We start from the raw sequence: 57,671 nt of genomic DNA, 5'->3' as shown, positions 1-57,671 counted from the left end.
TCAGCTGTTTACCGCAGCAGGCAACGAACAAAGCAAGGCAGCGCTGGAAATACTGGGACTGCCCGCCACGCACATACTGGACTACCGGCAGCCCAACTTAGCACAGAGACTGCTGGACGCAGGCGGACAAGGATATTTTGATTGGGGCATCGATATCGTGGGTGGAAGCATCTCCGAAACAGCGGCGGAAGTAATAGGGCTTAACAAAGGGTATGCAGACATCACTTTCCTGGGAACATCCCGCACCCGGGAACTGCTGTTCGACAAAGGCGCACATGTTATCAACATCTCCAACTATGCCTACGCAGCGGCCAATCAATTGTCCTGGTATGGCCAAAACCTTCGCGAACTGGCCACCTTGCTCAATAACAACGTCATCACGCCACCAGCCGTGCAGGTAGTGGGCCGCCTCAGCGCAGATACTGTCCGGCAGGCACATATCATGATGGAAAACAACCAGACTTACGGCCGCAAGCTGGTCATGACGATGGAGTAGACGGGCTCCCGTTCACCCGCGCTATTTTCCGGGCAAAACGTTCATTGATGGCTGCCCAGGCCTCCGCGTATTCCGGTTTGTCATAACGTTGCCGCGCATACGCATAAGTGGTGGCCGACAGATGCCAATTGAAAATATTCTCAAGGTATTTGATATCATCCGCCATCACCCGCTCCAGCACTTTCTGTTTGGACACGCCGGACTGCTGACAGTACCTGTCCAGCCACGCGCCGCGGCCGGCTTTCACATACAGCACCAGCATATCTTCCGTCATAAAAGCGACGGGCACATGTTCCATTTGCCAGTCGGACACTTTGATAACATTACACAACAACGCATGTTCATAGAACCGCTCGGGGATATCATACTTCAGAATGGCGCCGTGTTTGGCGGCGAGGTAGCACAGCTCCCGGGTGATCATCTCCGGCGGCAGGTAACGCAGCGCTTTGCCATCTCGCTGCGCCGCAGCAGTGGCCAGTTCCGGCGTAATGGACCCCGGCGGGAAATATTTCAGCGCTGCCACACTGTAAGCCATCGCTTCGTCGCACAGGTTCGAAGTGCGCAACTCCATAGGTACCCGCTTCAGATCACTGTAGTTGCGGCGTACCTTGTTGCGCCAGTATTCAAGCGTCCTCTCCACCGGCGCTATCACACTTTCCCCGGCAGCGAGGTCACGGCGTATTTCTTCAAAATCAGTCGTCAGCGGATTGTTAAGCAACGCCCGCAGGTTTTCCGAAATTACCGGGTTACCGTCTTCAGACTCGCCGCATTCATTGGCTTCAGGGCTTTCGGCGTCGCGGTCATTATAATAAAAACGGCTGATCTCTTTACGGAAAGGCATCAGGTAATAATCGTCCACGATCATAATGGGAGCGAAAAAAGTACCGTCACATTTCATCCAGCCGTGGTTGTAATGCAGCATAATCACCTCTTCCACGCGGACATCGCCTTCCACGCGGGTGGGAGCTCCGCCCACCATGAGGTTGCGGCAGGTGAGGTTGCCCGCCACGTAAAACACCGGGCCATAATCGCCTGTCTCATTGAGGACACCGCCATCCACCGTCAGGTTGCCGATAACGGCAAATCCCAGCGGCGGCCGGCCATCCGGCATCTTGTCCGCCCGGTCCATATCGATGATCAGGTCGCCCTGCAGATGCAGATCTCCTTTATGCACATAGAAATAACCGTCTGTCCCTATCATATCCATAAAAGCCTCTTCACTTTCAAGGACTTTTATCTGTATCTGATGCTGGTTCAATGCCTCTTCAGCAGTGAGTACCTGAAATTCTCTAAGCATAGCGCTAATATCGTACATTTATAAACGTCTCAAAACGGGAAAATTATCAACCGATGAACAAAAGAGTAAAATTTGATTTTGACATCCGCTTCACCAACGGTGGCGGTATCACAGGAAAAGATTTCCGGCTCGACATCGCCGGCGACGACATCTCCGACAAAGAACTGGCCGACTATATCGTAGCCGACATGCGCCTGCTCATGGTAGGCGAAACCCGCATCCTCAACAAGGAAATTCTCACTGAGCCGCATAAACGAAAACCAGTCAATACCAATAACCCAACTTACCTGGTGGACCTGAGCCATACCATTGAAAACGGCCTGGTGACCTACAAAGGCCTGCCAGCCCCGGTAATCTGTGATTTCCTCAGCCGCGAAAATTCCGCCGCCCTGTACGATGGCGACACCACCTTCCAGATCGGCAAAATAGAAATGGTCACCAATACCGGCACCTACATCGACTGCCCCTTCCATCGTTATGCCGACGGAAAAGACATGTCAGAAATGCCGCTGGAACGTTTCGTAGACCTGGACGCCATCGTCATCCGCACGCCCTATGAGCAGGGCCTCGCCGTTACCGCCGACAGGCTGCGCAACCACGAAATACGCAACCGCGCCGTACTGGTACACACCGGCTGGGCCAACCACTGGAACACGCCCGCCTACTACGAAAACCATCCGTACCTCACCGCCGACGCAGCCGAATACCTGCGCGACTGTAACGTAAAACTGGTCGGCATCGACTCCCATAACATCGACAACACCCAGGGACGCAGCAGACCGGTACATACCACCCTGCTGGGCGCGGAAATACTCATCGTGGAACATCTCTGCCATCTGGAACTGCTGCCGGACGACAGCTTTACCTTCAGCGCCGTACCGCCTAAATTTAAAGGCGTGGGGACATTCCCCGTGCGTGCGCTGGCGAAATTGAAAAATCCACTCGAATCAGCGGGAATGCGTTGAATTCAGGAATCCCGGGGGAAAAATCCTCTGTGGTTCATTAAATCTCCGGATTTATCTAATTTTGCATTCCTCATGGCTCTTCAAAGAGGTATGTACCATCACTGATGTTCATAGAGATACCGCAAGCTACCGAAGCCAACGCACGACAATACCGGACGGCCGTTTCCGTTTTCTTTTTTATCTCCGGACTGGGTTATTCCACCTGGGCTTCCAGGATACCTTCCATACAACAACAGCTGCACCTCAATGAAGCCCAGCTGGGACTGGTGTTATTGGCATTGCCTATCGGGCTGATGCTGACGATGCCGGTTACCGGCAAGCTGCTGGGCAGTTTCAGCAGCCGTAAAATCATGGTTATCGGCGCCATGGTTTTTAACGTGGTGCTAAGCCTTCCGGGCTTCACCACCAGTTTGTGGCAACTGGCACTGACCCTGTTCTGCTTTGGTTCTTCCCGTAACCTGCTTAACCTCTCTGCAAACTCGCAGGCGGTGCAGGTACAACATATGTATCCCAAGTCCATTATGACCACCTTCCATGGTATCTGGAGCATTGCCGGTTCCGCCGGCGCCGGTATCGGTTACCTGATGGTGTCTATGCAGGTGGCGCCATCGTGGCATATGCTAAGCGTCAGCCTGCTGCTGCTGGTATTTACACTGTACTACGGGGTACGTGCATACCCAGACCAGCCCGTGCCCAGCCTGGTAAAAAAACCAGCGTTTTCGTTGCCCGGCAAATCGCTGCTTCGTTTTTCCTTTATCTGTTTCGCCTGCATGGCCACTGAAAACACCATGTACGACTGGAGCAGTATCTATTTCCATAAGGTGGCCGGGGGCACCGCCACTGCGGCCACTGCGTGTTTCATGGTGTATATGGGCGCCATGACCCTTGGCCGTTTTGCCGGCGACCGGCTCGTTGCCCGGATGGGCATCAAAAACATGCTGTACTACAGCGGATGGCTGATCTTAAGCGGCCTTGTGCTGACCATTGCGCTGCCTCATCCGGTGATTACGGCCATAGGCTTTATTTGCACCGGCTTCGGTGTTTCGTGTATCGTGCCGCTGGTATTTAGCCTGGCCGGCAAATCCCGTGATGCCAACAGCGGACAAACGCTGGCTTCCATTTCCACCATCGGTTATCTGGGTTTTCTCATAGTACCGCCACTGGTAGGCTTTGTAGCACAGGCCACGCACCTGCGGGTTTCTTTTGGCATCATGGCGTTATGCGGACTGCTGATCGTATTAATGGTAAGAGGCCTCCCCGAAGCCAAAAAAGAAGCCCCGGTAGCTGATACCAGGGCTGATTCATAGGGGTTTCTCAGATAGCTATTCGTTTACGATCTTCTTATATTGTTGATGATCTTTATAATTTGAAAAATATCTTCCGTCTGTATAACCAGTAACACAGTCCCCATTCCAGCACCAGAACGGTCAGGGCAGACAAGACCTCCCTGACTTCCTCCCGTATGCCCAACAGATAAGTAAACCCTTTGACAAAAATGCCTGTGGTGGGGTTCACCCATTGTGCGCCTACCGTTTCAAAAAACAGGTAGAGGAAAATGGCGTTCATACCTGCTACAGTGGCTATCCAGGCGTAACGTACGTATCCCCGCACATCGGCCAGCCAGTAGAACAATGCCATGATCAGCATCACCCATCCGCCGGATGCCAGCACAAAAGAAGCTGTGCTGATCCGTTTAATGATCGGTGTTATACCTGCCGCGTCTAGCCCAAAACCGGCTGCCAGTCCTGTCATACCGGCTATCACCAATACACCTGTCTTCCGCAACGGTAGCTTAGTGCCGGTCAACAGTCTCCCCGCCAGTACGCCCCAAATAGTGTGTGCAGCCGTAGGGATACAATTAATTGCGACCCATCCGTCCGGGTTAATTTTTCCCATCAGGACCGTATCCAGGTAGGCACCGAAATTGTGCCCTTGTGTAAAAGCATCTTCGAACCCAGGTAAAATGACAAAACGATACATGAGATCAGTGGCAAGGAGCAGCAACAGGCTGACCACCAGCTGATATACTACAGAACGGCGAATAATCAGATATGCAACGATCGTGGTTACGGACAACTGGGTGAGCACATTCCACAATTCCCAGACTAACCTGCCCGCATATACGCAATGTAATGCAGTACCGAATATAAATAATTTCCCGCAACGCCAGGCAATATGTTTAAAATTTTGTTGCCAGCTGATACCCTTTTGTGCTTTGGCATTCCACGACAGATACATGGCTGTGCCGGCTATCGTCATAAATGCCGGCTGCACCAGGTCCCATGCCCGTAGGCCATTCCACGGATGGTGGAAAAACTGTTGCATGAACGTATGCCATAAACCGTCGGATTGCAGGCTGTCAAGTGACCAGTACAGATGTGTGCTTTCCGCTGCCAGTAGAAGCATGATGACTCCCCTCATCATATCGAGGGACTGTAGTCGTTGGGTCATAGGTAGACAATGAGTTCATTAAAGTAAATATTCTTTTTCACATTTACCAGTACCCCGGGAAAAAGAACGGGTCAGGACATCCTGTCCTGACCCGATTCTTTGCTGTGAATATAACGTGAGCGGCTACTCTTTATTCATCCGTACGATGACGGGCATAAAACGCCCTTCCACGCTCACCAGCTCGTGCTGTGCGTTCATCACCTGGTCGATGTCTTTATAGGCCTGCGGGTTCTCCTCCACACTGCCACCAATCAGGGTTACACCTGCGCTGGCCAGCATTTTGTTCAATGCCGATACCGTCATTTTCTCCCTGGCCTTAGAGCGGCTCATTGCTCTGCCGGCCCCGTGCGCAGCGGAGTAAAGCGCCTGTTCCACGCCTTTGCCACGGACCAGGTAGGCAGGCGCCGTCATGCTGCCGGGGATAATGCCCAGTTCGCCCGCATGTGCCGGGGTAGCACCTTTTCGGTGAATGATCACTTTCCGTGTATCCATCAGCGTTTCCTCCCACGCAAAATTGTGGTGGTTTTCGATGGTCGCCAGGCTTTTCAGTCCTGTGGCCTTTGCCAGGTGGCGATGTATCTGCTGGTGACAGGCACGGGCGTAGTCACCGGCCAGGTTCATGCTCAACCAGTACTCCTGCCCTGCTTCGCTGTTCATGTCCAGCCAGGCCAGCTGTTGTGCCGAACGCGGCAGCTTGCAGGTGTCCATCGCTATTTTCGTATAGTGCTGGGCGATAGCGGCGCCCAGACCACGGCTGCCGGAATGCGATAACAAGGCGAGGTACTGCTTTGGTGGTAACGCCAGGGAATTGTCTTCTTCCAGCGTCAGCAGCCCGAATTCCACGAAGTGGTTGCCGCTGCCGGATGATCCCAGCTGCCGCACCGCTTTGCCATGCAGGCTTTTGAGCAATGGCGTATCACGGAATTCCGGCCTGTCAAGCACCGCATGCTCCTGGCGGAATTCCAGTCCGCCTTCCATACCGAAATGGGTATATTCTTTCATGGCCATTTTCAGCTGGTAACTGTAACGTTTCAGGAAACTTTCCCCTTCATCGAAGAGGGTAAGTGCCATACGGCAGCCAATGTCCACACCTACCGCGTAGGGGACCACCGCATTTTCTGTGGCCAGCACGCCACCCACCGGAAGACCGTAGCCCATATGCGCGTCAGGCATCAGTGCGCCCTGTACCGTTACCGGCAGTGACATGGCCAATTCCATCTGTTGACGGGCAGCCTGTTCTATCTCTTTGCCACCGTACACTTTCAGTTGCCCCGTGGTTTCCAGCAGGTCAAACGACTGAAAATGGCGCTCCTCCGGCACATCGGCGAATATCGCCGCTATCTTTCCCAGCACCTCATCCTGTAAAAATTCAGCCGGACGCTCTTTAATATCCGTCAACAGCTGTATAATCGCGGCTTTATCATGATGTTTGAAATGCCGCGCCATAATATTGATCACCAGGCTCCTGGCCCGGTCGTCCGTATAACCGATTTTACTCAGTTCTTTTGTTTTTAAACCAGACAAAACGTATGTAATTAAGGGGTAATAAATATTTGATTGTCCGATTATTTCACTGCAATAACATCGCAGCAGGCTGCAAACCTGTGCAAGGCAACAAAGAAATCCTTCAGGTATGGCCAATATAGCATACCATCACCATTCAAAACAGTGTTAAAAAATGCAGGAAATAACCCGGTAGGGCCGCCTTTTAGGCGACAATTGCAAGGGGCGATATGTGGAGATGTTCTGTCATGGGTAGTTCGTTTTAACAGATGAGAAAAACGAATAACGCCGCAAAGATATATCATTTTGGCATTTAGTTATTTTTTATTTGACTATTTAATGACCTGACACATTCTTTTCAATGATCAAATAAAAAATAACTAATGCTAAAATGCAAAGGTGGTGTTAAAATTAAAGTTGATAATCGCTTAAAGCGTAAATTTGTATACAGTGGTTTTCCCCGTACTTGATTAACCTCCGGGCCGCCCCGGGCGGGGTATTACAACAATAGTAAATCCTTGCACATGGACAAACAACTCATCCGTAACGCTTACAAAATCTACTGGCTGGAAAACGGTAAAGCACCTGTTTCTGTATATAGCCTATGCAAACAGCTCGACATCAGTGAGAGCGCTTTTTACGAGCACTATGCTTCGCTGGAAGCCATCGAAAAAGATATCTGGCTGGCTGTATTTGAAGATACCCTCACGCAACTGCGTGACGATGAAACCTACCAGCAATATTCCGCACAGGAAAAACTGCTGGCCTTTTATTTCCTCTGGGTACAGAAACTGAAGGACGACCGCAGCTACTTCCTCCAACAAAAGGAACAATTCAGGCTACCGGACCTTTACCGCAATAAACTGGAAACCTTCAAACGCGCATTCTACGCGTATGTAAGGGAGCTGATCAGGGAAGGCTATACTTCCAACGAAATCAAAGAAAGAAAATACATCTCCGACCAATATGTACATGGCTTCTGGGTACAGGCCCTTTTCGTGCTGAAATACTGGCTCAACGACACCAGCGCCAATTTTGAAATGACAGATGCTGCCATCGAAAAAGCAGTAAACCTCAGCTTCCAGCTGATAAAATCCAATACACTGGACTCACTGCTCGACTTTGGCAAATTCATCTTTACGCGGAAATAGGCATCATGAAAGAACAATCCAATATTCCCACCTCCAAAGTGGAAAGGGCGGGAAAATTCGTCACCACCGGACTGAAAGTAGGCACCAATTATATTAAACATTATACCCGTAAACTGGTGGACCCGTCTCTTACCAAAGAGACGCTCCACCAGGATAATGCCGCCGATATCTACGAAACACTCAGCAGCCTGAAAGGCAGCGCCCTGAAAGTGGCGCAAATGCTCAGTATGGACAAAGGCATGCTGCCCAAAGCCTATACCGAGAAATTCGCCATGTCGCAATACAGTGCCCCTCCGCTTTCCGGTCCGTTGGTTGTCAACACGTTCGTAAAAACCCTCGGGAAGTCGCCGGCACAGTTATACGATAAATTTGAAATGCATGCCTCCAACGCCGCCTCCATCGGCCAGGTACATAAAGCCTGGAAAGATGGTAAAGCATTGGCCGTCAAAATACAATATCCCGGCGTGGCCAACAGCGTAAAATCAGACCTCCGCATCGTAAAACCCTTTGCCCTCCGCATTGTAGGTATGAACGAGGTGGACATGGACAAGTATTTCCAGGAAATTGAAAGCAAACTGCTGGAAGAAACGGACTATAAACTGGAACTGACCCGCTCTATGGCACTTTCCCGCGAATGTGCCCATATTCCTCATCTGCTGTTTCCCCGGTACTATCCGGAACTGTCCTCCGACAGGATCATCACCATGGACTGGCTCGATGGACAGCACCTGAAAGAATTCCTGCAAGGAAATCCGTCCCAGGACGCCCGTAATAAAATAGGACAGGCACTGTGGGATTTCTATCAGTTCCAGGTGCACCACCTCAAACAGGTACACGCCGATCCCCACCCGGGCAACTTCCTGATGCGTCCCGATGGCACCGTAGGCATTTTCGACTTCGGTTGCGTGAAAGAAATTCCGGAAGATTTCTATTACAATTATTTCCTGCTGACAGACAAGGAAGTACTGAAAGACGAAAAACGCCGCCACGAAATATATACCAACCTGGAAATGATCCATCCCAGCGATACGCCCAAAGAAGTGGAGTTCTTCTCAGGCCTTTTCCAGCACATGATCGACCTGCTCACCCTTCCCTTTACCGTAGATCATTTTGATTTCGGCGACGAAGCCTACTTCAATGAGATCTATGCGTATATGGACGAACTTTATAACATGAAGGAAGTCAGGGAGTCCAAAGTGGCCCGGGGCTCCCGGCACAGTCTTTATATTAACCGCACTTATTTCGGGCTATATTCTATCTTAAGTGAGCTGAAAGCCAACATAGTGACCGGCGCCAGCGGGTTTTCGCCAAAACGGTGACAGAAGCCTGTCTTCATCGTGGAAATCACGAGGTTGGTCGCAAGTTGTCCTGTGGCGTCGCTATTAATCCCTAAATTGCGGCATGGCAAAAGAATGGTATAACCGCAAATGGGCGATTGTTGCAACGCATGCACTGGTGTGGACGTTGCTGTACTCGCTCCCGTTTCTGCTACGCCCCACCTACGAGAAGCCTGTATCTCCTGCGGAAATGGCAGAACGGGCTTCCTGGTTTTATTTCCTGCTGGTATTTTATATTACGCAGATCATCTTTTTTTATACCAATGCCTTTTACCTGATTCCCAAGCTGGTACAGCAAAAGCGGACCATGGAATATACCAGTGTGCTGCTCCTGGTTTTTATGTTTTTCTGTGCCATGCGGTTTTTCTTCGAACGGTTCTTCCTGGGAAAAGCCGTGGTTGACCTCAAGCCCCTGACCCTTTTCACCGTTTTCGCCTTCCTGTTTATCTTGTCCGCCAGCACAGCGTTTCAGATGGTGCGCGAACGGATACTGATGGAGCGGAAAGTCAGCGCCCGGGAAAACGAAAACCTCAAAACAGAGCTGTCTTTGCTGCGCTCGCAGGTAAGTCCCCACTTCATGTTCAATGTGCTGAATAACATGGTGTCGCTGGCACGTAAAAAATCCGACCTGCTGGAGCCTTCCCTCATCAAATTATCCTCCCTGATGCGCTATATGCTCTACGAAGCGGATGAAGAGAAAATGCCTCTCCAGCGAGAAGTAGAGTATCTGCAAAGTTACATCGACCTGCAACGGCAGCGTTTTGGCAAAAATGTGGAGATCAATGTGGAAATGAACGTACCCAACAGTCACTATGAAATAGAACCGATGTTGCTGATACCTTTTGTGGAAAATGCCTTCAAACATGGTACCGGCTTCATTATGCATGCACAGATAGATATCAACCTGTTTACCACGGCCGACAAGCTGTTTTTTGCGGTCCGGAATAAATACAACAACGCTTCCGAAGAGGTAAAAGATAAAACCAGCGGGATAGGGCTGGCCAACGTAAAGCGCAGGCTCAACCTGCTCTACGGAAACAATTACGTATTGCAGATCAATTCCAAAGATGACTGGTTTTACGTAACATTGCAGCTGGACCTGCATTAAATGCCAAAATCAACAATACACCATGAGATGTATAGCCATTGACGACGAACCGCTGGCGCTCGACTTGCTGGAAGACAACATCAGTATGGTGCCGTATCTGCAACTGGTAGCTAAATGTAACAACGCTTTTGAAGCCATGGAAGTGTTGCGGACGCAACAGGTCGACCTGATCTTCCTCGATATCCAGATGCCTGGCCTTACCGGCCTGCAATTCCTGCAATCCATGGCCAGCAAACCGCTCGTAATACTGATCACTGCTTATGAGAAATATGCCCTGGAAGGGTTCAACCTCGACGTGACCGACTACCTGGTAAAACCGGTGTCGCTGGAACGTTTTGTCAAAGCCTGCAACAAGGCCAACGAACTGCATCAGCTCAGAAGCGCCGGCAAAGCCGCCCGCGACCAAAGCGATTTTTTCTTTGTCAATGTGGATTACAGCCTGTTTAAAATTGTCTTCTCTGACATTGTCTGGATCGAAGGGTTGAAGGATTATGTAAAAATCCACCTGAAAAGCTCCAACAAACCGGTGATCACCCGCATGAGCATCAAGAGCCTGGAAGAGCAGCTGCCGCCGGCCCGGTTCATCCGTATCCACAAATCGTACATTATTTCTGTGGCCGCTATCACGGCCATCCGGAAAAACAGCGTGTTTTTACAGGACACCGAGCTGCCCGTTGGCGATACGTACCGGGATGCCCTTTATGCCATCGCCGGAAAAAATCAACCCTGATAAACCGGGTTTTGTATCAAAATTTCGACCACTCATCTCATTTGCCGGAAAAATCGATTTGGCAAGCCTACTTTTGTACACTCAGAATTCTAAATAAAATGCGAAAAATCTACTTGTTTTTCATGTTCGTGCTTTTCCTGACCCAAGCACACGCCCAGGCCCCGGGCGGAAAAATGCCTCCAGGTGGCATGGCAGGTAAAGGTGGTCCGGGCAATATCGGACATATATATGGTAAGCTAATTGATGCCGAAGGAAAGCCTGTTGGCTACGCCTCCGTTATCATTCTGCAGGGCCGTATGGACTCTGCTACCAAAAAGATGAAAGACGTGCTCGTAAAAGGCGTGCTCTCCCAGGCCAATGGTGAGTTCACCCTCGACGAACTGCCGCTCAGAGGACCACTCAAAATGCAGGTTTCCGGTACAGGTTACAAAACCTATACCCAGCCTGTCGTATTCCCTCCGATCGATAAAGACCTCGGCAACATCAAACTGGCCTCCAGTACCACACAGCTGCAAGGTGTGACCGTAACCGGTACTAAACCGATCATGCAGCTGGACGGCGACAAAAAGGTGTTCAACGTGGAGAAAAATATCACGAGCACCGGCGGTACCGCCCTCGACGTGATGAAAAACGTGCCTTCGGTCAACGTAGACATAGACGGTAATGTTACCCTGCGTAATAGCTCTCCGCAGCTGTTCATCGATGGACGCCCCACCACCCTCACGCTGGAACAGATCCCTGCAGACGCGATCGAAAGCGTGGAAGTGATCACCAACCCTTCTGCCAAATACGATGCATCCGGCGGTAACGCAGGTATCCTCAATATTGTGCTGAAGAAAAACCGTAAAACCGGCTACAACGGTAACCTCCGAGCCGGTGTGGACAAACGCGGCGCACTCAATGCAGGCGCCGACTTCAACGCTCGCCAGGGTAAAATCAACTTCTCTGCCAGCGCTATGGGCAACCAGATGAAAAGCCGCACCACCGGCAACACGGACCGTCTCAACTTTGGCGACGATCCCAACACCCACATTCTTCAAAACAACACCAACCGCCAAAACGGTGGCTTTGCATTCGGAAAAGTGGGCGTGGACTGGTTCGCCACCAATCGCACAACCTTCTCCATCTCTGGTATCAAAGTACATGGTGAGTTCAAACCGGAAGAAAGCATCGCCATCAACACCGATACTATCAGAGGAAAAGATATCACGAATATGTTCAGCGAACGTAACTCCCACTCTAAAATGGCATTCGACGCTAACGGGCTGGTACTGGGCATGAAACACCTGTTCCCACGCGAAGGCGAAGAGCTGACCGTAGACGCGAACTACTTCGGCGGTAAAAGCAAAAACAACGCTGACTATGTCACTGACTACTACGCCAACGGCGAAGGCAGCGCTATCAACCGCACCGATATGCAACGTATACTCGGTAACGGTAAAATCTCTTTCATCACGGTACAGACAGACTACGTAAGACCTTTCACCAAAACGCTGAAACTGGAAACAGGCCTGCGTATGTCCAGCCGCCGCACTGAGACGAACTTCAACAACTACATGTTCGATCATCCGTCCAACGACTATAAACTGATCCCGGGCGCGTCCAACAATTTCAAAAACACCGACAACGTATATGCAGCTTATGTCAGCGTTTCCCACACCATCAAAAACTTCAGCTATAAAGCGGGACTGCGGGCAGAAAGCTCTGACTACAACGGTGAACTGATCAACGTAAAACAAACGTTCAAAAACAATTATCCGGTAAGCCTGTTCCCCTCCATCTTCCTCAGCCAGAAGCTGAAACATGACCAGGAACTGCAGATAAGCTATACCCGCCGGATCAACAGACCGAATTTCTTCCAGCTGATTCCGTTTACCGATTCTACCGATAAACTGAACATCACCAAAGGTAATCCCGGTCTGATACCTGAGTTCACCAACTCCGTGGAAATGTCTTACCTCAAAACATTCAAAGGTAACAACACCTTCATGGGTACCGTGTACTACAAACATACCAACGGCCTGATCACCCGCTTCCTCACCAAGGAAACCGACCCGGCCAACGGCGCTGAACTGCTGGTGAACACTTACATCAACGCCAATTCCAGCTACGCCATGGGTGCTGAACTGACCTCTATGAACACCATCAACAAATGGTGGTCATTGTCAGCCAACGTGAACATCTATAATTCAAAAATCAATACCGACAATACCGGACAACCTTCACAAGACGCACGGTGGGCCTGGTTCGGCAAACTGAACAATACCTTCAAACTGCCGCTCAATTTTGAAATACAGCTGACAGGCCTGTACCAGTCCAAATCCAACCTGCCTGTTAACGACAACAAAGGCAGACAGGACGGTCCTTCCATGCAACAGTCACAGAACGCTTCACAGGGTTACATTGCCTCTTTCTATGCCGTGGATGCCGCCATCAAGAAGAGCTTCCTGAAAAACAATGCCGCTTCCGTGACACTGAGCTTCAGTGATATCTTCAGAAGCCGTAAAATGGACCAGTATTCTGAAAGCATCTACTTTACACAATACTACAACCGTCTTCGTGACCCGCAGATGATCCGCCTCAACTTCGCTTACCGCTTCGGTAAAGTGGACATGACGCTGTTCAAACGCAAGAACATGGCCGGTGGCATGCAAGGCATGCAGGAAGTTGTACAGTAATTAAAAACTATCTTGTTTGGGGATTTTTTGATTCAGTGAACTGAATCAGAAAATCCCCAAATCATTTCTACGTGTTTTCCCTGATTTTTTTCTTCCGATAGTACTACCGATACCCTGCCGCCCTCCTTTTCTACCTTTGCTGTCATAACACCACCCCAATATGCAAAGGACAATTTTTTATCTGTTAATGCTATGCCTGCTGTTCTCCTGTAAAAAGAGAGAAACGCCCCATCCGACTATTCCGGAAGGCAATGATAAAACCAGCAAACTGGACGCCTATGGCAAAGCGCTGGTGAAAGTGGAGGCAGCCATCAATGAGCTGGATTATATTGGGTTAAAGGTGTTGAGTAATCTCAACGGATATCCGAATGGCAGCCAATGCCTCGCCTGTGCCGATGTTACTACCGGTATTACGCCCGAAGGCCATCGTACAATCACGCTCTCCTTCAATCCCTCAAAAACCTGTACAGACAAGTATATCCGGCAGGGGCAGCTGGTACTGGACTACAACGAAACGAACGGCGCACTGATGATCCGGCTTATGAATTATATGGTGAACAACGTAAAGGTTGAGGGCAACTACAATTTCGGTTACAGCAACGCCCGGAAAGTACGCAACCTGGTCATTACCAACGGTATTTTGAAAAAAGAGGGCGACTGGTTCATCAATTTCGACGCCTATCGCGACATCATCTGGAAAGCAGGTGAGCAAACCCCGGACGATGATATGGATAATGTACAGGAAGTTCAGGATGCCTATTATCATTTGTCCATCCGGGACCTAGGGATATTGTCGGCAGATGTGAATGCCACAAACCCGCTGGTGCTGAAATGGTCCTGTTATGGTGAATCCGGGTACCTGCCGGTTTCCGGCATGACGCTCAACAAGACGCCGGAAAGTAAATTCAGCCGCACCAACTATGGCGACGGGCATTGCAACAGCTATCCTATTTCGGAATACTAGTGGTTCAGTTAGGGTTTAAGTGGGGCCGGGACCATCACGGGTTCCGGCCTTTTTCGGTAGGATATAACAAGTAAGCCGGATCGCTTTGCCATACTTCCTTCGTATCGATGTTCATCGCTGAAAGTCTGCCGGTAAAGGCTGCGCCGGTATCCACGTTGTATACGTTCACCCGGTGCATGGGCATTTCCTCATCATAATTCAGCGTAGGGGTATGACCGATATATATTTCATCGTATAGCAGTAACCGTTTGGGATAATTAACGGCATCTTTTTTCAGCTTCTTATCCATGGATAAAGCCAGTTCCCACAGTGTGCGGTCCCAGTAGCACATGCCTTCGAAACGTTCATACGCCGGGCCATGCATGGAAGCATAGCCTGCATGAATAAACAGCCGGTCATTCTCTTCGTAAAAATTCAGCATCCGGTTAAAGAAAGCCAGATGATGCAGCTTATCCTTTTCCGACAGCTTATTATAACTGGCCACAGTGGCCCTACCGCCATGTTGCAGCCAACTGGCCACCGGCTGTTCGCCTGCCAGCCACATCTCGCACCAGGCGTCGTGGTTGCCTTTGATGAATATGCAGGTATACTGCGCAGACAGCTCCATCAGGAACTGTATCAGTTCAGCAGACTCAGACCAGCCATCTACATAATCCCCCAGAAAAATAAACCGGTCGTCCTTTTCCGGCCCTATCCTTTCCAGCAGCTGTTTCAGTGCTTTCAGGGCGCCGTGAATATCGCCAATAACATATGTGGCAGGCATGATTCCTTCTATTTATACATAATGTCCGACCGAAGCACATACTTGGTACCTGCTGTCAGCAGCGTGCCTTCATGTAGCAACGGATGATAAAAAACAAGCGCCATCCCTGTTTCCGGCAGCACCTCCTCTCCTGTTTTGAAAATAGTGCTGCCACCGGTATAACCTTCATTGAGGTAAATCAGGAAGGTGTACTGGCTGGCTTCGAAACGGTTCCGCACGAAACTGCCGTCCTTATGCATCTTGAAACGCTGTCCCGGACTGTATTTATAGAAACGGAACAGCTCATTCAGGCCGCATGCGGTACGGTTGTCGGTGCCTTGCGGCGCATAGGAACGTAATCTTTCCCATATAAAGGTAGCATAAGCTGCATCTTTATACAACACCCTTTCGTTATTCCGTACACCTTTGATCATCCGTTGCTGCCCTCCGCCTACGTCCACGGTCGCTTCTTCGTAGCCCATGGCCTCGCTGCGGCCTATCAGTTCACGGCATTCCTCTGCGGAAAGAAAATTCTTCAACGTAAAAATCTCCGGGATGTAGGTGTGTTTTTCCATGGCATACTGGTTTAACGTAAATCAATGGTATTGCGGATAACAGCATCTTCCAGCGCGTACAGGCTTTCTTCCGGCACCTCGAGGGCATCAGGGTTACGCTGCAATACAAGGTGCTGTTCCTTTACAAAGTCTGTGATATCTTCAATGGCGACAATCTGCCGCTGTCCAAACTCCTTCAGGATGCTGCCGCGCAGTCCCAGCTGGATGGCCCTTCGCTCCAGTTTGTTGCCATTGGGGTCATGGTCGGGGTCCCATTGCAGGCGTACATCACTGGTTTTTAACGCGGACTGCCAGGCGTCCATTTCGGGGAAAAGCCAGGGTTTGTATGAAGAAGGGACTGCCTTTGATAATATTTCTTCAAAAAATATTTTAGGGAGATGAACAGCCAATACCCGCTCCTGCCCTTCTTTGGCGGCCCAGCCGCAACGGTACATCATCCAGAGGAAATTGGGTTTGATCCACGACATGCGGTCGTAACTGTAGGCATTGCCGCCGAAAGCCTGATGGGCAACGGCATAGTTGGCGATAGCGGGTCGGAAGGCCTGGTACACGACCAGTGTATCGGCAGTCTGTTGGGCGATAAGCTGTTTACCGGAGGACGGTAAGGTTTCCTGCAACTTTTTCCAGGAAACGGTCTTTAGTTTCATGAGACATTAACATTGATCTGAAAACTGTTCTTTTTCAGTTTTTTATTGAATTTATATAACTCGGGGTGACGGTTCTGTAGCCCTTCTCTTTTGGTGCCGGTGTTGATCACGTATTCGGCGTCCAGGATTTTGCGGCGGAAATTGCGGCGGTCGATGGTGGTTTCGAGAATACATTCGTACAGCTCGTGCAGCTCAGTGATGGTGAACAATTCATCCAACAACTCAAAACCCACGGGATCATACAGGATCTTCGATTTTAGCCGTTGCAGCGCCAGCTGGAAAATATCGTGGTGGTCAAATCCAAGCTTCGGCATTTTATGCACATCAAACCATTTGACGTCGTTGGCCATACTGCCCGCGATAATATTGAACCGGGCCGGGTTGATCAGCGCATAATATCCCACTGCGATTACGCGGCCACGCGGGTCCCTGCCGGGATTATCGAACGAATACAATTGCTCCAGGAACACATCGTCCATGCCTGTCTTCGTCTTCAGAATACGATAACAGGTATCCAGAAATGTTTCTTCCATCTGCAAAAAACCACCAGGCAGGGTCCAGCAGTCTTTAAACGGCTCCTCTTTCCTGTTGAGCAGCAGCACGGAAAGTGTATTGTCATGATAACCGAATATCACAAGGTCTACCGCCAATGATGGATTTTTGTATTCGTGAAATAATTTCGCCATACCTGTTTGCGTCATTTTAACGTGAAGTAAGTGATTTTTTATGAAATAGCCTAAAAAACGGGGATTATTCTTTTTCTGGGACAAACGAAAACCCCGGGCTGAAGCCCGGGGCCAGAATGTTGTTCAGGCTGTGTTAAAGCATGTCCCTTATTAAGAGAAGTATTTAAAATCTTACAGCAAGACCTGCTTTCAGGTAAAACGGTGTACCCGGCGTGAAACACATGTCCGTCACAGACTCAGATTCATGTTGCAGGCGGGTTTCGGTTTCAAACTGCGCTTCATTCCAGTTCACGTTGAACAGGTTCTGCGCCTGTACGGTAAACTGGAACTGGCGATGTGTATACGCCAGCATCAGATCGTTGACGAAGTATCCCCGGGCGACGAGGCTGTTGGCTTCATTTGCCGGCCGGTCTTTCATATAACGGTAACGCAGGTTGGCGGAGAAGCCCATCGGCAGATTCACGCCAATACCACCTGTGCTGGTCAGCACCGGCGCCAGCGGTATGTAGTTCTCTCCTTTAGGTCGCCCTATCTCCCTGGCATTGGCATAGTTCACGTCAGCATCGAGATAGAGCCACTTTACTGGCTGGTAACGGACGCTCACATCCACGCCTAAACGCCGCGTTTTACCGGAAGGCTCCACCACCGCTTCATCGCCTACATATACAAACTCCTGTTGCAGGTACAGATACCACAGCGCCGGCTGGATTAACAGGTTAGGCACAGGTTTCAGCACCACGCCTAAGTCCGCGCCGGCTGAAAACGGCAATATGTCTTCCCCGTTCTGCTGCATCACTACCCGTATATCGTTGGAATGGAATCCCATACCGGTTTTCAGGTACCATTGTGCCATGCTGCCGGTGGAGTAGGAAAAATTCAGCTTAGGGCTTACGCGGGTGGCGGTAACACCCGGGTCGCCGTTGGCGGGCTTCAGTTTATCCTGGTAGTTGAAAATAAAGTGGTCTACACGTACTGCGGGACTAATGCGCCAGTGGCCGGTGTGCCAGGTCAGTCCCGTGTAGACGTGCAGGTTAGTTTCACGGCCGCTGCCCCAGGACAGCCTGTTGAGCAAGGTATCACGACGGTAGACATGGTTCAGCTCCAGGTCCCGGATATCATCCAGGCGCAACCCGGCGCCGGACTGCCATGTGAGCCGGCTGTTGCCGATAGTATAGTCATGCGTGTACTGCTGTTCAAACCCATAGATGCTGCGGTCGTCTTTCTGCTGTATCTCATCGCCATACACAGGGTCTTTCAGGAAAAAAGTAAAGTTGGAATACAGGTTGAACTGGTAATGGCTGTAAAAGAAAAAGCTCTGCCACGATTCATCGGCACTGGCCTGATGCTTGTAAGTCAACGCGGCATTGGTACGGGAAGTATTGCCGCCTTCCGTTGGGTCAACAGAGCCCCAGCGGCTGATCAGCCCTTCTGCCACGGCCCTTTCCGGGATCTGGCCGGAGGCGTTCCAGCCGGAAGTAAAAGTGGATGCCTGGAAGGAAATATAGTCTTTATCATTCAGCCACTGGTTGTATTTGCCGAACAGGTTAAAACGGCTGAACTGCTGTTGTACGTCAAACGGGCCATTGGTATAGTTATACTCAGTGGCAATATAGGCGTTACGTTTAGCCGCGCTTTTATCTGCCAGCAGGTTAAACACGCCTGCCAGCCGCATGGTATTAAAGGAACCGCCTTCTGCTTTAATCAGGCTGTTTTCCAGGTGGTCATAGGTGGCAAAGTTCACATAACCGGCAGTGTTAAAATCACCTTTTTCCGGATAATAGGCGCCCTTGCCAAAGTCAATGCTTTCAACGGTTTCCGGTATCAGGAAATGCAGATCGGAATAACCCTGTCCATGTGCATGGGATACAATATTGACCGGTATCCCGTCGGCAGAGATATTAACATCCGTGCCATGGTCACAGTCAAAACCACGCAGGAAGATCTGTTCTGCCTTTCCGCCGCCGGCGTGTTGTGAAATGAACAGTCCAGGTACTTTGCGAAGCAGGTCCTGCGCAGTGTTTACAGGAATCTTCTTCAGGTCAACGTGCATCATCGCTTTTTCTATCCGCGGTGCGCTGACAACAATCTGTTTCAGTTGCGTATGGGCGCTGTCTGCCGGTTGCTGTGCCAGTAGCTGCTGCCATGCGGCCAGCAGCCCAATTGCGAGAAATACTTTTTTCATCTGTCAGTCTTTGATTTTGATCCCCATCTTTTGAAGAAGATGCTGCATTCCCAGGGTAATCCAACAAGCGGCTACAAACGGGAAGGTCAACACAGCCATATGCTGCTGCAGCATCCCCACGTCCAACAATACAGAAAGCACAACGGAAAACAGCACCCATATGCCATCGCGGGGCTTATTGCCGGCAAAGGTAATGGCACACAGCACAGCGTTAAAGCTAAACAATCCCATGTGAATATCCGTGGCCGGCTCCGCAAATTCCAGCGAAATAAAGGCGCCTAACAGAGACGCACATACGCCATACAATCCAGCTGTCGGTGAACTGATAAACACGGCAACAAAGAAGATGATGCCCGCTATTACGCTGCCCTGGAAAATCACTTCGCCGAAACCATTGGTAGCCGTGGTGAAGTCATCGCTGACCGGCATAGTACCGGCCACAGAGGCGGCCGCTCCCGGATGGTATACATGATGGAACAGGTACAGCAATATCCACGTCACCAGGATGAACGGAAAGGTAAATCCGGGCCAGCCACGGCGAATGAACTGATGCTGTAACCACGTGGCCGCCGCGGAGCCCAGCACTATAGCTGCCCATACCAGCGGTACCGGGTTGAAGTAAAAGGTCAGCGCCACTCCCACCAGTGTGGCACTAAAACCGTACAAGCCGGCTTCAATGTCCGCTTCATCATAACGAAGCAGTCTGGCTGTCAGGGTGCCGGTAACTACTGCTACAACGGCCGCAAAGCCCATCAACATTGAATCATAGAAAATTCCTGCAAGAAATAGCGTACCTGTCCACGCGTTGTTTTGAAGCATGATCTGCCCTACCCCCCTGAGGCAGGGAAGCGCAATTGGTTTCCGTTGTGTCACTTTTTTTGTTTAGAGAATAATAAAGATGATTGGTTAGAATTTATTTTTTACCATCCGAGGAACACCATACCGATGCCGCACATGGTGACTACGGCGCCGCCAATGGCGTGTACATATCTTTCGAGTTTATCTGTTTTCAGAAAGGAATAACCATAACAGCCAATCAGTACCATGGCCAGCATGGTAAGTACGGTAGTAACGGTAAAAACACTGATGAGCACCACTACTTCCAGCGAGGAACGGTGAGAACCGGAATAGAACAGTAGCGGCACCAGCGGCTCACTGGGCCCCATCACAAAAATGGCGAACAATATCCAGGGTGTTACCTTCACACGGTTTTGCGGGTAAACGATATCGCCATGCCGGTGTTCGTACACATAGATATCGCCGCCTTCATATACATCGAAATGTTTGTGGGGCTTGTTGAGATAAGCCTGCCGCAGCCCCCACAACAGATATACTACGCCGAAGCCCAGCAGGCACCAGCCGGACATATTGCCTCTTACGTCCTGGAACCACGTCAGCTTCGACAGTTGCCAGCCAAGCAATACGCCAATCAATCCAATCACCACCGAGCTGAGAATATGTCCGAAGCCGCAAAGCACTGTCCAGAATATCGTTTTGGACATAGTCCATTTTTTGGAACGGGACAGCACAATGAATGGCAGGTAGTGGTCCGGGCCGGTGGCAGTATGCAGGCAACTGATTGTCACGGCAGATACCACCAGCGTTGTTAATCCTATATTCATGCAATAGCTGTTTTAAGTGTTTCGTTGACAACTTTATCCCCGGCATGTTGCCAGAAATACTGTTGCATTTTCCGCAGGCAGTTGTACAACTGTTCGCCCCCGTTGCCGAGTATACGTACCACGAGGCAACGGGCGTCCGGTAGCGACACGCCGCCTGTTATGCCCTGCTCTTCCTCCAGCATCTGCCGCAACGCGGTCTGCGGTGTTTCCATATCAGCAGCGCCGGTGTTGATATGCAGCAATGTGGCCTGATGAGTGTACCCTTCCATCTGCCCGATGGCCTGCATGGGCAACAGCTGTGGTTGCAGCAGCAGGTTATCTTTCAGGATGAGTTTCCCGCGGTGGTATATTTCAATGATGTTGTGCAGTTTGGAAAAACGGAACACTTCACCGGAATGTTTGCGGCCGCAGGTAATGATCTCTCCGAAAGTAAACTGGCAGTCGTCTTCCATATGCGCTACAGTATGTGATTTGAATACAGCATTTTCATGCGGCACCACCGGATGCTGCACGTAGCTGAATATGCTCTGTGCTTCCATATGGATACGTTGTTGCTGCTGCGCACCGGTTTTCATATTGAACAACCGCTGATAGGACTGCGACTGTAATTGCAGTTTGCTGTGCGGCTCCGTGCGGATATCGATATCGTAATGATCTCCGTCCAGTATGCCCGGCGAAGAGCTCATCACCATCAGGTACAAAGCCGGGTCCTGCCGGTAGATGCCTACATTGGCCAATTTGAATGGCCGGGTGCAGTAGCTGTCCTTCAGCCAGGAACGCCCGTTTTTGTATCCGCTTATTAATCTAAGTTTGTTCATTATAATTCAATTGCGCATTACCTTACCAATGCCGGTTCTTCGGCTTCTTCCAGCAGGGCGTATTTTTTAATCCAGCCAATCACGGTGTCCAGCCCCTGTAAAGACATCAGGTTGGTAAACACAAATGGTTTGCCTGCACGCATTTTACGGGCGTCCCGTTCCATTACGCCGAGGTCTGCATGTACATAAGGCGCCAGGTCAATTTTATTGATCACCAGCAGGTCGGAGCGGGTGATCCCGGGACCGCCTTTGCGGGGGATCTTATCACCTTCCGCTACATCGATCACAAAGATGGTCACGTCTGCCAGGTCGGGACTGAAAGTAGCAGAGAGGTTATCGCCACCGCTTTCGATCAGTATCAGTTCAATATCGGGGAAACGTGCCGCCATTTCATCCACTGCTTCGAGGTTCATGCTGGCATCTTCGCGGATGGCCGTGTGCGGGCAACCGCCGGTTTCCACACCGATAATACGTTCTTTGGGAAGCAGGCTGTTTTTGGTGAGGAACTCAGCATCTTCCCTGGTATAAATATCGTTGGTGATCACACCCATGTCGTAGGTGTTCATCAGTGCACGGGACAACCGTTCTATCAGGGCGGTTTTACCGGAACCTACCGGGCCGGCCACGCCTATTTTCACATATTTTCTGTCGCTCATAGTAATTATTTCGTTGTTGTTAATTAAGACATATAAAGCCTGGAATACAGCTGTTCATGCTGCATACAGCGGATATCGAAGCCAATGTTGCACACGCCCACGAGGTCCCTCTCCAGTTCCATCGTGGTATTCACCAGCGACCGGATCACCGCCTGCATACGGAACAGAACGTCCTGCCCGTCCAGCTGCCCCAGCGGCACCAGTTTCACAGCATTGGTGACCATGCCTACGGCGGCGTTATAATAAAAAGCATACAATGCTTCCGGTAACGGCACGCCCATCAGGCAGGCATACAGGCCATAAGCGATGCTGTAATGCCCTTCCGCTTTTTTAGCGATGGTTGCGGCTTCGTACTGTTGCGCCAGTACATAGCTTTGCTGCCGGCTGAATATTTTCATCAGCCTTACGCCCAGCTTCTGACTGGCCTGCCGTATCTCTCTGGGCATTTTCAGCGCGGCGGCTTCTTCGTCCAGCGACAGCAGCGCAGCGAGGTCGCCGGCCGCAGCAGCACGGTAGGCCAGGCATACAAATGCGGCATCGTTGTATTGCAGGTTGTTGCCAAGCATATGCTGCACAAACATTTCCGCGGAAGACACATTGTTCACCAGTCCCAGCTGCACGTATGTCTCCAGTCCGTTGGAATGGGTGTAGCCGCCGATGGGCAGCGTAGGATCGGCGAGATGCAACAGGCTGCCCAGGAAGCCGGCTGCCATGATGTTATCGTTCTTTTGCTGCAAGGCTCATAATTTTTGAGAAGAGAGAACTGCCGCCGCTGTTGCCATGCGAATGTGGTTGCACGTTTGCGTTCAACAGGTTGGTGAGTTTGGTATGTGCTTTTTCCGTTTGATACCCGGTGGCCAGCAGCCAGCGATAGATAGGCTCTTCAAAGGGCAACAGCACCTGGTCGTCCTGGATGAAGACAGGCAGGTGTTTGTTGCCGATCTCATAACATACGCTGCCCATTTCCAGCAGCGACCGTGGGGTGACCACGATCGCATCGCTGGGAATGATATCTATCACTACCGCCCTGCTGTCGTCCATATAAAGGACATCGCCGATGCGCAGGCGCTGTCCCTCTTTCAGGAAGCGGATGGCTATCTCCATGCCCCCCTGCGTATGTTTGCGCTGAATGCGTTTGGTGGTTTCATACCACTCCAGCAGCAAGGGGTCTGTGGTACGTCCTTCCAGTGACATAGCGCCGGTATTGCCGATGATTTTATCAATGATCATGATGTACTTTTTTTAGAACAGGAAGTACCGTTGTGCCAAAGGCACGGTATCTACCGGTTCACAGGTGATATGCACGCCATCTACCCGTACCTCGTAGTTTTCGGGATTGACGGTGATCTCCGGTGTTTTATCGTTGTGTATCAGGTCTTTTTTGGAGATGTTGCGGCAACCGGATACGGGCAGCACCATTTTCTGCAGGCCATATTCCGCCACGATACCTTTTTCAAGGGACGCTTTGGAGACGAAGGTGGCACAGGTCTGGTGCATAGCGCGGCCGTGGGCGCCGAACATGGTACGCAGGATCACCGGTTGCGGCGTAGGGATGGACGCGTTGGGGTCGCCCATTTTAGCCGCGATGATCATACCGCCTTTGATGATCATTTCCGGTTTAGCACCGAAGAGGGCTGGTTTCCACAGCACGATATCGGCGATTTTTCCCGGTTCCACAGAACCTACATATTCATCGATGCCATGTGCAATGGCCGGATTGATGGTGTATTTGGCCACGTACCTTTTAGCGCGGAAGTTGTCGCTTTGTGCTGTCGCATCTTCATCGAGGAAGCCGCGTTGTTTTTTCATTTTGTCGGCGGTCTGCCAGGTGCGGGTAACGACCTCGCCTACACGTCCCATTGCCTGTGAGTCGGAGCTCATGATGCTGAACACGCCCATATCGTGCAGGATATCTTCCGCAGCAATGGTTTCCGGGCGGATGCGGGAATCGGCGAAGGCCACGTCTTCCGGGATGCCTTTGCTCAGGTGGTGGCATACCATCAGCATATCGAGGTGTTCATCGATGGTGTTGACAGTATAGGGCCGGGTAGGGTTGGTGGAAGCCGGGAGCACGTTGGGATACATCGCTGCCTTGATGATGTCCGGAGCGTGACCGCCGCCGGCGCCTTCTGTGTGGAAGGTGTGGATCACGCGGCCGTTGATGGCGTTGATGGTGTCTTCCAGGAAACCGGCTTCATTGAGTGTATCGGTATGGATAGCTACCTGCACATCGTATTTATCTGCTACGTTGAGGGATGCGTCTATCACAGCAGGCGTAGCGCCCCAGTCCTCATGTATTTTCACGCCCAGCGCGCCCGCCTCCACCTGTTCAGCGATAGGCGCTTCCGTGGAGCAGTTGCCTTTGCCGAAGAAGCCGAGGTTCATCGGGAAGTCGTCGGCCGCCTGCAGCATTTTGGCGATGTACCATTTACCAGGGGTAACGGTGGTGGCGTTGGTGCCGTCAGCCGGACCGGTACCACCGCCGATCATGGTGGTGATGCCGCTGAAGAGCGCTGTTTCTATCTGTTGCGGGCTGATGAAGTGGATATGCGTATCGATGCCGCCGGCAGTGGCAATGAGGCCGTTGCCGCCGTGTACTTCTGTGGAGGCGCCGATCACCATGTTACGTTCCACGCCGTCCATAGTGTCAGGGTTGCCGGCCTGGCCGAAGCCGACAATTTTGCCGTCTTTGATGCCGAGGTCGCCTTTCACGATGCCCCAGTGGTCGATCAGCACCACGTTGGTGATCACCATGTCCAGTACGCCCTGGTCGCGGGTAGCGGTGCTGGACTGGGCCATGCCGTCGCGAACGGTTTTGCCGCCGCCGAATTTGCTTTCATCACCGTAGTGGTTAAAATCTTTTTCTATTTCGATGATGATATCGGTATCGCCTAAACGAACTTTGTCGCCCGTGGTAGGACCGTACATATTTACATATTGCTCTCTGTTGATGATCAAGCTCATGATTGCTGGTTTTTGAAGTTGGAGGCTGCGAGTTTAGCCATTGCTTTGTCCTTGCTGGATTCGAGGGCGGTATCACCGTTAACGAGCTGGTTGAGGCCGAAGGCACGGCGGGCGCCGCCCAGTTCCACCAGCTGTACTTCTTTTTCTTCTCCGGGCTCAAAACGCACGGCGGTGCCGGCGGGGATGTTGAGTCTTTTACCAAAGGCCAGCGCCCTGTCAAAGCTCATCTGGCGGTTTACTTCAAAGAAATGGTAATGTGAACCTACCTGCACCGGTCTGTCGGCAGTATTGATCACTTTGATGGTGACGGTCTGACGGCCTTCGTTGCAGTGGATATCGCCGTTGGCGAGAAAGTACTCTCCGGGTATCATGTTGAATGGTTTTAACGGTTAACGGATAGGCTGGTGAACGGTGACGAGTTTAGTGCCGTCCGGAAAGGTGGCTTCAATCTGTACGTCATGGATCATTTCAGGAATGCCTTCCATAACGTCTTCCCGGGTGAGGATAGTAGCGCCATATTGCATCAGGTCTGCAACGGACCGGCCATCCCGTGCGGCTTCCAGCAGTTCGCTGCTGATCAGGGCGATCGCTTCCGGGTAATTGAGTTTCAGTCCACGTGCTTTGCGTTTGGCAGCCAGTTCTCCAGCCAGATGAAGCAACAGCTTTTCCGTTTCTCGCGGTGTTAAATGCATATAATTTATTTTAATATATATTTATTCAGGTCTTTCTAAAGAAATTTTGATCGATAGAAGAAAAAATAAGAATATTCTAACTCTTTTTCATATATAATTTTACGGCATTCGTAATGCCCGCTAAGGGCGTGCATTCCCGGCAGGCCCGGGAGCCCTGTGCATCAATAAAAGAAAAAAAGGAAAGGGTGGCAGACTATGCCAGATGGGAAGGAATAATCAGGGTATGGAACATGATAAAACGGGGCACCGGCTTCACTGCGGCATCTGGATGCATAAACCGGTGTTGACCGGTCAGCACGGTGTTATCTGTCGTCAGGAACAAAGCCTGGTAATAAGCAGCAAAAAGCGTAGTAAAACGTTGAAACCGGGAGACATGAAACACATCGCTCTCATCGTCAGAAGTCTCATCATTCACAAAAGAAAACAACTGCAAAAAATCGAGACAGTCTTTTGTTGATAACAAGGTATCCGAACAATTTTTTCCTGCGTCGTATGATTGGTTAGCGGCCCTGGCAGACAATAAAGGAGCTTTGTTGTGGCCCGTGAAAGTAAACCCGATCAGGAAAAACAGTAATAATATGTACCGAACGATGGCTTTCATTACAGGTTGCAAGGTAGATGTTTAAACGAACGACGAATAGCACAAATCCCGCATTTTATTTCACAAATCCCGCTACCTTTAGCAACGGATATGAAATCATCAGTTAAGTTATTCACCAACTTCGAATACAAAAAATCCTTCCTCCCGGGCGTATCCAGGCAGGTGCTGTTCAACGATGCGCAGTTGCAGGTATACCGCATTGAAAATTATCTGCGCAACATTGTCATTCCCGTGCCTCCCTACCGCACGTCGTTCAATTTCCTGCTCTTCGTTACCAAAGGCACCATTGTTCAACAGCTGGAAGTATCTTCCTATAAACTGGAAGCCAACTCTGTACTGCTGATCAAACAGGGAAGCATCACCGCTACACTTGAAATATCACCGGATGCCACCGGATTTTTTATTGTTTATGAAAATGAAATCATCAACCGGCTGTCGCTCAACAACAGCCTGCTTAATTTTTTCTTTGCCACTCCTTTTGTGACACTGTCTGCCAAAGCGGTGAAATGGCTGGCACACCTCAGCGCGCTGCTGGAAGAGGAACTAAGCCTCATCAACGGCTCCATGGAAATATGTGTGCCGCTGTTCCGCGCCCTGCTCAATAAAATACTGCTGCACGAATCGCCACGGCCAGTGGCGCTCAACCGCAGCCTCGACATATCCCTGCGCTTCCGGGAAAAAGTACAACGCCATCATCTCCGGGAAAAAACAGTGGAGTATTATGCCCGGCAACTTAATATCTCGGAAAACTATCTTAATAAATGTGTGAAAGAGGCCACTGGCAAACCGCCCAAACAATGGATCAACGAAATCAGCATCCTCCACAGCCAGATCCTCCTGCAAGACCCTGCCCGCGACATCGCCAGCATCGCCTTTGAGCTCAACTACCAGTCAGCCTCCTACTTCACCCGCCTGTTCAAACAGGTCACCGGTCTCTCTCCTTCTGCCTATCGTAAAAAGATCAAAGTCAGTTAAACCAATAACAGGCTTTTTATGTTTTAAGGAAATTTTAAGCCGTTGCCGGTCAACTTTTGGCCCAATGGCAAGGAAATTGAATTAACAGGCATACAAAACATTAAAACACATGAAAAAGTTAATCGCTGCTATCGCTATTATGTTGGCCGTATCTCCGGCTTTCGCCCAAACGGCCCCTACTGCACCTGCCGCCCCCGCTCCTGCCAAACAGGCCCCGGCCAAACCAGCCAAAGCGCCCAAAGTGGTAGCTGCCCCGGAACAACGTGCTGCCCAATACGCGGATGAACTGAAAACGAAACTGAATCTGACAGACGATCAATATAAAAAAGTACTGGCTGTCAATACAGAATGTATTCGCCGCAAAGACGCACTGAAAGCCTCCGGCCAGAAAGACGGCAACGGTAAAAAAGAAATTGCCGCTTACCGCAAACAACAATACCAGACCATTCTTACTCCGGACCAACAGGCCAAACTCAAAGCCCTGAACGCACAAGGTCATGGCAAAGGCCAGAAGGACACAGACGCCGGAGAAAATAAGTAGATAATCAAATAAAAAAATAAAAGAGGCTATCCCTGATAATGGATAGCCTCTCCTATCGAGACTCGGATAAGATTATTCCAGTCACCATATAACCTACAACTGTTACACTGTTAGTAACAAGTCACAAAGGTACAACTCCAAATTTTAAAAACACCTTTTACTTTCCTCGAGGTTACCGTCTATTTTCCGGCCACGGCAAAGGTTTTCCACTCGCTTTTAATATCGGCATCGGTGCTTTCCACTGTTGCAGCTGCTGAGACAACAACGTCAGCAACGACCGCGCCCGGTCGGGATAAACCGCCGACAGGTCTCGCTTTTCACCGATATCCGCTATCACGTCATATAGTTCTGCACTACCCAGTTGCTGGTCGTACACCACTTTCCAGCGGCCTTGCCGGAGTGCGCTTTTATAGTTGATGCCCGGTCCTCCGTCCGGAATCCATTTATTCGGATAATGCCATACCAGCGTACGCACGGAGTCCATTGTAGCCGGCTCCCGCAGCAGCGGCACAAAACTTTTACCGTCAATCTGCTGCACGGCATCGTACAGTTCTATACCGGCCATCTCCAATATGGAAGGAAAGAAATCCTCTATTATCACATACTGTGAAGCCACGCTGCCGGCCTTCGTTACGCCCGGCCATTTCACCAGCATCGGTTCCCGGACACCACCTTCATATACAGACCCTTTGCCTGCACGCAAAGGCAGGTTCTGTGTATGCCTTGCACCGCCCCGTGGCGGCGCAAGGCTCAGCCCACCGTTATCGCTCATGAAGAGAATGATGGTATTGTCAGCGATCTTCTGCCTGGTGAGATAATCCATCACCTGTCCCAGACTGGCGTCCATGCCTTCTATGAGCGAAGCGTATTTGGCCTCTGCCTCGTCCAGCCCTATGTCCAGGTAATGCTGATAGTAACGTTTGTCTGCCTGCAAAGGCACATGCACCGCATAATGCGCGAGGTAGAGGTAAAAAGGCTGTCGTCTGTTGACCGGCTCGTCCAGCGCTTTGAGCGCTTCCCGTGTAAGCGCTTCCGTGAGGAAGGTACCAGTGCCGTAATACTCTTCCAGGTCAGGCACCGCCTGTGCCGTGGCCTTACCAGGCATATTGCCGTAATTCTCCTCCGACAGGTAGCTCTGCGGATGACCGGCCGCATGACCGGCGATATTCACCAGAAAGCCCATGTTGTACGGGTTGGCGCCCGGCGTGCCCATAGCGCCCCAGTGCGCCTTTCCGGCGTGAATGGTATAATAGCCGGCACCTTTCAGCAGGGCGGGCAACGGGGTGGCATATACGGTATGCGGCACGCCCGGCACCGGGCTAAAGCCATTGTGGTTCCAGGGAGCGCTGTCCAGCGTATTGTCCGGCGCATCGGCGTTCACGTCCTTACGTGGCGACGTCCAGTTTGTCACGCCGTGATGTGCGGCATTCATGCCTGTGATCATGCTCACCCGCGACGGTGTGCATACCGGTGTGGCGTAGGCATTGGTGAACTTCACCCCTTCCCTGGCCAGCCGCTCCATATTTGGCGTGCGAAAACGTTTGTTCTTGTCCGTTAGCCGGTCCCAGAAAGGAACGGAAGTATCTTCCCAACCCATATCATCCACCAGGAATACAATGATATTAGGTTTCGGCTTTACCGGCCGCGGGTCTTTGAACTGGGCGGACGTACAGACGGCAGCGGCCATCAGCGAGCAGACAAGAAGGCGTGTTTTCATACGATTAAAGATAATCACGCAAAGGCGCAAAGCAGCAAAGCGCGCAAAGATTTTAATAAGACTAATAAGAAAGCAAAGAAGCGGAGATCAAATTTGACCTCCGCTTCTTTGCTTTCCTATAGTTGTCTTAGCGACTTTGCGTAACTGTTTCACGTTCCCAGAACCTATGTTGCGCCATCGCTGCTATAAACGCTTTGGGCTGTCCGTTTACTACCACGCCCGGCGCTTCCTGCGGCGGCACATGCGTCGCTTTGAGCACCTGCAAGCCCTCTCCGGCCACAGCAATGGGCTTACAATGACGGTATGCCTCATTGATAAACCGGATAGCGTCCGGATGTTGTTCCAGTACCGTGGCACTGTCAGCGCCACCTGGCACATACACGGCATCAAAAAGCACGGATGCTGCCACCAGCAAGCTTTGATCAGCTTCCACGCTGCCACTGCCGGTGGTTTTAACAGACCCCAGCCTCGGCGCGATGAGCTGTACCTGCGCACCGGCTTTCAACAACGCCTCTTTCATGGCTGTAATACTGTTAGCCTCCACGCCGTCGGCTATGAGGAACGCCACCTGCCTGGTTTTTACCGTGTCTTTCACGGTATGTGCCATACTCAGGGCATCGGACTTTTCTACCGGTTGCTTTACCGTATGCGGCTGATACGCTGCCGGATCGCCATCGGCCGGAATGCTGTGGTTTATGGGTTGTTCCGGTTGTGCCGGCACCGCAAGGCCCAACCCTTCTGCTACAGCCGTGGCCAGGCCATTGTCTACCTGCGACAGCAATCCCACCATTCGCACACGTATATCCACGTCCGTTACTTTCCCCAGCTCAAAACGCAGCGCGTTGATGAGATGCCGCTGTTCCGCCGGTGACTGGCTGTGATAGAACAAGGCAGCCTGACTGAAATGGTCGAAGAAACTTTTGCTCCGGCCACGGATTTTTTGTCCGTCGATGCGCTCGGTGTAAGAACTGAAGCCGCCATCGGCGATCTTTGCCTGGAACGGGCATCCGGCGCTGACGGTATTGGGCTCATAAGCGGTGCCGCCCCGGTTGATGGTTTGCCGCATATGTCCGTCACGCTGATTATTATGCACCAGTGCCACCGGCCGGTTGATCGGTATTTCATGGAAGTTGGGGCTGCCGAGGCGCGACAGCTGCGTATCGAGATAAGAGAACAAACGTCCCTGCAACAGCGGATCATTGGTAAAATCGATGCCCGGCACCAGATGCCCGGGATGAAAAGCCACCTGTTCGGTTTCGGCGAAAAAATTGTCCGGGTTACGGTCCAGCACCATCTTACCGATACGTTTCACCGGCACCACTTCTTCCGGAATAAGCTTGGTAGGGTCCAGCAGATCGAAAGGATATTTGTGTTCGTCTTCTTCCGGGACGAGCTGCACGCCTAGTTCATATTCCGGGAAGTTCCCGGTTTCAATAGCATTCCACAGGTCCCGCCGATGGAAATCAGGGTCTTTGCCGGAGATCTGCTGCGCTTCTTCCCAGGCTACGGAATGCACTCCCAGCAAGGGCTTCCAGTGGAACTTCACAAAACAGCCCTTGCCCGCGGCATTGATCCACCGGAAGGTATGCACGCCAAAACCTTCCATCATGCGGAAACTGCGGGGAATAGCCCTGTCGCTCATCACCCACATGATCATATGCATGGTCTCCGGCATAATGGAAACAAAATCCCAGAAGGTATCATGTGCGGAGGCCGCTTGTGGCATCTCATTATGTGGCTCCGGTTTCACGGCATGTACAAAATCGGGGAACTTCACCGCGTCCTGGATAAAAAATACCGGCATATTGTTGCCAACCAGGTCGTAGTTGCCTTCGTCCGTATAAAACTTCACTGCGAAGCCCCTTACGTCCCGCGCCAGATCGGTAGACCCGCGGGAACCGGCCACTGTAGAGAATCTTACAAATACCGGGGTACGCCGGGCCGGATCACAGAGAAACCCGGCTTTGGTATAGTCCGCCATCGACTCATATACCAGGAAATACCCATGGGCACCGGCTCCACGGGCATGCACGATACGCTCGGGTATACGTTCGTGGTCAAAATGGGTGATTTTCTCCCTCATGATAAAATCTTCCAGCAGGGAGGGGCCCCGCTCTCCTGCCTTCAGCGTGTTCTGATTATCGTTGATACGAACGCCCTGGTTGGTGGTCAGGTACTGGTCCGCCCCATCTTCAGTGTGCGGCGCCAGCTGCTCCGCCTTCTTATCGGGCAGTACTGTCTTTTTCTTTGCCATGGTTATCCGGGTTTAAATGGTGAGAAACAATTGCTGATAAGGTCACAGATTTTATACCGGAGTTAACAGCCTGAACCCTGCTGATTGTATAAGACGTTTTAAATATTATATTTGCGGCATTAACAATCAAATTACCCCGGTCATTTGTTTAATCCAATAATCACCATTTCACTATGAACAAAAAGTTCCTTTATGCGGCCATTGGTGTGGCTATGCTCTCTGTATCTGTATCATGTGATAACAGCAAAGGCGGCAAAGGCCCCGCAGCCGCCTATGAAAATAATTCCGTAGAAAAGGCCAGCCATGTCATTGAGTACACCAACCTGTTGATTGATATAGCCAACAAACAAAACAGCTATATCACCCGGGTAGCCGAGAATGTGGACAAAATTGAAAAAGGGCTGAAGAACCCTTCTGACCATTTCGCTTTTATCGGTATTATTACTCCCACTTACTTTGATATGCCCAGAGGTATCAACAAAGTAAAAGCAGATGAGCCGGTAGATGAACTGAGCAGCGCCGATAAAACCTTCTTCAAAGAGAAAGTGCCTGCCTATTCCGCCAGTTTCAAAAAACTGCAGGAGCAGTACAAACAACTGAGCGATTACCTGAAAGCGGAAGACTTTAAAGATGACAAAAGCGCTAAAGGCTTTGCCCTGGTGGATTCTATCCGCGCCAGCACCCAACAGCTGATGGCCGACAAGGCTGTCCTGATGAAAAAAGTCAATGAAATCGCTGACGCCAGCGAAGCCATTGTCCTGAAAGAGAGCCCGCTGAAAGACTACATTCTCGCCATGAAAGCCGACCTGAAAACCGTTCGCGATTTCGTGGAACTGGCTGAAAGCAGCGAAGGTAATTACAACGCCATCAAACAGAAAGCGGAAGCAGCATATGCTGCCCTGGAAAAAGCCAAAGAAGAGCACAGCCAGCTGAACCTGGACAATGCTAAAAAAGAAAACAAGGATGGCTATTACAAATCTTTCTATGACCGTGTGAACGACTTCCTGATAACCGCCAAAAAAATCATGCGTGACAGCGCTGAAAAAGGCAAAATAGATGAATACCAGGTAGACTCCCTGGGTAGAAGCTACGACAGCCTGATCAGCAGTTACAATTCTTTCAATAGCTAATTTTAAAGAAGAAGCAAAGCCTCCCGGCTTTGCTTCTTCTTTATTGCACTCAACCCCATTGACTATGAAAACACAGTACTTCCCTGCCGGTGAAAGAGGGGTAAAAGACATCGGATGGCTGAAAAGCAACTTCTTCTTCAGCTTCAGCGACTTTTACCATCCCATGCGCAGCGCCTTCGGTACGCTGCAGGCTTTCAACGATGATTTTGTGGCTGCCGGAAAAGGCTTCGGTATTCATCCGCATGTGAACATGGAAATTATTTCCGTGCTGCTGAAAGGTAAAATGAACCACAAAGACACATTGGGCTACAGCACTAAAATAGAAGCCGGCGGCGTACAGATCATGAGCGCCGGAGAAGGACTAAGACATGAAGAATACAATGTAGGCGAAGGCGACGTGAATTTCCTTCAGATATGGATACAGCCCAAGTTACAGAACATCACGCCCCGCTACCAGCAAAGAAGTTTTCCCCGCAACAAAAGAAAGAACCGCCTCACCACCATCGTTTCCTCTGAGGAAGGCCTGGACCACTGCTGGATCAACCAGAACAGCCGGCTTACCCTGGGCTACTACGATCTGCCCGGCTCTGTGCCGTATAGCCTTCATCCGCTTAATAAATGCCTGTTTATCTTCCTGATAGAAGGCACCCTGAAAGTGAACAACCAGGTATTGCATCCCCGCGATGCCATCGGTATCTGGGAAGTAAGCGAGATCAGCCTGCAACACGGTGAAGAGACCGAGTTCCTGATCATAGAAACCCCCATCAATCAGAAATAACCGGTCGGTTATTCTCCCCGTAAACTTTTTACCGGATTAGCCATTGCGGCACGTAATGCATGAAAGCTCACCGTGGCCATGGCAATGATCAGCGCGGCAATGCCGCCGGCAGCAAATCAATATACCAATTCCACAGTCCTATCAAAATGATAATTATACCAATTAAAATTTAACTTTATCTGTCCAATTGTGAAAAGAGATTGTCCGAAATCGGACGACCTGTATTTTTATAACAATGGATTCCTTATTTTTATAGAGACCCTTTCAAACCCATGACCATCACAAGCACGGCACGTATGCCAGGTTTTGAGCTGCTCTTCAATCATGCTACCCAGGGCATACTCCTGGTAGACGGGGCCGGCCTGATTCAGGCGGCCAATCCCTGTTTTCTGGAATGGAGCGGCCATACCGCCGAAGAAGTACTGGGCAAACCGATGGACACCTTGCTGGCCGGCGATATCCGTTCATGGCTACGTTGCAAAAACGGACAGGCGCTGCCCGTAAAAGTAAGCAGCACTTCCTATCTGCAGGGCGACCAGCATCACCAGATTTATTTCGTCACCGATATTTCCACGCAGCAACAAACGGCTGACGCGCTGAAACGCGCGCAGGACGCTCAACAGCTGGAAGCGCATATCATGGCCGGGAAAGAGTCTGCCTACAGACGGGTCAGCAATTTTCTCAATAGTATCTGGACCAACCTCGATGCTATTCTGATTGTCACCGAACCGATGGGGCATATCCGTTTCTTTAATCCTGCCGCCGTAAAAATGCTGGGCTATCCCGCCCGTGAGGTGACCGATACCGGCTCCCTGATACAGTTTCACGACTTCCAGGAGCTGGAGTACCGTGCCGCCAAACTATCGGAAGAGCTGGGACAACAGGTAGAACCAGGCTTCGACAGCCTTACCGTCAAAGCGCGGCTCAACCTGCCCAATGAAAACGAATGGACCTACATCCGTAAAGACGGGACCAGGTTCCCGGTGGCATTAACAGTATCAGCTATACGGGATGAAAACCAGCAGATCACCGGCTACATTGCCATAGGCCTCGACATTTCAGCCCGGCGCAAATCGGAAGCAGAACTGCGGCAGGCGCTGGACAAGGAAAAAGAGCTGAATGTGCTCAAATCCCGGTTTGTGTCTATCGCGTCGCATGAGTTCAGGACACCGCTCAGCACCGTGTTGTCATCGACTTACCTGCTGGAAAAATATACCACTACAGAAGACCAGCCCAAACGACTGGCACATATCCGGAAAATAGCTTCTGCCGTGCATTTGCTGACCGATATCCTGAATGACTTCCTGTCGCTCGGAAAAATCGAGGAAGGCAAAATACAGGTACGGCCGGCGCTCACCGACACACGGAAACATATTGAAAAAATTCTGGCAGAAGCCGAAGGGCTGAAACGGGGCAAACAACAGGTGGTATACAGCCACGAAGGCCCCGCAGAAAGTACATTCGACGGTAACCTGCTTCGCCATGTGCTCACCAACCTGGTGTCCAACGCATTAAAATTCTCTCCCGAAGAAGGTATCGTTTATGTACGTACGTTATCTACGCCCTACCGGCTTACCTTGTCAGTAAAAGATTGCGGCATCGGCATTAAATCAGAAGACCAACAGCACCTGTTCGAAAGATTTTTCCGCGGCAGCAACGTGGAAAACATTCAGGGCACCGGCCTCGGCCTTCATATTGTGGCCAAGTACACGGAACTCATGAAAGGACAGGTTACTTGTCACAGTGAACCAGACAAAGGCACCGAATTCATCGTTCATATTCCCACCCCCAAAACCTGACATATCTTGGAAAAAATCCTGTTAATCGAAGACAACAAAGATATCCGTGATAACCTGGCGGAGATTCTTGAACTGGCCAATTACCATGTACTGACGGCCTCCAACGGCAAAGAGGGTGTGACCATAGCCCTGGAGCAACAGCCCGATCTCATTGTATGCGATATCATGATGCCCGTACTCGACGGCTACGGCGTACTGCATATGCTGCATAAGAATGAAAGCCTCCGCCCTATTCCCTTCATTTTTCTGACCGCCAAAACGGAACGCACCGATGTCAGAAAAGGGATGGAGATGGGCGCCGACGACTACATCACCAAACCGTTTGAAGGCGCAGAACTGCTCAGTGCCATCGAAAGCCGCCTCAGAAGATGTGCGGAAATACGGCAGCCCGAATCCTCCGGCATCAGCGGGCTACATACGCTGCTGTCCAGCACATCGGGGAAAGACCTGCTGGCCTCCCTGAAGGAAGGCCGCAACACCAATCATTATAAAAAAAAGCAACAGATATACGCCGCCGGCAACAGGCCGGAAAGCCTGTACTATATCATGGAAGGCAAGGTGAAAATCTATCAGCGTAATGACGACGGGAAAGAACTGATCACCGGGTTGTATAACGAAGGGGATTTTCTGGGTTATACAGCACTATTGGAAGCGGGCGCTTACCAGGAAAGCGCGGAGGCGATCGAAGACACCGTACTGGCCATCATTCCGCACCAGGATTTTGAAGAACTGGTCAACAACAACCCGGAGGTATTGAGCCGTTTTGTACAACTGCTGGCTAAAAATATCGCAGAAAAAGAACAACAGCTGATCGCGCTGGCTTACAGCTCCCTGCGTAAAAAAGTGGCTTCCGCCCTGATTACGCTGGACCATAAGTACAACACCACACAAAAAGCACATTTTGAAATAGACATCAGCCGGGAGAACCTCGCTGCTGTGGCCGGAGTGGCCAAGGAGTCACTGATAAGGACGCTGGGGGATTTCAGGGACGAACAACTGATTACCTTGCGGGACGGTACCATTGTGCTGATGGAAAAAGATAAAATTGCCGCGATGCGCAACTGATACGGTTTAAAACACTTTTTGCCCCGGGCCAGTGAGCCCGGGGAACAAAAAATGATCTCCACACATCGTCACTTTCACATTCCCCACAATATCAAACCCACATCTTCGCATAGCACTTTCACATTCCCCATCCATTCACAAACCATCCCCACACTCACTTTCACAATCTTTTCCCCACGCTGTCATTCTCTCATTTTCGCTACACTTTCATCCGCACATTCACATCACATCTTTTACAATCGTCTTCCTTCTCATTTATCAATCATTCAGGTATCTACTCTAATTGCCAGTTGCGCAGCAGGTTATTGAACGCCGCTTTCATTTTTTCAAATTCTTCCTGCATTTTCCGCATATCCTGCGTCAGCACCGGCCAATCGTGTGGCGCTTCTTCTCTGGGCTGTGGCACAATGTCCAGCCAGTCCAGCTGCTCCATCACTTCGTGCCGCAATAGTTTCAGGGATTCATTTTTACTGATCATCTTTTCCTGAAACGCTTCGGCCTGGTCCAGAAATTCCCGGGAATTGGTATGGCGCAGAGAGGCAGTCAGCCTGTCCAACAGTGCTGTGTTCTCTTTTCTCAAGCCTTCCAAAATACTTAGCCACCCTCTGCATATCTGCTGGTCCTGCAGATTCTTCCCTCTTATTTCTTCCCGGTTGTTCATAGTAAGTACTGCTAATTATAATACACCTGCAGACCATTTAGCCTTTGCTGGTCTTCCCAGTGTTGCAGCAAGGTAACCATTCCACGCTGTATCAATGACATTTCCTTGATGCTGTTGACCAGGTCCTGCATTTTTTTATCTGCACAAATATCATAAATATTACTGTCACCGTCAATACATTTTTGTAAATATCTGGCGGTCCGGTTGCTTTCCCGGATAAAGGCCTTCATCACATCTCTCACGTTACCGTGATAGTCGGGCCTGAAAGACTGGAAACTGGTGTCATCAGCCTTGATACGGACAGCCGGTTTCATCTCTTTTTCGAGGCTTTGCAACACGACTGCCTGATAAGTGCTCAGCTCACGGTAATAGCTGATGATCACTTCGTTGAACTCCATAAAGCCTGTGGCATTATGCTCCTGCCGGCTGGCCACATACAGCGCTTCCAGTTTGCGGGAGAGCTTCACTGCATGAGGCAATGCTGTATCCTTCAACTGCCGGGCCAGTTCCGCCGCATAAAATCCGTTGAAGTCAAATAACTGTCGATGGTTTTCCAGCAACGTTTTGATACCAGACCTGGATTTATATTGTTTGAAAATATATCCTCCGCACTGGCGCAGCCTCCTGATCGGATAAAAAAGAAAGCCTTCACAAAATCTCCGCTGCAGGGATGAGGAAAAGAAACCGGTAAACATATGCGTTCATATTAAAAAAAGAAAAACATTAAATATTCCCGACATCACAAAGGTACCTCCGCCCCCAACCCTGAACAATGATGAACGTGGCAACATGGAATGATTGTCATCAATGTAACCGGTGACCACCGTCACCGAAATCCGTATGATTATCGTAACTTAATGGTACAGATCTATTTGTAAACCCTTAAGAAACCCATATATGCTCACCCCTGTGGAAAAACTCAGACAGCTGGAAAACGTCACCACGCCAGCTTACTCCTTTCAGTACCTCCTGCTGGTCAGCGCCGGTGACTATACTTTCCTGCAGGAAATTGCCTCCATGTACCTCGATGCAATGATAAACTATGTGGACAACTGCCGCCAGATCGCAGCAGATAAAGACCTTGCATCCCTGAAACAACAAACCCATAAGATAGCGACCTCCTTCAACAGTCTCGGCATGGAATATCTTCAGCCGTGTTTTGACCAGATCAAACATACCAGCGCGTGGGACCACGCCACGCAAAACAGTCTTACCATGCTGATCACCACGGCGGAAGATAATGTGCCCCTGGTGAAAAAAGACCTGGACCTGTAAACACCCGCTATTCCCTGGCCGGCTGCAACGGCGGTTGATAATCGAAACAACGGTACACCAGAAACTTACGTACCACCCTGCCATGCAGTTTTACAATGATAGGCGGCAATGGCTCCACATCTGAGAAATAGGGTTGCAGTTCCTTTACAAATACCTGTTCATCCTTATCATCCGCCACATCCGTCAGCGAATTGATAAAGATGGCATTCCTGCCTTCCAGCCTGCGCAGGTCAGTGCCTATATAATCAAATTGAAGTGCAGGCTCTCCAATGACATTCCGTGAATACACCAGCTCAGGAAGATAAAAATTGAGCATGGCGCTCGTTTTATAATCATCTGCCGAAAAAATAAAATCATTGGGGTACTGTCTGCGTATCTCCCTGGCCGCCTTTCCCAGCCCTTCCCAGCCGATCATCGTATCATCCGAATGAATAGGCACCGGGTAAAAAATGATCTCCACCGCCAGCGCCACATGCACGGCCACAGACACGGCCCACTGCCAGCGGATATATTTCATGCCCATCCACGCGCTTACCCAGATAATACCCGTGATATAGCCAGGCATCATCCAGTTGAGCTTCACCCAATAAACCGGAGAAATCACCATAAAACCCAAAAATGACGGCAGGAAAAAACACAGCAGGAACAGCTGCTTCACAGGCACCCGCCAGCCTCTCCGCCGGTAACGCCCGAACGCCTTGTACAAATAATAAAACAATGCGCCCAGCAACACCGGTATCAATACCGCCGCCTGATGGCCAATGACGCCCAGGAAATCCAGGGGATGCAGCTCCATGCCGCCTACTCTTCCGGACGACTGAAAACGGAAAGAGGCAAACTGGTTGTCCACATTCCATATCACCACCGGGGAAATAGTCAGGAGAAAAAAAGCAATGGCCAGCAATAACCATGGCGACCAGAGGTAACGCCGGTAACGGGCAGACAACAATAAAAACAAGACAGCGCCCGCCGGTAAAAAAATACCAGTGTACTTACTGTCAAAGGCAAGACCCATTGCAATACCGGTCCATACCCATGCAGCACGGCTGCCTTCAAACAGCGCCTTGTACAAAGCGATCAGTGAAATACTCCACCACAGCATCAGCGGCACGTCCGGCGTAGACACGAGCGACAGCAACGTGACCATCAGCGTGGAATACAGCAGCAGCCCGGCATTCCAGGCGCGGTGCCGCGACAGGAAAAAGGTGGCCAGGCGGTAAAAAGCCAGCATTGTTCCTATAGTCACCAGCGTGTCTGCCAGTTTAATCACCCAGGCATGCCGGCCCAATACGTCCGTAAAGATCCGCAGCGTATAGGCTATAGCCGGCGGGTGATCAAAGTAGGACAATGCCAGATGCTGGCCGTAAAAAAAATAATACGCATCCTGAGGCATCAGCCCCATAGCGCCGACAAAAGAAAGTCTTAGTACAGTAACTATAGAGATGGCAGCTACCAGCCATTTGTTCGCAAAGAGGTATCTGAAAAACAGACTGCTCGGGCCAGGTTTCCGCATGAGTTGTGACGACAGTTAAATAAATAAGCCCACAAGAACCATTCCGGACGTGTTTCCGTACGGAAGATAACACTTTTGCCTGTTGCCCCGCTATTATTTATTATATTAGACCTGCGATTATTTCCCCATCCTGATGCAAACTGTGGCGGTTTTCAACGGCAGTATCAACAAAAAAATCCGGTGTATGGCAGCAGCAAAAATAAATCTCCCTGAAAATATACGTGGTCTGGATGATGCAGCAGTAGCTGCTTCCAGAGAAGAGAACGGCCGTAATATTCCGCCGGAGCCTTCCATCAACCCGGTCCTGGCGTTATTGAAGGAGATATTGCAGGAACCCATGCTGATGTTGCTGATAGCCGTAACGGCCATCTATTTTGTGTTAGGCGAATGGGGCGAAGCCTATTTTATGCTGGCTGCCATCGCCCTGGTGTCCGGCATTTCTTTTTACCAGGATAGCCGTAGCCGTAAGGCACTGGAAGCGCTGGAGAAAATGAATGAACCCCTGAGTAAAGTGATCCGTAACGGCACGCTGCAATCCATCTCCACAGCTGATATTGTTATCGGCGACATGCTGGTCATCTCGGAAGGCAATACTGTCAATGCCGACGGCGTGATTGTGCACAGCAACGATTTCTCCGTAAATGAATCCGCGCTGACGGGGGAAGCCTTTGCTGTATTTAAGGAAGCAGACAGCGACGACCCCTATGTATACAGCGGCACCGTGGTCGTGTCCGGCCTGGCCATCTGCCAGGTGGAACAGATCGGGGAACAGACAAAGATAGGACAGCTGGGCAAGGCCATCCTGGACATCCGGGAAGAGCCCACGCCGCTGCAACAGCAGATAGAACAATTTGTAAAATGGATGGCCATTGTCGGAATCGGTGTGTTCCTGGCGGTATGGCTGTACAATTTCATACAAAGCCGCAGCCTGACCGGCAGCCTCCTGAAAGGCCTTACCCTGGCCATGTCTATCCTGCCGGAAGAGATACCCGTGGCCTTCACCACTTTTATGGCGCTCGGCTCCAGACGGCTGATGCAGCTGGGCATTATCGTCAAAAAGATACGTACCGTGGAAGCCCTGGGCAGCGCCACCGTTATCTGTACCGATAAAACCGGCACCATTACGGAAAACAGAATGAGCCTGCAATCGGTGTATAACGCTGCCGACCATACGCTGTATGAAAACGGCCAGTGGCCTGCCGCCGTTATCCGCGCCGCCATGTGGGCCAGCGAACCCGTACCGTTTGACCCCATGGAGAAAACGTTGCACCAGTTGTACGCACAGACAACGGAAACGGATGAACGCCCGCAGTACCGCATCGTGCATGAATACCCCCTGGAAGGCAAACCACCCATGATGACCCACGTGTTCGAAACAAACGACGGCCAACGGATCGTCGCCGCCAAAGGTGCGCCGGAAGCTATTCTCCGCGTTTGTCATCTGCCGGAGGCAGAAAAAAGCCAGGTACAACAACAGCTCAGTCAACTGGCAGAAAAAGGCTACCGTATACTGGGAGTGGCCACCTCCGGCTTCACCGGCACAGATTATCCGGCCCAACAACAGGACCTGCCCTTTTCCTTTATCGGGCTGGTGGCTTTTTACGATCCTCCAAAAGCCAATATCGGACAGGTCTTCCAGCAGTTCTATCAGGCAGGCATCGATATCAAGATCATCACCGGCGACAACAGCGCCACCACCAAAGCCATTGCCGCACAGGCAGGACTTCAGCACGCGGAAGAAGCCATAGACGGAGAAACGCTGATGCAACAATCTCTCCCTGACATGCAGGCTACCCTGCAACGGGTGAACATCTTCACCCGCATGTTCCCCGAAGCCAAACTGGCCGCTATCGACGCGCTCAAAGCAGACAACCAGGTGGTGGCCATGACCGGCGACGGCGTCAACGACGGCCCCGCCCTGAAAGCCGCCCACATCGGCATCGCCATGGGAAAGAAAGGCACTGAGATCGCCAAACAGGCGGCAGCGCTGATCCTCGCCAACGACGACCTCTCCGGCATGGTAGACGCCGTGGCCATGGGCAGAAGGATCTACACCAATATCAAAAAAGCAGTACAATACATTATCTCCATTCATATTCCCATCATCCTCACCGTATCATTACCGTTGTTCCTCGGATGGGCATACCCCAATATTTTCACACCGGTACACGTGATCTTCCTGGAACTCATCATGGGACCTACCTGCTCCATCGTCTATGAAAACGAACCCATGGAACCCAATGCCATGCAGCTTCCGCCACGTCCTATCAGCCAAACGTTCCTCTCTTTCAAGGAGATGGCCGTCAGCCTGCTGCAGGGACTGGTGATCACCGCCGGCGTGCTGGGTATCTATCAGTACAGCCTGTCACAGGGACATGATGAAGTGTACACCCGCAGCATGGTCTTCACCACGCTTGTGCTGGCCAACGTATTTCTCACTCAGGTCAACCGCTCCTTCTATTATTCATTTATCGCCAGTATGCGCAACCATAACAAGCTAATGGTCGGCGTTATCCTGATCACGCTGGCATTGCTGGCCGCCATGCTTTACATACCGCCGGTAGCTGGATTTTTCAGTATCACGGCGCTGGATATACGCTCTTTGCTGACCTGTGCCGCCGTTGGCGCGATATCTGTATGGTGGTTTGAGCTCTGGAAATGGAGCAAAAGACTAAAAAATACGGCAACAGAAAATCAATAAATGTTATGAAAATATTTGCGACAAGGGTAATTCCCCCCGACGGACTGGAGCTATTACAACGTGCAGGCCTTACCGTTACCCAATGGACCGAAAAGCGCGGGCTTTCCGCAGCAGAACTGATTACCCGCTGTCAACAGTACGACGCGCTGCTGCTGGCCAGCGACAACCACATAGACCGTGCTTTCCTGGAGCAATGCCGTCACCTGAAAATCATCGCATTATTATCTGTTGGATATGATAAGGTAGACGTAGCCGCCGCCAATGAACTGCGTATACCCGTGACCAATACACCGGGCGTATTAAGCGCCGCCACTGCCGATACCGCTTTCCTGCTGGTGTTGTCCGTGGCCCGCAAAGCATTTTTCCATTACAAACGTATCCTGCGCGGCGAATGGAATTTCTCTGAACCGACGGCCAATCTGGGTATTGACCTGGAAGGGAAAACGCTCGGTATCTGGGGACTGGGGAATATTGGTCATGTGATGGCCAAACGTTGCGTCGCCGCATTTGGCATGAAAGTGATCTATCATAACCGTGGCCGCAACGAAGCCGCAGAAAAAGAGCTGGGCGCCGTCAGGGTTTCTTTTGAAGAACTGCTGGCGCAAAGTGATGTGCTCTCTGTTCATACCGCGCTGACACCGGAAACTACCGGTATGTTCAACAAAGATGTTTTCAGACAGATGAAGCCGTCTGCTATTTTTATCAACGCCGCCAGGGGCGCTATCCACAACGAAACCGATCTCATTGCCGCACTGCAGCAGGGCATTATCTGGGGCGCCGGGCTGGATGTGACCAATCCCGAACCCATGCAGCCTGACAATCCGTTACTGGACATGCCTACTGTGGCGGTATTGCCACATATTGGCTCTGCCACCGTAGAAACCCGCAATGCCATGTCGGTGATGGCCGCCAAAAACATACTGGCCGCTTTTGAAGGGGCGCCGCTGCCCAACCAGGTCACCAGCCTTTAACAGCATGGTCGCTTCTTTCATTTTAAGTACCTTTAAGTAAATGCGCTTTTATGAGAAAAGTGGCTGTTATCGGCGGGAAACGTATCCCTTTCGTTAAATCCTTCCGGGAATATAACCGGGTTTCCAACCAGGAAATGCTGACGGCCTGTCTGCACTCCCTTGTCAGTACCTATCAGCTGGAAGGCGTCCGCATCGGTGATGTGGCGCTGGGCGCGCTGCTGAACCGTTCCACCGAATGGAACTTTGCCCGTGAATGTGTGCTGGGCACCGCCCTCGATCCACACACGCCGGCCTACAACGTGCAACGCGCCTGTGGCACCAGCCTTGATGCCGCTATCCAGCTGGGCCTGCGCATCGCAGCCGGACAGATAGAAACCGGCATCGCCGGCGGCAGCGACACCAACAGCGATCTGCCACTGATGCTGCAACAACAACTCTCCTGGAAACTTACCGCGCTCAGAGCCGCTAAAACACTGGGCGAAAGATTACGGATACTCAGCTCTGTCCGTTTCCGCGAACTGTCACCGCTCTACCCTTCCATCGTGGAACCGCGCACCGGCCTCTCTATGGGACAACATACAGAAAAGATGGTACAGGAATGGGGCATCAGCCGACAGGACCAGGACGCACTGGCCTATACCAGCCATATGAACGCTACCCGTGCCTATATGGCCGGTTTCTTTGAAGGCCTGGTCATCCCCTTTAAAAATGTCAGCCGTGATACCATTGTCCGCTCCGATACCACGCCCGAAAAACTGGCTACGCTGAAACCTGCCTTTGACCATACCGGCAAAGGCACGCTCACCGCGGGCAACAGCACCATTTATACCGACGGCGCCGCCGCCTTGCTGCTGGCGTCCGAAGAATATGCACAGCGCAGACAATGGCCAGTGCTGGCCTACCTGACAGACGGAGAGACCGCCGCGGTAGACTATGTACATGGCGAAGGACTACTGATGGCGCCTACGTACGCCGTAGCAAGATTGCTGAAACGCAACAATCTGCGCTTACAGGATTTTGATGTGTATGAAATTCATGAAGCATTCTGCGGGCAGGTACTCTGTACCCTCAAAGCCTGGGAGGACGCCGCCTACTGTAAGAAACTGGGGCTGGACGCACCATTGGGAAGGATAGACCGCAGTAAACTGAACACCAAAGGGGGCAGTGTGGCCATCGGTCATCCGTTTGCTGCCACTGGGGCAAGGATTGTGGCACAAACGGCCAAAATACTCCAGGAACGCGGCGAAGGCAGGGCACTGGTGTCTATCTGCACCGCCGGTGGCATGGGCGTTACCGCGATCCTGGAGCGATAATCATCTATTATTGTAACAATTTGGCCAGCTCCTGCTGCAGCGCTTCGCCACGCAGGTTGGTAGCAATGATCTTTCCGTTAGGGTCTATCAGGAAATTCTGTGGGATGGAACGGATCATATACAACGCCGCAGCATCTGCTTTCCACCATTTCAGGTCACTTACATGATGCCATGCAAGGCCGTCCTTTTCAATCGCTTCTGTCCATTTATCATGCTGTCCTTCACGGTCAAGGGATACGCCCAGCACCGTAAAGTTTTTGTCTTTATACTGCTGGAAAGCTTTTACCACATTAGGATTTTCCGCACGGCAAGGGCCGCACCAGCTGGCCCAGAAATCGAGCAGCACATATTTGCCTTTCAGGTCAGACAGTTTCAGCGTTTTACCATCCGGCGTAGTGGACGCAAAATCAGGCGCTGGTTGATTAATACCCAGTTTGGCAGAGGCCTTCAGCAGGTTCTGAACTGACAGCCCTAAAGACGATTGACGCAATGCAGGGCTGAATTTCGCAAAACGTTTTTCAGCAGCAGCCACATCTTTTACAGGGCTGCCGAGGTTTTCCCTGAAGTTGGCCAGGCTGATATAATAGTCCGGATGCGCGTCGATAAAGGCATTCACCATCTCTTCCTGCTTATCAAACAGCACGTCCATACGCCTGCCACGAGCCATCATGCCGGCTGTATCTGTTTTGCCGTCAGGCGACTGCATCAACTGCATGTATTCCTTACGGGCGGAATCGATTTGCCGTCTTACGTCTTTCAGTTGTTCCTGCAACTGCTCTTCCTGTGCATTGATCAGTGCTCCTTTAACGAGACTTTTCGCCAACAGGTTGCCGCCGCCTGTAGTATCTTTCACAGTCAGGGTAACTTTGTCACCAGGTGCCAGATACAGCACCTTCACCCCACGGTAGATCTTGCTGTCTTCTTTTTTGGAGACACGTAACATTGCCTGAAGGGTGTCTTTCAACGGGTAGGACAACGAGAAAGCGCTTTTTTCCACCTTAGCGGAATCCAGCGGTGTAGAGCCTTTCATCAGATAGACATACTCATTGTTGAAAACAGGCGGTATTTTACCTTTGATCGTTACTCCTGTCTTTTGAGCATACTGGTGAGTCATGCCTGCCATAGCAGCGCATACGAGAAAAATTTTTTTCATCAGTTGGTTTATGGTTGGTTGTGGCCGGAAAAGTATTAAAAAAACGGGAGAAATGATTTACCGTTCATCCCTATGGCGTAGTCTTTGTGACCGTTTTGGTAAAATCATGTGCTATGGCAAAAGAACGTAAACCTGCTGGTCAGCCCGATAATAACGAACATCATAGCGAACGGGAAGAGACCGGTGAATTCCATCAGACAGAAGAAACCAGCAACTATGGAGTTGTACAGCCCAACTCGCCGAGCCAGGTGGACCAGGAAGACCAGGAAGAACTCGAATTCGACGAAGACCTCGATGAGCATTCACAGGAAGAAATTGATGAAGAAAACCCCTGAAGGAATTACGAATTACAAATTACGAATTACGAATTGTAGCCGTTTATAACTGAACGCTTATTAGTAATCGTTCTGTAAGTAAACTTACAATTCGTAATTCGTAATTCGTAATTCGTAATTCGTAATTATATTTTGTGAAGCTGGAAATAACCCAAATGCAGTTCGTCTTCCGGTACAGGTTCTGCTACCTGCGTAACTTTCAGCTGATACAATGTTCTCACCGGTCCTGGTAAGATATCTTTTACCGGAATGATATCATCTACATCCACTCCATATTTATCATCAACATGAGAGGTGGCTGCAGGGGAAGCATCGGAAGAAAAACCGGCGTGTTTATAAAAAGCGGTTTCTTTTGCTTCCCGGATAGCGGCGCCGATATCTTTGCTTACACTGAGCATTTTATAATGATACTCTTCCATTTCTCCCGGCTTATATCCGCCAAGGTTCAGGAAATACAGCTGTTCCGGGTTATCTACCACTTCCTCGCGGGGCACTACCGTAATATGATAGTTGCCAACGCTGGTCACTTCGCGCCAGGCATCAATATGCAATTTATCGCCGGCTTCGGGCCAGAAGGCTTTCATGGCTGGCACCAGGTCGCTTAGCTTATGCGCGATGCCGAAAAAAACGTCGTGTTGTTCCGTATGACGGCCGGGCGTTGTACAGCCCAGCAATAACATATATAGTTTCAGAGGTTCCATTGATAAAAGTTTTAACGAAAGCGCAAAACTACGAAATCATAGTTACCTGCAATGTTTCCCCTGCATGCAGGGTTACCGGCTGTTGCAACGTAACGGTCACGCGGCCGTTCTCGTGTGTGAACGTAGCAGGCAACTGCCGCGCACCGGCTTTTACCGCTACCGTGGCCGGCCTGGCCTGTTCAAAACAACAGGTCAGCAATGACAGTCTCCCGTATTTCAGTGCCAGCCGGTATTCTCCACGGCCATGCTGTTGTTGCTGCGTAAAGGTGCCCCAGCCTTCAGCCGTAACAAAAGGCGCTTTGAATTGCTCCTTTTGCAACGCAGGCGCAAAGCGGATGTACTGATGCGGGCCATGATAGGCAAATCCGCAGGCAGTGATAAACGTACCGTAACTGGCCATGGCGCGGGCATAGTGGTCGCTGCACTCAATTTCATTGAACGGATTGCGTTTGGCCGCATGGTAACGGTCATGTACCGCTTTGGTGAGCTTCAGCGCTTCGGTGGTCATGCCTTCGGCCATCATATGCGAAGCTACCTGGTGCTCAAAGCCGCTCATGCATTCATTGAAATATCCCAGCTGCCACGCGTCTTTCACGCCGAAAGGATATTCTTCCTTATATGGATTCGTATTCATGATCATGCCCCCTTCGCCCGGCAGGGCATAAGGACGGCCGCCCGGATGGGTGGCCAGGTACGGGCCTACATCTTCCATAAAATTATATTTCCACAAAGCACGCAGGGCAGACAAGGTTTTTTCTTTGTCCAGTATCCTCTCCATACCTACCTGGAACGCCCAGCTCTGGCCATACACCTGGTCAATGTGACAGGTATTGTAGCTGCCGATAACAGAACGGCCCTTCACCTTGTCCGGCTGATGAATAAAGTATTCTCCGTTGTACAACTGTGATTCCATATTCCGGCGGCCTTTTTCCACATAGTCTTTACAGGTGGCGGCAAAAGCAGTATCGCCCGCTTCGGCGGCCATGAGGGCGGCCGCCTGCACCGCCGCAATGCACAGTCCGGCTATCCAGGCTATTTCCCCGTCCCATATGGCATCCAGCGTATTCTCCATGGGCGTGTCTTCCAGGCCGTCGCCATTCCGGTCCTGCCGGATGATAAACTGCGTGGCCTTTTTTATCTGCGGCCAGTTTTGCCGCAAAAAACGATCATCAGTCGTCATTTGATGTTCCCGGTAAATACGCAGCACGGTGCCTGCCTGTCCGTCGATAGCCGGGCGTTTCTCCGCTTCTCCGCGGAAAAGGATGCCGCCATCGGGCTGCATGCCGATGCCCAGGTCCACCCGCTGCCGCGTGTCCCGCTCCAGCGCAGGGAATATCCTCCCTACTGCCTGTGCATATTGCCATACATGCGTACACGTGCCTTCGCAGGAGCCTACGCCCTCCCAGGCATAGAAACGGCCCGATTGAAAGCGGTGCGCGGTAGTGGTGGCGAGCGTGGAGATATTCATAAAGGTGCGCTCCATCAGCCACCAAGGCAGCGACGCGTCGTACCAGGTGTTTTTCCAGAGGCGGCTGTCGCCGGTCAGCCGGGCATGATGCTCCCGTACATAGTTTACTACCGCCGCAGCGTCGGAAAAGTGATTGGCATAATACCGGCCTTTGCCCTGTATGTCTTTAAACGAAAGGTTCGGAAAGTACCAGCCGATGGCAAAGTCAGTACGTATATCCTTTCCCGGTAGCAGGCGATATTTTACCGTTACGCCGGCTGTCAGTTTTTCGTTGATGCCGTGTACGGCGGCCTTATCACGGGACTGGCTAAACGAAGCTGCGGTCAACGGTAATTCCAGTTGTGTAGTGATATTCGCTTTTGGATCAAGTGCGGCCAGGCAGAGGTTACCATAATCAGGGCTTTGCAGCAATGCCGCACCGGCAGCATCTTTGGCCCGTACGGCAGACAATACGCCTTTCCAGCCTTTGCCACCGGTAGCGGTGTTAATACGCTCATGCAGCTTGTCTTCCGCATTATATATGGCTGCCTTGTTCTCCAGCCATCCCAGCAGAGTGGCCTCCACCGGCACTTTGCCTTTATTCCGGATATGAAAGGAAAGCAGTGTGACCGGCAAGCCGGAATCATCTTCCTGCAATGGTATAAAAGGAGAAAATGCTTCCAGCGTTAGTTCCACCGGTAGCGCAGGATCTGTGTAACGGATGGTCGCTATCGGATAAGTGGCTTCAAAAGCTATCTCCGGCCAGCTGGCTTCGTCCAGCGGCCGGATTATGGTTTCTTTTCCGATGGTGAGCTTCAGCGCCATGCCCTGGTCCAGTGGACGGATATCTTTGGAAGGCTGAATGTAACAGGCGCCATCCCGGGAACGGACTTTTTTCGCCTGCCCGAGCACCGCCTCTTTCCAATCCACTTCTTTAGGCTCGATGCCTTCCTGGTTCCTGTTGAAAATATCCCACAGCCACAAACGGCCGTCACCACCAAGATATACCGTACCGCAAAGAATACCGCCCACCGGCATACCGATGTATTGCAATTCGTTCCTGCTTTTCAGGTAAGTAGTGGTTTGGCCACGGTCATACAAAGACGCCAGCCATGCCGTGTCCGGCTGCTTTGCCAGCAACAGGCTGCCATCTGGTGCAACCGCCCGGCCCAATGCGGGTATCTTTATCAGCATAGTGCCGGCCATGGCCAGCCCGATATTCTGCAGGAATTTTCTGCGTGCAAGTCCCATAGGAGATCAATTGGTCCAGAGCAGAAAGATAATAAAATCAGGAAGGAATATTTTTCAAATATGCGGGTGTGGTGAAAGGCTCAAAAAGGCTAAACTGAGTACCATGATCCACGTCCTACCCCATGTTTTTGAAGGTGTTTGCCATCAACAAGGTTTTCCAGATGCCGTTTTACTGTGTTACGATTAGCATTCGTCAATACTACAATTTCGCCGATTGATAGTCTTCCCTGGGATTTTACCAGTTCCAATATTTTCAAAGACAGGATGGGTAATTGTCCTAGTAGCAATTTCTCACGTTCTACTTTTACTTTCAAGCGATTTTTTTGTTGCTGCAAAGCGTGAAGAAAAAATGATAACCAGGGCATCCAATCTGGAGTATCCGTCTTTAATGAACTTTGAGTCTTCCTTAGTGAAAGATAATATGCATCTTTGCTTTGCTCAATAACGGCTTCTAATGAACTAAATGGAACATAAGCGTAACCGGCCCTCAATAACAATAACGTAGTCAGAATACGACTTAGCCGGCCGTTCCCATCCTGAAAGGGGTGAATAGCGAGAAATACAACAGTGAAAACAGAAATAATTAATAAAGGATGAAGTTCTTTATTCTCAAAAGCTTTTATTGTCCAGTCAACAAGCTCCTCCATTTTCAATGGGGTATCAAAAGGGGTTGCAGTTTCAAATATTACTCCTAAACTTTTACCATTTGGATCGAATGCCTCTACGTGATTGGTAGATTTTTTATAATTGCCCCGATGCCACTCATCTTTACGGCTATACTTTAAGAGATCGCGATGAAGTTGTTTAATATGGCTTTCCGTTGGCGTAATGTCACCAGCGCTTTCAAAGATCATATTCATAACGGCTGCATAACCTGCCACTTCTTCTTCATCGCGTGAGCCAAATTGTTGAATTGAAAGATTGCTCATTAGGATTTCAACCTCCTTATCTGTTAGTTTAGCACCTTCAATACGAGTTGAAGAACCAATACTTTCAATCGTCGCAACCCGTTTCAAACTATAAAGGCGATCCGGAGCGAGTTGCCCCAGGGCTTGCCAAGCCCCTTTAAACTCATCAATTTCAGCAATAAGTGATAAAATCTCAGGAGTGATAAGAATTTTTGAGACAGCATGATCGAGACCCATAAAAATACCCAATTATACCCATAAAAATACCCAATTATACCCAAAACAACAAATAGTAAATATCACAGTGGTAATGGCACGGATTGGAGTGTAATTGAACAGGTAATTGCACACAATGAAGGCGTAAGCAGAAACATTACTGCTATTTAAAAAATATTCAGGACACTATAGATGGTGGAATTTGCTACAAGATTTAATAGCATACAAAGCTCAATGGTACAACTTTGAGTTCAACAACAGAAGCACCAACCAGTGATAGTCAACTTTTCTAAATTTTTTCGATCTCTTCCCCGTTAATAAATCGTTACACTAATTTACGGTTGTGTGAAATGCAACTCGTTACCCAGGAAATAATAGCTGACATGCCCCGAAGCTTCGACTGCCCGCAGGAAGGCCGGCAGCTTATTTTTTTCCAGCGGGCCGGTCACTTCAACATGCGCCATTTCGGGAGCATCGAAGATCACCTGTACGGCAAACCAGCGGTCCAGAATAGGCTTCAGGTCACGTAGCTTCTGGTTGCGGATAGCATATCCTTCTCCTTTCATCCATCCGCGGATAGTAGTAGTATCAAAGGGCGCGGTGCGGATGCCATTGTAATCGCCATAAACACATTCCATGCCCGGCTTCAGCGTCACGGCCTCATCAGATGCTCCCTGGACAGTCACGGCGCCCTGTACCAGTGATACCCTTACCCGTTCATCATCGTAGGCGTTCACATTAAAAGCTGTTCCCGTTACCACGATGGAGGTGTTGGGTGTATGCACTTCAAAAGGTTGTTGTGTATTAGGCGCTACTTTAAACCAGGCCTCCCCTTCGAGGTACACCTCGCGTTTATGGTCGGGAAAACTGAAAGGGAAACGCAGTTTGGAAGCGCAATTGAGCCATACTTCCGTTCCGTCTGACAGCGTGATGCGGTAATCCGCTCCGGGTGGTATCAGCAGGGTATTGAGGGCATAACCTTTGGCGTTACCGCCGTAATGCAGTCCGGTAGAATCGTTGCGCAGCTGTACCTGTCCCACCTGCCATATCTGAAAGGCGCTGTCGCCGGTGAGTGCCAGCGAAGCACGGCCCGGCACCAGCAGTTGCACCGCATTTTTCACCGGCACAAAGTCACGCGTCCGTGCAGGAAATATGCTGTCATGCTGATGGGTATGATAAATGAAAAAGCTGCCGGCGGCCACCATCAACAGCAAAGCGGCAGCAGCCCACACAAACCACTGGCCTGAAAGGCGGCGTGGCGGCGCTGGAGGAACTGTCTGCCGTGCTGCCTCCTGGTGCAACGCGTCCCATGTTTCACGGGCAAGCGGATCACTGTCCAGCAACTGTTTCAGCTGCTGTGCGGCAGATTCGGAGAGGGTACCGTTCCGTTGTTCGTCAAACAACGCCCGTATCAGATCACTACTGTTGGTGGCCATTAACATCAAAATAATAAAAAATAAACACCTGCCGGCGCATTTCTTTCTCCGCGGTGTTAAGCATGTTCCCGGATAAAGGCGAGCGCCCTTTGTTCTGACCAGTAGTAGGGCTCATTAAAAGTCACGAAGCCTACGTGGCCTCCATTAAACGGTGTTTCCAGGAAAAAAGTATCGCTTTGACGCGCTATTTCGTAGGGGTAACAGGCAGGGCTGAGGAAAGGATCGTCTTTCGCATTGACTAACAGCGTAGGAATACTGATCTGCTGCAACACCCGCAGGGAACTACACTGTTCCCAGTATTCAAGGGCATTACGAAAACCGTGCATAGGCCCGGTATAGCGGTCATCGAACTGCCGGAAGCTACGGATCTGCTCAAAACCCTCGAGGCTGATGCCATCGGGATATTGTTGCTTTTTCAGCTCCAGCTTTTCTTTCAGGTTACGAATGAACCGCTGCATGTAAACGATGTTATGTTTTTTTTCCAGTTCAGCGGAACTGCCTTTCAGGTCAACCGGCACCGAAATAGCCACCGCAGACCGGATCACCGGCAGGATGCCACTTCCCCGTTCACCGATGTATTTCAGCGTGACATTGCCTCCCAGGGAAAAACCCACCAGGTGAACAGCCTTATACTTTCCCAGCGACACCAGGTATTGTATCACGGTATGCAGATCGTCCGTTTCTCCACTGTGATAAAACCGCAGCAGTTTGTTGGGTTCCCCGCTGCATCCCCGGAAATTCATGGACACTGTATCAAAACCTGCTTCATTAAAAATATGCACCATCCCCAGCACATATTTCCGGGAGGCGTTGCCTTCGAGACCATGCAAAATCACCACCACCCTGTCCGCCCCCTGTTCGCTGAAATCCAGGTCCAGGAAATCGCCGTCAGGCGTAGTGATACGGCGCCGCTGATAGGCCGCCGGCCTCACCTTCCGGAAGAGGGAAGGATAGATGGTCTGCATATGACGATTGCGTAAAAGGAAAGGCGCTGCGTACTCCATCATTGCTTTTATATCAGGACACAAAGATAAACAGTAAATTGCCGGTGATTACCATAATTTTATCATCATCCTGATATCATCTCTGTCGGATTAATTCATTTATCCTGTAACCAGCAAATCATCATGGCGACCACCGGGCTAAAGACATTGGGCATCGAGAAAATTTTCAATCTCCCCTACCGGCAGGAGGATTTTAAACTGTTGGTGCATGCTCCCATCAATATGCCCGTGATAGACGAAGCGCATAAACATGATTTTTTTATGCTGCTGATCATCGGCCACAAAGGCAGCGGCACTCATACGATCGATTTCAGGGATTATAAGGCAGCACCCCGTACCGTTTTTTTCCTGGCGCCCGGCCAGGCCCACCAGTGGGACCTTTCCGCCAGCACCACCGGTTACCAGGTGATGTTCTCCGGAAATTTTATGTTGCAGAAAGGGCCGATGTGGCCGTTTTTCACACCTTCCGCCCATCCCTCGCTGAAGTTAAGCCCGGAGCAATACGTCCAGCTCGATGCCGAATTGCAGCTGATGATGAAAGAAACAGCCGCCAATATCACGCAACACCGGCTGCAAATTATCCTGTTGCTGTTACAGCGCTGGTATGCTGTCGCCTATCCTTCCGAAACAGCAGCTGCCGGCAATCGGCTCATCAACCGTTTCCTGCAGCTGCTGGAAAAACAATATGCGCAACACAGCGAAGTGAGCTACTATGCCGCTAAGCTGCATGTCACCCCCAGTTATCTCAACACCGTCTGCCGCAGGGAGTCCGGCATCACCGCCGGTGAATATATCCGGGAAAGGTTACTGCTGGAAGCCAAGCGCCTACTCATCCTGACGGATATGGACGTCAAGGAAATCGCCTTCTCCCTCGGCTTCAACGACACCTCCTACTTCTCCCGCTTTTTCAGGAAGTATACCTCGCAAACGCCGTTAGACTTCCGCCGGCAGGCCGGACATCTATAAAAAGTACCCTTCATTCAATAATGAGTGCCATTTTACCCTTTTCATCAATTTTACTTTTGCAGTAAAGGAATAATTGTATGGAAAATATGATAACACTGCCTGTCGAAAGGAAAGGCAGCCGGATATCAAACACACTTGTAATACTGATGGCCGTCACCTGCGGAATGGTGGTAGCCAACATCTATTACAATCAGCCGCTGTTGCTGATGATGGCAGACACCTTCGGTGTCAGCGACAGCAAAGTAAGCGTGATTGCCACCATTACACAGGTGGGATATACGCTGGGGTTACTGTTGATCGTACCGCTGGGTGATAAAACAGAAAGACGTAAACTGATATTATGGAAACTTGCCGGCGCCACGCTTTGTATGTGGGTAGCGGCAGCGTCCATGAACTATTATATGATGGTGGCCGCCAGCCTGTTCATCGGCTTCTTCTCTGCCGTGCCGCAGCTGTTGCTGCCCATGGCCGCCACGCTGGCACCGGATGAAGCCCGCGGCAGAATTGTCGGTAAAGTGATGAGCGGACTGCTGATCGGTATCTTGTTGTCCCGCACCCTCAGTGGTATCATCGGCGCCCATTTAGGCTGGCGCGCGGTATTCCTGCTGGGAGGCGGCATGATGGCACTTCTACTGATGGTGCTTTATCGCCTGTTGCCTGCTGATCCGCCTACCTTCACTGGCAGCTACGGCAGCCTGATGAAATCACTGGTGTCACTGATAAAGACCTATCCGCCGTTACGGCATGCAGCGCTGACCAGCTTCCTGACATTCGGTGCTTTCAGTGTGTTCTGGACTACGCTGGTATTTTTGTTGGAAGGTGCTCCTTTCTTTTATAAAAGCGATATGGTAGGCCTCTTCGGCCTGATCGGCGCCTGTGGCGCACTGGCGGCACCGGCCGCCGGCAAGTCTGCCGACAGCAGAGGGCCGCAGTTCACCCTGCGTATCGGCGTACTGGCCATGCTGGCCTCTTTCGTGATCATGGGCTTCTCCGCCGCCTCACTCACAGGGCTTATCATCGGCGTTGTCCTGCTGGATATCGGTCAACAGGTAACGCATATCTCCAACCAGTCCAAAGTGTTTGCACTGCTTCCCGAAGCACGCAGCAGGCTTAACACCGTGTACATGACCAGCGCCTTCTCAGGTGGCGCCCTCGGCTCACTGCTGGGCGCGCAGGTATGGAGCCACTGGCAGTGGACCGGCGTCTGTACCCTCGGTGGCGCCTTCGTACTCGCCGCGTTTTTACTGAATTTTCAACAACGGAATAATACATCCTCATGAAAAAAAATATCTTAACAGCTCTCTCATTACTCGGCGTGATGACGGTCTCCGCACAACAACCCGCGGACCTGGTCATCTCCCCCGTAAAAGTGATCGATATCAAAACCGGAAAAATCACACCGGACCAGGCCATCGTCATACGGCATGACACTATTCTGGCCGTTACCTCCCTGCAACGCGCACGGCAATACAAGGCCACACAGACTTTCGACGGCGGCAACCAATACGCTATGCCCGGCCTGTGGGACAACCACATGCACTTCGGCGGCGGCGATACCCTTGCAGATGAAAACAAAAACTTCCTGCCGCTGTATCTCGCACATGGCATCACCGCTGTCCGCGACTGCTCCGCAGATATCAGCGCACAGGTATTAAAATGGCGTGACGAAGTAAACAAGGGATCATTGCAGGGGCCGACTATTTTTACGTCCGGCCCCAAACTGGAAGGATATAAATCCGTATGGCTCGGCGATATTGAAATAGACACCACCGCAGAACTGGACCATGCGCTGGACTCACTTCAACGTATGCACGTAGATTTCGTAAAAATCACCGATAATACCATTAAACCGGAACTCTACCTGGAAGCCGTGAAAGCAGCCCGTCAACGTGGCATGATCATTTCCGGGCATGTGCCATATACGCTGACGCTGCAACAGGTGACCGACGCAGGCCTTAGTTCTGTGGAACACCTGTCATACGTCTGGAAAGCTGGCGTAAAAGACGAAGCCGCCCTTTCTCGCAGCATCGCCAATGGCGACATCAAAGGCCGCGATATTAACCGGTACATACTGGCCCATTTTGATACCACCGCCGCGCTGAAGGCCTATCGCCACATGGCAGCAAAAGGCACGGCGGTTACGCCTACCCTTTCACTCGGACAGGTCCTGGCTTATTTTGACCAGGACGATCATGCCCACGACCCTTACCTGGCCTATATCGGCAAAGGATTACAGAAAACATATGAGATGAGGGTAAAGAGAGTAATGAAAGACGACAGCGCCGCTATCGCCTACCGAAAAGAACTATACGAAAAAGAATCCGCTATTCTGCCATTGCTGCAAAAAGCAGGCGTCATGATCATGGCCGGTACCGATGCAGGTTACCTGAACTCCTTCGACTATCCCGGCATCGGGCTTCACCGGGAACTGGCACTGATGGTACATTTCGGGCTTACACCGTTACAGGCGTTGCAGGCTTCTGTGATCAACTCTCCCCTGTTCCTGCATCAGCAAGGCTATGGAGCGCTTGCCGCCGGTAAAAAAGCGGACATCCTGCTGCTTCGTGCCAACCCGCTGGAAGACATTCACAATACAGAAAAAATAAATGCCGTAGTCACGAAAGGCCGTCTGCTGGACCGCTCCGCGCTGGACCAGCTGCTCAATAAAGTGAAAGCGGACAACGCCCGCTGATTTT

52 protein-coding genes (1 of these 52 running past the window's edge) are annotated in these 57,671 nt (G+C 50.8%); 23 read left to right on the top strand and 29 right to left on the bottom strand.

What is annotated here, in order from left to right:
* On the top strand, nucleotides 1–496 hold the final stretch of the coding sequence (locus tag ACTJJS_RS07000) for a quinone oxidoreductase family protein (protein ID WP_440663012.1). It extends 506 nt beyond the left edge of the window; only the last 496 of its 1,002 coding nucleotides appear in the window; the start codon falls outside the window, past its left edge; the stop codon is at nucleotides 494–496.
* Here the strand turns inward: ACTJJS_RS07000 and ACTJJS_RS06995 are convergent.
* Nucleotides 480–1,793 (bottom strand): polymer-forming cytoskeletal protein, encoded by a 1,314-nt coding sequence (locus ACTJJS_RS06995; RefSeq protein WP_440663011.1) that lies wholly within the window; start codon nucleotides 1,791–1,793, stop codon nucleotides 480–482. The genes ACTJJS_RS07000 and ACTJJS_RS06995 overlap by 17 nt on opposite strands.
* Before the next feature lie 53 nt (nucleotides 1,794–1,846).
* Between ACTJJS_RS06995 and ACTJJS_RS06990 the strand changes: the two genes are divergently transcribed.
* Together ACTJJS_RS06990 and ACTJJS_RS06985 are read left to right on the top strand one after the other, a co-directional pair.
* A complete protein-coding gene (locus ACTJJS_RS06990) occupies nucleotides 1,847–2,758 on the top strand; it encodes a cyclase family protein (RefSeq protein ID WP_440663010.1) in 912 nt (303 codons plus the stop codon).
* Nucleotides 2,759–2,862: 104 nt separating this feature from the next.
* Nucleotides 2,863–4,065 carry an MFS transporter gene (locus ACTJJS_RS06985; RefSeq protein WP_440663009.1) on the top strand — a complete coding sequence of 401 codons (1,203 nt, stop codon included), beginning with the start codon at nucleotides 2,863–2,865 and terminating at the stop codon, nucleotides 4,063–4,065.
* 52 nt (nucleotides 4,066–4,117) lie between these two features.
* On the opposite strand, the gene ACTJJS_RS06980 is transcribed toward ACTJJS_RS06985, so the two are convergent.
* Both ACTJJS_RS06980 and ACTJJS_RS06975 read right to left on the bottom strand, forming a co-directional pair.
* The gene (locus ACTJJS_RS06980) at nucleotides 4,118–5,209 is read right to left on the bottom strand and encodes an acyltransferase family protein (RefSeq protein ID WP_440663008.1); all 1,092 of its coding nucleotides are present in this window, start codon (nucleotides 5,207–5,209) and stop codon (nucleotides 4,118–4,120) included.
* Nucleotides 5,210–5,332: 123 nt separating this feature from the next.
* On the bottom strand, nucleotides 5,333–6,733 hold the full coding sequence (locus tag ACTJJS_RS06975) for an RtcB family protein (RefSeq protein WP_440663007.1): 1,401 nt from the start codon (nucleotides 6,731–6,733) through the stop codon (nucleotides 5,333–5,335).
* 503 nt (nucleotides 6,734–7,236) lie between these two features.
* On the opposite strand from ACTJJS_RS06975, the gene ACTJJS_RS06970 reads away from it, so the two are divergent.
* The 6 genes from ACTJJS_RS06970 to ACTJJS_RS06945 all read left to right on the top strand — a co-directional run bounded on the left by ACTJJS_RS06970 (nucleotide 7,237) and on the right by ACTJJS_RS06945 (nucleotide 14,680).
* On the top strand, nucleotides 7,237–7,863 hold the full coding sequence (locus ACTJJS_RS06970) for a TetR family transcriptional regulator C-terminal domain-containing protein (protein ID WP_168872212.1): 627 nt from the start codon (nucleotides 7,237–7,239) through the stop codon (nucleotides 7,861–7,863).
* 5 nt (nucleotides 7,864–7,868) lie between these two features.
* Nucleotides 7,869–9,182, top strand: coding sequence for an ABC1 kinase family protein (locus tag ACTJJS_RS06965; RefSeq protein ID WP_343743794.1), 1,314 nt, complete (start codon nucleotides 7,869–7,871; stop codon nucleotides 9,180–9,182).
* 82 nt (nucleotides 9,183–9,264) lie between these two features.
* A complete protein-coding gene (locus tag ACTJJS_RS06960) occupies nucleotides 9,265–10,308 on the top strand; it encodes a sensor histidine kinase (protein WP_168872210.1) in 1,044 nt (347 codons plus the stop codon).
* 22 nt (nucleotides 10,309–10,330) lie between these two features.
* Nucleotides 10,331–11,038, top strand: a complete 708-nt coding sequence (locus ACTJJS_RS06955; RefSeq protein ID WP_440663006.1) for a LytR/AlgR family response regulator transcription factor — start codon at nucleotides 10,331–10,333, stop codon at nucleotides 11,036–11,038.
* A gap of 98 nt (nucleotides 11,039–11,136) precedes the next feature.
* Nucleotides 11,137–13,716, top strand: a complete 2,580-nt coding sequence (locus tag ACTJJS_RS06950) for an outer membrane beta-barrel protein (RefSeq protein ID WP_440663005.1) — start codon at nucleotides 11,137–11,139, stop codon at nucleotides 13,714–13,716.
* A gap of 160 nt (nucleotides 13,717–13,876) precedes the next feature.
* The gene (locus ACTJJS_RS06945; protein ID WP_440663004.1) at nucleotides 13,877–14,680 is read left to right on the top strand and encodes a hypothetical protein; all 804 of its coding nucleotides are present in this window, start codon (nucleotides 13,877–13,879) and stop codon (nucleotides 14,678–14,680) included.
* Between the two features lie 34 nt (nucleotides 14,681–14,714).
* On the opposite strand, the gene ACTJJS_RS06940 is transcribed toward ACTJJS_RS06945, so the two are convergent.
* The 15 genes from ACTJJS_RS06940 to ACTJJS_RS06870 all read right to left on the bottom strand — a co-directional run bounded on the left by ACTJJS_RS06940 (nucleotide 14,715) and on the right by ACTJJS_RS06870 (nucleotide 26,877).
* Complete coding sequence (locus ACTJJS_RS06940) at nucleotides 14,715–15,443, bottom strand: metallophosphoesterase family protein (RefSeq protein WP_343743791.1); 729 nt, start codon at nucleotides 15,441–15,443, stop codon at nucleotides 14,715–14,717.
* Nucleotides 15,444–15,451: 8 nt separating this feature from the next.
* A complete protein-coding gene (locus tag ACTJJS_RS06935; RefSeq protein WP_440663003.1) occupies nucleotides 15,452–15,997 on the bottom strand; it encodes a 2OG-Fe(II) oxygenase in 546 nt (181 codons plus the stop codon).
* An 11-nt stretch (nucleotides 15,998–16,008) separates the two neighbouring features.
* Complete coding sequence (locus ACTJJS_RS06930) at nucleotides 16,009–16,644, bottom strand: DUF4291 domain-containing protein (protein ID WP_440663001.1); 636 nt, start codon at nucleotides 16,642–16,644, stop codon at nucleotides 16,009–16,011.
* Entirely contained in the window at nucleotides 16,641–17,330 is a 690-nt protein-coding gene (locus ACTJJS_RS06925; protein WP_168872204.1) for an NUDIX hydrolase, read from the bottom strand. Before ACTJJS_RS06925 ends, ACTJJS_RS06930 begins: the two co-directional genes overlap by 4 nt.
* 163 nt (nucleotides 17,331–17,493) lie before the next feature.
* Nucleotides 17,494–19,512, bottom strand: coding sequence for a TonB-dependent receptor (locus ACTJJS_RS06920; RefSeq protein WP_440663000.1), 2,019 nt, complete (start codon nucleotides 19,510–19,512; stop codon nucleotides 17,494–17,496).
* Between the two features lie 3 nt (nucleotides 19,513–19,515).
* Entirely contained in the window at nucleotides 19,516–20,385 is an 870-nt protein-coding gene (locus ACTJJS_RS06915) for an urea transporter (protein ID WP_440662999.1), read from the bottom strand.
* A gap of 47 nt (nucleotides 20,386–20,432) precedes the next feature.
* A complete protein-coding gene (locus ACTJJS_RS06910; RefSeq protein ID WP_168872202.1) occupies nucleotides 20,433–21,134 on the bottom strand; it encodes a hypothetical protein in 702 nt (233 codons plus the stop codon).
* Complete coding sequence (locus ACTJJS_RS06905) at nucleotides 21,131–21,952, bottom strand: urease accessory protein UreD (protein ID WP_440662998.1); 822 nt, start codon at nucleotides 21,950–21,952, stop codon at nucleotides 21,131–21,133. The genes ACTJJS_RS06910 and ACTJJS_RS06905 overlap by 4 nt, the downstream gene beginning before the upstream one ends.
* A gap of 17 nt (nucleotides 21,953–21,969) precedes the next feature.
* The gene (gene ureG / locus ACTJJS_RS06900; protein ID WP_343743785.1) at nucleotides 21,970–22,608 is read right to left on the bottom strand and encodes an urease accessory protein UreG; all 639 of its coding nucleotides are present in this window, start codon (nucleotides 22,606–22,608) and stop codon (nucleotides 21,970–21,972) included.
* Nucleotides 22,609–22,631: 23 nt separating this feature from the next.
* A complete protein-coding gene (locus tag ACTJJS_RS06895; RefSeq protein ID WP_440662997.1) occupies nucleotides 22,632–23,345 on the bottom strand; it encodes an urease accessory protein UreF in 714 nt (237 codons plus the stop codon).
* Complete coding sequence (ureE, locus tag ACTJJS_RS06890; protein ID WP_440662996.1) at nucleotides 23,326–23,838, bottom strand: urease accessory protein UreE; 513 nt, start codon at nucleotides 23,836–23,838, stop codon at nucleotides 23,326–23,328. Before ureE ends, ACTJJS_RS06895 begins: the two co-directional genes overlap by 20 nt.
* 12 nt (nucleotides 23,839–23,850) lie before the next feature.
* The gene (gene ureC / locus ACTJJS_RS06885) at nucleotides 23,851–25,572 is read right to left on the bottom strand and encodes an urease subunit alpha (RefSeq protein ID WP_440662995.1); all 1,722 of its coding nucleotides are present in this window, start codon (nucleotides 25,570–25,572) and stop codon (nucleotides 23,851–23,853) included.
* Entirely contained in the window at nucleotides 25,569–25,943 is a 375-nt protein-coding gene (gene ureB, locus ACTJJS_RS06880; protein ID WP_168872197.1) for an urease subunit beta, read from the bottom strand. Before ureB ends, ureC begins: the two co-directional genes overlap by 4 nt.
* Before the next feature lie 18 nt (nucleotides 25,944–25,961).
* Nucleotides 25,962–26,264 (bottom strand): urease subunit gamma, encoded by a 303-nt coding sequence (ureA, locus tag ACTJJS_RS06875; RefSeq protein ID WP_168872196.1) that lies wholly within the window; start codon nucleotides 26,262–26,264, stop codon nucleotides 25,962–25,964.
* A gap of 193 nt (nucleotides 26,265–26,457) precedes the next feature.
* Nucleotides 26,458–26,877: a hypothetical protein gene (locus ACTJJS_RS06870; RefSeq protein WP_440662994.1), complete on the bottom strand. Its 420-nt coding sequence runs from the start codon at nucleotides 26,875–26,877 to the stop codon at nucleotides 26,458–26,460.
* A gap of 78 nt (nucleotides 26,878–26,955) precedes the next feature.
* Here ACTJJS_RS06870 and ACTJJS_RS06865 point away from each other — a divergent pair, with 78 nt between their 5' ends.
* Together ACTJJS_RS06865 and ACTJJS_RS06860 are read left to right on the top strand one after the other, a co-directional pair.
* Nucleotides 26,956–27,840, top strand: a complete 885-nt coding sequence (locus ACTJJS_RS06865; protein WP_440662993.1) for a helix-turn-helix domain-containing protein — start codon at nucleotides 26,956–26,958, stop codon at nucleotides 27,838–27,840.
* A gap of 109 nt (nucleotides 27,841–27,949) precedes the next feature.
* Nucleotides 27,950–28,381, top strand: a complete 432-nt coding sequence (locus tag ACTJJS_RS06860; RefSeq protein ID WP_440662992.1) for a hypothetical protein — start codon at nucleotides 27,950–27,952, stop codon at nucleotides 28,379–28,381.
* Between the two features lie 172 nt (nucleotides 28,382–28,553).
* On the opposite strand, the gene ACTJJS_RS06855 is transcribed toward ACTJJS_RS06860, so the two are convergent.
* On the bottom strand, nucleotides 28,554–30,098 hold the full coding sequence (locus ACTJJS_RS06855) for a sulfatase (protein ID WP_440662991.1): 1,545 nt from the start codon (nucleotides 30,096–30,098) through the stop codon (nucleotides 28,554–28,556).
* 127 nt (nucleotides 30,099–30,225) lie between these two features.
* Complete coding sequence (locus ACTJJS_RS06850) at nucleotides 30,226–32,352, bottom strand: catalase (protein WP_440662990.1); 2,127 nt, start codon at nucleotides 32,350–32,352, stop codon at nucleotides 30,226–30,228.
* A gap of 173 nt (nucleotides 32,353–32,525) precedes the next feature.
* On the opposite strand from ACTJJS_RS06850, the gene ACTJJS_RS06845 reads away from it, so the two are divergent.
* The 4 genes from ACTJJS_RS06845 to ACTJJS_RS06830 all read left to right on the top strand — a co-directional run bounded on the left by ACTJJS_RS06845 (nucleotide 32,526) and on the right by ACTJJS_RS06830 (nucleotide 37,124).
* Nucleotides 32,526–33,482, top strand: coding sequence for a hypothetical protein (locus ACTJJS_RS06845; protein WP_440662989.1), 957 nt, complete (start codon nucleotides 32,526–32,528; stop codon nucleotides 33,480–33,482).
* Nucleotides 33,483–33,546: 64 nt separating this feature from the next.
* Nucleotides 33,547–34,260, top strand: a complete 714-nt coding sequence (locus ACTJJS_RS06840; RefSeq protein WP_168872189.1) for a pirin family protein — start codon at nucleotides 33,547–33,549, stop codon at nucleotides 34,258–34,260.
* A 272-nt stretch (nucleotides 34,261–34,532) separates the two neighbouring features.
* Nucleotides 34,533–36,059 (top strand): PAS domain-containing sensor histidine kinase, encoded by a 1,527-nt coding sequence (locus ACTJJS_RS06835; RefSeq protein WP_440662988.1) that lies wholly within the window; start codon nucleotides 34,533–34,535, stop codon nucleotides 36,057–36,059.
* Between the two features lie 6 nt (nucleotides 36,060–36,065).
* Nucleotides 36,066–37,124 (top strand): response regulator, encoded by a 1,059-nt coding sequence (locus ACTJJS_RS06830; RefSeq protein WP_440662987.1) that lies wholly within the window; start codon nucleotides 36,066–36,068, stop codon nucleotides 37,122–37,124.
* A gap of 274 nt (nucleotides 37,125–37,398) precedes the next feature.
* Here the strand turns inward: ACTJJS_RS06830 and ACTJJS_RS06825 are convergent, their stop codons facing one another.
* Nucleotides 37,399–37,785: a hypothetical protein gene (locus ACTJJS_RS06825; protein WP_168872185.1), complete on the bottom strand. Its 387-nt coding sequence runs from the start codon at nucleotides 37,783–37,785 to the stop codon at nucleotides 37,399–37,401.
* Between the two features lie 11 nt (nucleotides 37,786–37,796).
* Nucleotides 37,797–38,480, bottom strand: coding sequence for a hypothetical protein (locus ACTJJS_RS06820; protein ID WP_440662986.1), 684 nt, complete (start codon nucleotides 38,478–38,480; stop codon nucleotides 37,797–37,799).
* 214 nt (nucleotides 38,481–38,694) lie between these two features.
* Here ACTJJS_RS06820 and ACTJJS_RS06815 point away from each other — a divergent pair, with 214 nt between their 5' ends.
* On the top strand, nucleotides 38,695–39,060 hold the full coding sequence (locus ACTJJS_RS06815; RefSeq protein WP_440662985.1) for a hypothetical protein: 366 nt from the start codon (nucleotides 38,695–38,697) through the stop codon (nucleotides 39,058–39,060).
* Nucleotides 39,061–39,067: 7 nt separating this feature from the next.
* Here the strand turns inward: ACTJJS_RS06815 and ACTJJS_RS06810 are convergent, their stop codons facing one another.
* On the bottom strand, nucleotides 39,068–40,573 hold the full coding sequence (locus tag ACTJJS_RS06810) for an ArnT family glycosyltransferase (protein WP_440662984.1): 1,506 nt from the start codon (nucleotides 40,571–40,573) through the stop codon (nucleotides 39,068–39,070).
* A gap of 184 nt (nucleotides 40,574–40,757) precedes the next feature.
* Here ACTJJS_RS06810 and ACTJJS_RS06805 point away from each other — a divergent pair, with 184 nt between their 5' ends.
* From ACTJJS_RS06805 to ACTJJS_RS06795, 3 genes are read left to right on the top strand one after another with little or no spacing between them, the layout of a single operon-like run.
* A complete protein-coding gene (locus ACTJJS_RS06805) occupies nucleotides 40,758–43,274 on the top strand; it encodes a cation-translocating P-type ATPase (protein WP_440662983.1) in 2,517 nt (838 codons plus the stop codon).
* A 5-nt stretch (nucleotides 43,275–43,279) separates the two neighbouring features.
* Entirely contained in the window at nucleotides 43,280–44,245 is a 966-nt protein-coding gene (locus tag ACTJJS_RS06800; RefSeq protein ID WP_440662982.1) for a 2-hydroxyacid dehydrogenase, read from the top strand.
* A 50-nt stretch (nucleotides 44,246–44,295) separates the two neighbouring features.
* Nucleotides 44,296–45,558 (top strand): acetyl-CoA C-acetyltransferase, encoded by a 1,263-nt coding sequence (locus ACTJJS_RS06795; protein ID WP_440662981.1) that lies wholly within the window; start codon nucleotides 44,296–44,298, stop codon nucleotides 45,556–45,558.
* Nucleotides 45,559–45,565: 7 nt separating this feature from the next.
* On the opposite strand, the gene ACTJJS_RS06790 is transcribed toward ACTJJS_RS06795, so the two are convergent.
* Complete coding sequence (locus ACTJJS_RS06790) at nucleotides 45,566–46,711, bottom strand: redoxin domain-containing protein (protein ID WP_440662980.1); 1,146 nt, start codon at nucleotides 46,709–46,711, stop codon at nucleotides 45,566–45,568.
* A 113-nt stretch (nucleotides 46,712–46,824) separates the two neighbouring features.
* Between ACTJJS_RS06790 and ACTJJS_RS06785 the strand changes: the two genes are divergently transcribed.
* Nucleotides 46,825–47,046: a hypothetical protein gene (locus ACTJJS_RS06785; RefSeq protein ID WP_440662979.1), complete on the top strand. Its 222-nt coding sequence runs from the start codon at nucleotides 46,825–46,827 to the stop codon at nucleotides 47,044–47,046.
* Nucleotides 47,047–47,171: 125 nt separating this feature from the next.
* Here the strand turns inward: ACTJJS_RS06785 and ACTJJS_RS06780 are convergent, their stop codons facing one another.
* The 5 genes from ACTJJS_RS06780 to ACTJJS_RS06760 all read right to left on the bottom strand — a co-directional run bounded on the left by ACTJJS_RS06780 (nucleotide 47,172) and on the right by ACTJJS_RS06760 (nucleotide 54,012).
* Nucleotides 47,172–47,747: a DUF1543 domain-containing protein gene (locus ACTJJS_RS06780; protein ID WP_440662978.1), complete on the bottom strand. Its 576-nt coding sequence runs from the start codon at nucleotides 47,745–47,747 to the stop codon at nucleotides 47,172–47,174.
* Nucleotides 47,748–47,775: 28 nt separating this feature from the next.
* A complete protein-coding gene (locus tag ACTJJS_RS06775; protein ID WP_440662977.1) occupies nucleotides 47,776–50,445 on the bottom strand; it encodes a GH116 family glycosyl-hydrolase in 2,670 nt (889 codons plus the stop codon).
* A gap of 89 nt (nucleotides 50,446–50,534) precedes the next feature.
* Nucleotides 50,535–51,590, bottom strand: coding sequence for a Fic family protein (locus ACTJJS_RS06770; RefSeq protein ID WP_440662976.1), 1,056 nt, complete (start codon nucleotides 51,588–51,590; stop codon nucleotides 50,535–50,537).
* A gap of 314 nt (nucleotides 51,591–51,904) precedes the next feature.
* Entirely contained in the window at nucleotides 51,905–53,005 is a 1,101-nt protein-coding gene (locus ACTJJS_RS06765; RefSeq protein WP_440662975.1) for a FecR family protein, read from the bottom strand.
* Between the two features lie 56 nt (nucleotides 53,006–53,061).
* Nucleotides 53,062–54,012, bottom strand: coding sequence for a YheT family hydrolase (locus ACTJJS_RS06760; RefSeq protein WP_440662974.1), 951 nt, complete (start codon nucleotides 54,010–54,012; stop codon nucleotides 53,062–53,064).
* A gap of 120 nt (nucleotides 54,013–54,132) precedes the next feature.
* Between ACTJJS_RS06760 and ACTJJS_RS06755 the strand changes: the two genes are divergently transcribed.
* The 3 genes from ACTJJS_RS06755 to ACTJJS_RS06745 all read left to right on the top strand — a co-directional run bounded on the left by ACTJJS_RS06755 (nucleotide 54,133) and on the right by ACTJJS_RS06745 (nucleotide 57,667).
* Entirely contained in the window at nucleotides 54,133–54,975 is an 843-nt protein-coding gene (locus tag ACTJJS_RS06755) for a helix-turn-helix domain-containing protein (protein ID WP_440662973.1), read from the top strand.
* A gap of 77 nt (nucleotides 54,976–55,052) precedes the next feature.
* Entirely contained in the window at nucleotides 55,053–56,255 is a 1,203-nt protein-coding gene (locus tag ACTJJS_RS06750) for an MFS transporter (RefSeq protein ID WP_440662972.1), read from the top strand.
* Complete coding sequence (locus ACTJJS_RS06745) at nucleotides 56,252–57,667, top strand: amidohydrolase family protein (protein WP_440662971.1); 1,416 nt, start codon at nucleotides 56,252–56,254, stop codon at nucleotides 57,665–57,667. The genes ACTJJS_RS06750 and ACTJJS_RS06745 overlap by 4 nt, the downstream gene beginning before the upstream one ends.
* Nucleotides 57,668–57,671 lie beyond the last annotated feature (4 nt).

The sequence above is a fragment of the Chitinophaga sp. 22308 genome, from assembly GCF_052045305.1.
GTDB classification, from domain to species: Bacteria; Bacteroidota; Bacteroidia; order Chitinophagales; family Chitinophagaceae; genus Chitinophaga; species Chitinophaga varians_A.
Note: the sequence above shows the minus strand (reverse complement) of the source record. Positions and strands in the feature narration are given on the sequence as shown.

Coding starts and splice junctions, on each gene's coding strand:
- ACTJJS_RS06930 (WP_440663001.1), bottom strand. CDS start 16,644: ATGAAACTAAAGACCGTTTCCTGGAAAAAGTTGCAGGAAACCTTACCG.
- ACTJJS_RS06865 (WP_440662993.1), top strand. CDS start 26,956: ATGAAATCATCAGTTAAGTTATTCACCAACTTCGAATACAAAAAATCC.
- ACTJJS_RS06770 (WP_440662976.1), bottom strand. CDS start 51,590: ATGGGTCTCGATCATGCTGTCTCAAAAATTCTTATCACTCCTGAGATT.
- ACTJJS_RS06765 (WP_440662975.1), bottom strand. CDS start 53,005: ATGGCCACCAACAGTAGTGATCTGATACGGGCGTTGTTTGACGAACAA.
- ACTJJS_RS06985 (WP_440663009.1), top strand. CDS start 2,863: ATGTTCATAGAGATACCGCAAGCTACCGAAGCCAACGCACGACAATAC.
- ACTJJS_RS06800 (WP_440662982.1), top strand. CDS start 43,280: ATGAAAATATTTGCGACAAGGGTAATTCCCCCCGACGGACTGGAGCTA.
- ureB (WP_168872197.1), bottom strand. CDS start 25,943: ATGATACCCGGAGAGTACTTTCTCGCCAACGGCGATATCCACTGCAAC.
- ACTJJS_RS06945 (WP_440663004.1), top strand. CDS start 13,877: ATGCAAAGGACAATTTTTTATCTGTTAATGCTATGCCTGCTGTTCTCC.
- ACTJJS_RS06955 (WP_440663006.1), top strand. CDS start 10,331: ATGAGATGTATAGCCATTGACGACGAACCGCTGGCGCTCGACTTGCTG.
- ACTJJS_RS06775 (WP_440662977.1), bottom strand. CDS start 50,445: ATGGGACTTGCACGCAGAAAATTCCTGCAGAATATCGGGCTGGCCATG.
- ACTJJS_RS06810 (WP_440662984.1), bottom strand. CDS start 40,573: ATGCGGAAACCTGGCCCGAGCAGTCTGTTTTTCAGATACCTCTTTGCG.
- ACTJJS_RS06860 (WP_440662992.1), top strand. CDS start 27,950: ATGAAAAAGTTAATCGCTGCTATCGCTATTATGTTGGCCGTATCTCCG.
- ACTJJS_RS06855 (WP_440662991.1), bottom strand. CDS start 30,098: ATGAAAACACGCCTTCTTGTCTGCTCGCTGATGGCCGCTGCCGTCTGT.
- ureE (WP_440662996.1), bottom strand. CDS start 23,838: ATGATCATTGATAAAATCATCGGCAATACCGGCGCTATGTCACTGGAA.
- ACTJJS_RS06980 (WP_440663008.1), bottom strand. CDS start 5,209: ATGACCCAACGACTACAGTCCCTCGATATGATGAGGGGAGTCATCATG.
- ACTJJS_RS06785 (WP_440662979.1), top strand. CDS start 46,825: ATGGCAAAAGAACGTAAACCTGCTGGTCAGCCCGATAATAACGAACAT.
- ureC (WP_440662995.1), bottom strand. CDS start 25,572: ATGAGCTTGATCATCAACAGAGAGCAATATGTAAATATGTACGGTCCT.
- ACTJJS_RS06750 (WP_440662972.1), top strand. CDS start 55,053: ATGGAAAATATGATAACACTGCCTGTCGAAAGGAAAGGCAGCCGGATA.
- ureA (WP_168872196.1), bottom strand. CDS start 26,264: ATGCATTTAACACCGCGAGAAACGGAAAAGCTGTTGCTTCATCTGGCT.
- ACTJJS_RS06755 (WP_440662973.1), top strand. CDS start 54,133: ATGGCGACCACCGGGCTAAAGACATTGGGCATCGAGAAAATTTTCAAT.
- ACTJJS_RS06760 (WP_440662974.1), bottom strand. CDS start 54,012: ATGATGGAGTACGCAGCGCCTTTCCTTTTACGCAATCGTCATATGCAG.
- ACTJJS_RS06790 (WP_440662980.1), bottom strand. CDS start 46,711: ATGAAAAAAATTTTTCTCGTATGCGCTGCTATGGCAGGCATGACTCAC.
- ACTJJS_RS06905 (WP_440662998.1), bottom strand. CDS start 21,952: ATGAACAAACTTAGATTAATAAGCGGATACAAAAACGGGCGTTCCTGG.
- ACTJJS_RS06965 (WP_343743794.1), top strand. CDS start 7,869: ATGAAAGAACAATCCAATATTCCCACCTCCAAAGTGGAAAGGGCGGGA.
- ACTJJS_RS06940 (WP_343743791.1), bottom strand. CDS start 15,443: ATGCCTGCCACATATGTTATTGGCGATATTCACGGCGCCCTGAAAGCA.
- ACTJJS_RS06805 (WP_440662983.1), top strand. CDS start 40,758: ATGGCAGCAGCAAAAATAAATCTCCCTGAAAATATACGTGGTCTGGAT.
- ACTJJS_RS06990 (WP_440663010.1), top strand. CDS start 1,847: ATGAACAAAAGAGTAAAATTTGATTTTGACATCCGCTTCACCAACGGT.
- ACTJJS_RS06910 (WP_168872202.1), bottom strand. CDS start 21,134: ATGAATATAGGATTAACAACGCTGGTGGTATCTGCCGTGACAATCAGT.
- ACTJJS_RS06845 (WP_440662989.1), top strand. CDS start 32,526: ATGAACAAAAAGTTCCTTTATGCGGCCATTGGTGTGGCTATGCTCTCT.
- ACTJJS_RS06850 (WP_440662990.1), bottom strand. CDS start 32,352: ATGGCAAAGAAAAAGACAGTACTGCCCGATAAGAAGGCGGAGCAGCTG.
- ACTJJS_RS06960 (WP_168872210.1), top strand. CDS start 9,265: ATGGCAAAAGAATGGTATAACCGCAAATGGGCGATTGTTGCAACGCAT.
- ACTJJS_RS06920 (WP_440663000.1), bottom strand. CDS start 19,512: ATGAAAAAAGTATTTCTCGCAATTGGGCTGCTGGCCGCATGGCAGCAG.
- ACTJJS_RS06820 (WP_440662986.1), bottom strand. CDS start 38,480: ATGTTTACCGGTTTCTTTTCCTCATCCCTGCAGCGGAGATTTTGTGAA.
- ACTJJS_RS06970 (WP_168872212.1), top strand. CDS start 7,237: ATGGACAAACAACTCATCCGTAACGCTTACAAAATCTACTGGCTGGAA.
- ACTJJS_RS06995 (WP_440663011.1), bottom strand. CDS start 1,793: ATGCTTAGAGAATTTCAGGTACTCACTGCTGAAGAGGCATTGAACCAG.
- ACTJJS_RS06925 (WP_168872204.1), bottom strand. CDS start 17,330: ATGGCGAAATTATTTCACGAATACAAAAATCCATCATTGGCGGTAGAC.
- ACTJJS_RS06840 (WP_168872189.1), top strand. CDS start 33,547: ATGAAAACACAGTACTTCCCTGCCGGTGAAAGAGGGGTAAAAGACATC.
- ACTJJS_RS06935 (WP_440663003.1), bottom strand. CDS start 15,997: ATGGAAAAACACACCTACATCCCGGAGATTTTTACGTTGAAGAATTTT.
- ureG (WP_343743785.1), bottom strand. CDS start 22,608: ATGAGCGACAGAAAATATGTGAAAATAGGCGTGGCCGGCCCGGTAGGT.
- ACTJJS_RS06950 (WP_440663005.1), top strand. CDS start 11,137: ATGCGAAAAATCTACTTGTTTTTCATGTTCGTGCTTTTCCTGACCCAA.
- ACTJJS_RS06780 (WP_440662978.1), bottom strand. CDS start 47,747: ATGGAACCTCTGAAACTATATATGTTATTGCTGGGCTGTACAACGCCC.
- ACTJJS_RS06835 (WP_440662988.1), top strand. CDS start 34,533: ATGACCATCACAAGCACGGCACGTATGCCAGGTTTTGAGCTGCTCTTC.
- ACTJJS_RS06745 (WP_440662971.1), top strand. CDS start 56,252: ATGAAAAAAAATATCTTAACAGCTCTCTCATTACTCGGCGTGATGACG.
- ACTJJS_RS06825 (WP_168872185.1), bottom strand. CDS start 37,785: ATGAACAACCGGGAAGAAATAAGAGGGAAGAATCTGCAGGACCAGCAG.
- ACTJJS_RS06795 (WP_440662981.1), top strand. CDS start 44,296: ATGAGAAAAGTGGCTGTTATCGGCGGGAAACGTATCCCTTTCGTTAAA.